General features: G+C 34.8%; 58 protein-coding genes and 1 riboswitch (2 of these 59 only partly in view). Of the genes, 47 read left to right on the top strand and 11 right to left on the bottom strand.

The window, feature by feature from the left end; all coding sequences use genetic code 11:
• The 6 genes from FFM65_RS03965 to FFM65_RS03940 all read left to right on the top strand — a co-directional run.
• A protein-coding gene (locus FFM65_RS03965) for an acyltransferase family protein (RefSeq protein ID WP_119317479.1) crosses the window boundary here: on the top strand, nucleotides 1-1917 show its 3' portion. It extends 9 nt beyond the left edge of the window; only the last 1917 of its 1926 coding nucleotides appear in the window; the start codon falls outside the window, past its left edge; it ends in the stop codon at nucleotides 1915-1917.
• 13 nt (nucleotides 1918-1930) lie between these two features.
• Nucleotides 1931-2857, top strand: coding sequence for a ribonuclease Z (rnz, locus tag FFM65_RS03960; protein ID WP_119317480.1), 927 nt, complete (start codon nucleotides 1931-1933; stop codon nucleotides 2855-2857).
• An 18-nt stretch (nucleotides 2858-2875) separates the two neighbouring features.
• Nucleotides 2876-3673 (top strand): SDR family NAD(P)-dependent oxidoreductase, encoded by a 798-nt coding sequence (locus FFM65_RS03955; RefSeq protein WP_119317481.1) that lies wholly within the window; start codon nucleotides 2876-2878, stop codon nucleotides 3671-3673.
• Nucleotides 3674-3685: 12 nt separating this feature from the next.
• On the top strand, nucleotides 3686-4000 hold the full coding sequence (locus FFM65_RS03950; RefSeq protein WP_010019939.1) for a lipopolysaccharide assembly protein LapA domain-containing protein: 315 nt from the start codon (nucleotides 3686-3688) through the stop codon (nucleotides 3998-4000).
• An 89-nt stretch (nucleotides 4001-4089) separates the two neighbouring features.
• A complete protein-coding gene (rpmF, locus tag FFM65_RS03945; protein ID WP_010019938.1) occupies nucleotides 4090-4275 on the top strand; it encodes a 50S ribosomal protein L32 in 186 nt (61 codons plus the stop codon).
• A gap of 60 nt (nucleotides 4276-4335) precedes the next feature.
• Complete coding sequence (locus FFM65_RS03940; RefSeq protein ID WP_119317482.1) at nucleotides 4336-5070, top strand: hypothetical protein; 735 nt, start codon at nucleotides 4336-4338, stop codon at nucleotides 5068-5070.
• A gap of 68 nt (nucleotides 5071-5138) precedes the next feature.
• Here FFM65_RS03940 and FFM65_RS03935 read toward each other — a convergent pair whose 3' ends face one another.
• Nucleotides 5139-5345, bottom strand: coding sequence for a YjzD family protein (locus tag FFM65_RS03935; protein ID WP_119317483.1), 207 nt, complete (start codon nucleotides 5343-5345; stop codon nucleotides 5139-5141).
• Between the two features lie 93 nt (nucleotides 5346-5438).
• Between FFM65_RS03935 and dnaE the strand changes: the two genes are divergently transcribed.
• The 4 genes from dnaE (at nucleotide 5439) to FFM65_RS03915 (ending at nucleotide 12583) form a co-directional block, all read left to right on the top strand.
• Entirely contained in the window at nucleotides 5439-8756 is a 3318-nt protein-coding gene (gene dnaE, locus FFM65_RS03930; protein ID WP_119317484.1) for a DNA polymerase III subunit alpha, read from the top strand.
• A gap of 99 nt (nucleotides 8757-8855) precedes the next feature.
• A complete protein-coding gene (gene pfkA, locus FFM65_RS03925; protein ID WP_057814782.1) occupies nucleotides 8856-9815 on the top strand; it encodes a 6-phosphofructokinase in 960 nt (319 codons plus the stop codon).
• A 71-nt stretch (nucleotides 9816-9886) separates the two neighbouring features.
• A complete protein-coding gene (gene pyk / locus FFM65_RS03920; RefSeq protein ID WP_119317485.1) occupies nucleotides 9887-11656 on the top strand; it encodes a pyruvate kinase in 1770 nt (589 codons plus the stop codon).
• Nucleotides 11657-11779: 123 nt separating this feature from the next.
• A complete protein-coding gene (locus tag FFM65_RS03915; protein ID WP_119317486.1) occupies nucleotides 11780-12583 on the top strand; it encodes a DUF4931 domain-containing protein in 804 nt (267 codons plus the stop codon).
• A 102-nt stretch (nucleotides 12584-12685) separates the two neighbouring features.
• On the opposite strand, the gene FFM65_RS03910 is transcribed toward FFM65_RS03915, so the two are convergent.
• From FFM65_RS03910 to FFM65_RS03890, 5 genes are all read right to left on the bottom strand, one after another.
• Complete coding sequence (locus FFM65_RS03910; RefSeq protein ID WP_119317487.1) at nucleotides 12686-13291, bottom strand: response regulator transcription factor; 606 nt, start codon at nucleotides 13289-13291, stop codon at nucleotides 12686-12688.
• A gap of 1 nt (nucleotide 13292) precedes the next feature.
• On the bottom strand, nucleotides 13293-13910 hold the full coding sequence (locus FFM65_RS12090; protein ID WP_162897895.1) for a sensor histidine kinase: 618 nt from the start codon (nucleotides 13908-13910) through the stop codon (nucleotides 13293-13295).
• Nucleotides 13911-14407: 497 nt separating this feature from the next.
• The gene (locus FFM65_RS03900; protein ID WP_119317489.1) at nucleotides 14408-15166 is read right to left on the bottom strand and encodes an ABC transporter permease; all 759 of its coding nucleotides are present in this window, start codon (nucleotides 15164-15166) and stop codon (nucleotides 14408-14410) included.
• On the bottom strand, nucleotides 15159-16031 hold the full coding sequence (locus FFM65_RS03895; protein ID WP_119317490.1) for an ABC transporter ATP-binding protein: 873 nt from the start codon (nucleotides 16029-16031) through the stop codon (nucleotides 15159-15161). Before FFM65_RS03895 ends, FFM65_RS03900 begins: the two co-directional genes overlap by 8 nt.
• Before the next feature lie 185 nt (nucleotides 16032-16216).
• On the bottom strand, nucleotides 16217-17338 hold the full coding sequence (locus FFM65_RS03890) for an NAD(P)-dependent alcohol dehydrogenase (protein WP_119317491.1): 1122 nt from the start codon (nucleotides 17336-17338) through the stop codon (nucleotides 16217-16219).
• Between the two features lie 207 nt (nucleotides 17339-17545).
• Here FFM65_RS03890 and FFM65_RS03885 point away from each other — a divergent pair, with 207 nt between their 5' ends.
• From FFM65_RS03885 to FFM65_RS03805, 17 genes are all read left to right on the top strand, one after another.
• Nucleotides 17546-17803 (top strand): hypothetical protein, encoded by a 258-nt coding sequence (locus FFM65_RS03885; protein WP_119317492.1) that lies wholly within the window; start codon nucleotides 17546-17548, stop codon nucleotides 17801-17803.
• Between the two features lie 169 nt (nucleotides 17804-17972).
• Entirely contained in the window at nucleotides 17973-18842 is an 870-nt protein-coding gene (locus tag FFM65_RS03880; protein WP_119317493.1) for a CvfB family protein, read from the top strand.
• 45 nt (nucleotides 18843-18887) lie between these two features.
• A complete protein-coding gene (gene xerD / locus FFM65_RS03875; RefSeq protein WP_119317766.1) occupies nucleotides 18888-19775 on the top strand; it encodes a site-specific tyrosine recombinase XerD in 888 nt (295 codons plus the stop codon).
• 8 nt (nucleotides 19776-19783) lie between these two features.
• Complete coding sequence (locus FFM65_RS03870) at nucleotides 19784-20170, top strand: RibT protein (protein ID WP_119317494.1); 387 nt, start codon at nucleotides 19784-19786, stop codon at nucleotides 20168-20170.
• The gene (locus tag FFM65_RS03865) at nucleotides 20170-20895 is read left to right on the top strand and encodes a segregation and condensation protein A (RefSeq protein WP_119317495.1); all 726 of its coding nucleotides are present in this window, start codon (nucleotides 20170-20172) and stop codon (nucleotides 20893-20895) included. The genes FFM65_RS03870 and FFM65_RS03865 overlap by 1 nt, the downstream gene beginning before the upstream one ends.
• Before the next feature lie 20 nt (nucleotides 20896-20915).
• Entirely contained in the window at nucleotides 20916-21443 is a 528-nt protein-coding gene (scpB, locus tag FFM65_RS03860) for an SMC-Scp complex subunit ScpB (protein WP_059073494.1), read from the top strand.
• On the top strand, nucleotides 21430-22155 hold the full coding sequence (locus FFM65_RS03855) for a pseudouridine synthase (RefSeq protein WP_119317496.1): 726 nt from the start codon (nucleotides 21430-21432) through the stop codon (nucleotides 22153-22155). The genes scpB and FFM65_RS03855 overlap by 14 nt, the downstream gene beginning before the upstream one ends.
• Before the next feature lie 29 nt (nucleotides 22156-22184).
• Nucleotides 22185-22847 carry a signal peptidase I gene (lepB, locus tag FFM65_RS03850; RefSeq protein ID WP_245954215.1) on the top strand — a complete coding sequence of 221 codons (663 nt, stop codon included), beginning with the start codon at nucleotides 22185-22187 and terminating at the stop codon, nucleotides 22845-22847.
• A gap of 80 nt (nucleotides 22848-22927) precedes the next feature.
• Nucleotides 22928-23047: riboswitch (FMN riboswitch) on the top strand.
• 69 nt (nucleotides 23048-23116) lie between these two features.
• Entirely contained in the window at nucleotides 23117-23668 is a 552-nt protein-coding gene (locus FFM65_RS03845) for an ECF transporter S component (RefSeq protein WP_059073432.1), read from the top strand.
• Nucleotides 23669-23750: 82 nt separating this feature from the next.
• Complete coding sequence (locus FFM65_RS03840) at nucleotides 23751-24839, top strand: LysM peptidoglycan-binding domain-containing protein (RefSeq protein ID WP_119317498.1); 1089 nt, start codon at nucleotides 23751-23753, stop codon at nucleotides 24837-24839.
• Nucleotides 24840-24897: 58 nt separating this feature from the next.
• On the top strand, nucleotides 24898-25557 hold the full coding sequence (cmk, locus tag FFM65_RS03835) for a (d)CMP kinase (RefSeq protein WP_119317499.1): 660 nt from the start codon (nucleotides 24898-24900) through the stop codon (nucleotides 25555-25557).
• A gap of 28 nt (nucleotides 25558-25585) precedes the next feature.
• The gene (gene der, locus FFM65_RS03830; protein ID WP_119317500.1) at nucleotides 25586-26899 is read left to right on the top strand and encodes a ribosome biogenesis GTPase Der; all 1314 of its coding nucleotides are present in this window, start codon (nucleotides 25586-25588) and stop codon (nucleotides 26897-26899) included.
• 186 nt (nucleotides 26900-27085) lie between these two features.
• Entirely contained in the window at nucleotides 27086-27361 is a 276-nt protein-coding gene (hbs, locus tag FFM65_RS03825) for a non-specific DNA-binding protein Hbs (RefSeq protein WP_010019909.1), read from the top strand.
• A gap of 66 nt (nucleotides 27362-27427) precedes the next feature.
• Nucleotides 27428-28672 carry a tetratricopeptide repeat protein gene (locus FFM65_RS03820; protein WP_119317501.1) on the top strand — a complete coding sequence of 415 codons (1245 nt, stop codon included), beginning with the start codon at nucleotides 27428-27430 and terminating at the stop codon, nucleotides 28670-28672.
• A 481-nt stretch (nucleotides 28673-29153) separates the two neighbouring features.
• Complete coding sequence (nhaC, locus tag FFM65_RS03815) at nucleotides 29154-30572, top strand: Na+/H+ antiporter NhaC (RefSeq protein ID WP_119317502.1); 1419 nt, start codon at nucleotides 29154-29156, stop codon at nucleotides 30570-30572.
• 157 nt (nucleotides 30573-30729) lie between these two features.
• A complete protein-coding gene (locus FFM65_RS03810; RefSeq protein WP_119317503.1) occupies nucleotides 30730-34239 on the top strand; it encodes an L-type lectin family protein in 3510 nt (1169 codons plus the stop codon).
• A gap of 63 nt (nucleotides 34240-34302) precedes the next feature.
• Nucleotides 34303-35184, top strand: a complete 882-nt coding sequence (locus tag FFM65_RS03805; protein ID WP_119317504.1) for an ROK family protein — start codon at nucleotides 34303-34305, stop codon at nucleotides 35182-35184.
• 19 nt (nucleotides 35185-35203) lie between these two features.
• Here the strand turns inward: FFM65_RS03805 and FFM65_RS03800 are convergent, their stop codons facing one another.
• Nucleotides 35204-35824: a hypothetical protein gene (locus FFM65_RS03800; RefSeq protein ID WP_119317505.1), complete on the bottom strand. Its 621-nt coding sequence runs from the start codon at nucleotides 35822-35824 to the stop codon at nucleotides 35204-35206.
• A gap of 210 nt (nucleotides 35825-36034) precedes the next feature.
• On the bottom strand, nucleotides 36035-36445 hold the full coding sequence (locus FFM65_RS03795; protein ID WP_119317506.1) for a hypothetical protein: 411 nt from the start codon (nucleotides 36443-36445) through the stop codon (nucleotides 36035-36037).
• Between the two features lie 201 nt (nucleotides 36446-36646).
• Between FFM65_RS03795 and FFM65_RS03790 the strand changes: the two genes are divergently transcribed.
• From FFM65_RS03790 to FFM65_RS03780, 3 genes are read left to right on the top strand one after another with little or no spacing between them, the layout of a single operon-like run.
• A complete protein-coding gene (locus FFM65_RS03790) occupies nucleotides 36647-39451 on the top strand; it encodes a family 78 glycoside hydrolase catalytic domain (RefSeq protein ID WP_119317507.1) in 2805 nt (934 codons plus the stop codon).
• A gap of 2 nt (nucleotides 39452-39453) precedes the next feature.
• Entirely contained in the window at nucleotides 39454-40650 is a 1197-nt protein-coding gene (locus FFM65_RS03785; RefSeq protein WP_119317508.1) for an MFS transporter, read from the top strand.
• A gap of 9 nt (nucleotides 40651-40659) precedes the next feature.
• On the top strand, nucleotides 40660-41517 hold the full coding sequence (locus FFM65_RS03780; protein WP_119317509.1) for an alpha/beta hydrolase: 858 nt from the start codon (nucleotides 40660-40662) through the stop codon (nucleotides 41515-41517).
• A 33-nt stretch (nucleotides 41518-41550) separates the two neighbouring features.
• On the opposite strand, the gene FFM65_RS03775 is transcribed toward FFM65_RS03780, so the two are convergent.
• A complete protein-coding gene (locus FFM65_RS03775; protein WP_119317510.1) occupies nucleotides 41551-42663 on the bottom strand; it encodes a helix-turn-helix domain-containing protein in 1113 nt (370 codons plus the stop codon).
• 103 nt (nucleotides 42664-42766) lie between these two features.
• Here FFM65_RS03775 and FFM65_RS03770 point away from each other — a divergent pair, with 103 nt between their 5' ends.
• Genes FFM65_RS03770 through FFM65_RS03760 form a run of 3 tightly spaced genes read left to right on the top strand, consistent with a single transcriptional unit; the run spans nucleotide 42767 to nucleotide 45433 of the window.
• On the top strand, nucleotides 42767-43657 hold the full coding sequence (locus FFM65_RS03770) for an ROK family protein (protein WP_119317511.1): 891 nt from the start codon (nucleotides 42767-42769) through the stop codon (nucleotides 43655-43657).
• 22 nt (nucleotides 43658-43679) lie between these two features.
• Entirely contained in the window at nucleotides 43680-45143 is a 1464-nt protein-coding gene (locus FFM65_RS03765) for a glycoside hydrolase family 1 protein (protein WP_119317512.1), read from the top strand.
• A gap of 8 nt (nucleotides 45144-45151) precedes the next feature.
• Entirely contained in the window at nucleotides 45152-45433 is a 282-nt protein-coding gene (locus FFM65_RS03760; RefSeq protein WP_119317513.1) for a SemiSWEET family transporter, read from the top strand.
• 58 nt (nucleotides 45434-45491) lie between these two features.
• On the opposite strand, the gene FFM65_RS12235 is transcribed toward FFM65_RS03760, so the two are convergent.
• On the bottom strand, nucleotides 45492-45632 hold the full coding sequence (locus tag FFM65_RS12235; protein ID WP_218022554.1) for a hypothetical protein: 141 nt from the start codon (nucleotides 45630-45632) through the stop codon (nucleotides 45492-45494).
• A gap of 158 nt (nucleotides 45633-45790) precedes the next feature.
• On the opposite strand from FFM65_RS12235, the gene FFM65_RS03755 reads away from it, so the two are divergent.
• The 6 genes from FFM65_RS03755 (at nucleotide 45791) to FFM65_RS03735 (ending at nucleotide 51191) form a co-directional block, all read left to right on the top strand.
• A complete protein-coding gene (locus FFM65_RS03755) occupies nucleotides 45791-46993 on the top strand; it encodes a CCA tRNA nucleotidyltransferase (protein ID WP_119317514.1) in 1203 nt (400 codons plus the stop codon).
• Nucleotides 46994-47045: 52 nt separating this feature from the next.
• On the top strand, nucleotides 47046-47510 hold the full coding sequence (locus FFM65_RS03750; RefSeq protein WP_119317515.1) for a hypothetical protein: 465 nt from the start codon (nucleotides 47046-47048) through the stop codon (nucleotides 47508-47510).
• A 57-nt stretch (nucleotides 47511-47567) separates the two neighbouring features.
• Entirely contained in the window at nucleotides 47568-47738 is a 171-nt protein-coding gene (locus FFM65_RS12085) for a hypothetical protein (RefSeq protein WP_162897896.1), read from the top strand.
• Between the two features lie 89 nt (nucleotides 47739-47827).
• Nucleotides 47828-49729 (top strand): ABC-F family ATP-binding cassette domain-containing protein, encoded by a 1902-nt coding sequence (locus tag FFM65_RS03745; protein WP_119317516.1) that lies wholly within the window; start codon nucleotides 47828-47830, stop codon nucleotides 49727-49729.
• A 9-nt stretch (nucleotides 49730-49738) separates the two neighbouring features.
• Complete coding sequence (locus FFM65_RS03740; protein ID WP_119317517.1) at nucleotides 49739-50689, top strand: thymidylate synthase; 951 nt, start codon at nucleotides 49739-49741, stop codon at nucleotides 50687-50689.
• 10 nt (nucleotides 50690-50699) lie between these two features.
• Nucleotides 50700-51191 (top strand): dihydrofolate reductase, encoded by a 492-nt coding sequence (locus FFM65_RS03735; protein ID WP_119317518.1) that lies wholly within the window; start codon nucleotides 50700-50702, stop codon nucleotides 51189-51191.
• Here FFM65_RS03735 and trhA read toward each other — a convergent pair.
• Nucleotides 51184-51834 carry a PAQR family membrane homeostasis protein TrhA gene (gene trhA / locus FFM65_RS03730; protein ID WP_119317519.1) on the bottom strand — a complete coding sequence of 217 codons (651 nt, stop codon included), beginning with the start codon at nucleotides 51832-51834 and terminating at the stop codon, nucleotides 51184-51186. The genes FFM65_RS03735 and trhA overlap by 8 nt on opposite strands.
• Before the next feature lie 205 nt (nucleotides 51835-52039).
• Here trhA and FFM65_RS03725 point away from each other — a divergent pair, with 205 nt between their 5' ends.
• From FFM65_RS03725 to topA, 8 genes are all read left to right on the top strand, one after another.
• Complete coding sequence (locus FFM65_RS03725; protein WP_119317520.1) at nucleotides 52040-52882, top strand: DegV family protein; 843 nt, start codon at nucleotides 52040-52042, stop codon at nucleotides 52880-52882.
• Between the two features lie 48 nt (nucleotides 52883-52930).
• On the top strand, nucleotides 52931-53779 hold the full coding sequence (locus FFM65_RS03720; RefSeq protein ID WP_119317521.1) for a DUF459 domain-containing protein: 849 nt from the start codon (nucleotides 52931-52933) through the stop codon (nucleotides 53777-53779).
• Nucleotides 53779-54372, top strand: a complete 594-nt coding sequence (locus tag FFM65_RS03715) for a YpmS family protein (RefSeq protein WP_245954216.1) — start codon at nucleotides 53779-53781, stop codon at nucleotides 54370-54372. Before FFM65_RS03720 ends, FFM65_RS03715 begins: the two co-directional genes overlap by 1 nt.
• A gap of 12 nt (nucleotides 54373-54384) precedes the next feature.
• The gene (locus tag FFM65_RS03710) at nucleotides 54385-54609 is read left to right on the top strand and encodes a YozE family protein (RefSeq protein ID WP_059073415.1); all 225 of its coding nucleotides are present in this window, start codon (nucleotides 54385-54387) and stop codon (nucleotides 54607-54609) included.
• A 23-nt stretch (nucleotides 54610-54632) separates the two neighbouring features.
• Nucleotides 54633-55487: a ribosome biogenesis GTPase YlqF gene (ylqF, locus tag FFM65_RS03705; protein ID WP_010019874.1), complete on the top strand. Its 855-nt coding sequence runs from the start codon at nucleotides 54633-54635 to the stop codon at nucleotides 55485-55487.
• On the top strand, nucleotides 55477-56250 hold the full coding sequence (rnhB, locus tag FFM65_RS03700) for a ribonuclease HII (RefSeq protein ID WP_119317523.1): 774 nt from the start codon (nucleotides 55477-55479) through the stop codon (nucleotides 56248-56250). The genes ylqF and rnhB overlap by 11 nt, the downstream gene beginning before the upstream one ends.
• A 49-nt stretch (nucleotides 56251-56299) precedes the next feature.
• Entirely contained in the window at nucleotides 56300-57115 is an 816-nt protein-coding gene (dprA, locus tag FFM65_RS03695; protein WP_119317524.1) for a DNA-processing protein DprA, read from the top strand.
• A 106-nt stretch (nucleotides 57116-57221) separates the two neighbouring features.
• Nucleotides 57222-57671, top strand: partial view of a type I DNA topoisomerase gene (gene topA / locus FFM65_RS03690; RefSeq protein WP_119317525.1) — the start only. Its footprint extends 1638 nt past the window's final position; 450 of the gene's 2088 nt are visible here — the first part of the coding sequence; the start codon lies at nucleotides 57222-57224; the stop codon falls past the right edge of the window.

The raw sequence follows: 57671 nt of genomic DNA, 5'->3' as shown, positions 1-57671 counted from the left end.
TCACCGAAAAGAAGATTTATTACTGGATTTGATGGACTACGTACTTTAGGGGTTATTGGTGTTATCATGTATCACTTAAATCCCAATATTTTTTCCGGCGGGTATTTGGGAGTACCAATTTTCTTCCTTATATCGGGTTACTTAATCACAGATCATTATTTTAATACTGTTGATTATGGTGGTTCATTCTCGTTAAGTAATTTTTACACAAAAAGAATTAAAAGATTGTATCCTGGGATGTTATTTGTATTACTAGCATCTGGGGCTTATATCGTACTGTTTTTAAAAGATTTGCTTTATCATTTAGATCAAATCTTTGTAACAAATGTATTGAATGTCTACAACTGGTGGCAGATTTTTAATGGCCAGTCTTATTTTGAAAGATTTGCGAATAACGAATCTCCATTTACCCATTTGTGGACGCTATCGATTGAAGGTCAATTTTATATTGTTTGGCCAATTCTACTTATTTTATTCACTAAATACGGTGTTAAGAAGAGCCGCATTTTTGGTTTTTCGATGGTTCTTTCAATTGCTTCGGCAATTTGGATGGCTATCTTATTTAAGCCGGGTGTCGACCCAAGTAGAATTTATTATGGAACTGATACTAGATTGTTCTCCATCCTTCTTGGCTGTGGACTTGCTTTGATTTGGCCAGCTGAGAAACTGAAGAGTGGTTTGAAGAAAAACGACAAACTGAAATTGAATCTAGTGGGATTATTGTCATTTGCATTGATGCTTTTGATGATATTCACGATCAAAGATAATGATCCATTCCTTTATCGTGGTGGGATGTTCATCTTCTCAATCACGACATGTATTTTTATTGCGGTCGTTGCACATCCAGATTCTTTCTGGAATGGCATTTTATCGAACCGTGTCTTCCATTACGTAGGAACTAGAAGTTATGGTCTTTATTTGTATCAATTCCCAGTAATGATTTTCTTTGAATCAAAATTCAAGAACATTGCTGATCATCCAATTCTTTATCCAGTTATTGAAGTTATCTTGATTGTCTTGGTAACTGAGTTTTCATTTAGATTCGTTGAACAACCTTTGGCACACGCTAAATGGCAAGATGTTAAGAACTTCTTCCGTTCTTCAACTAGTGTTCAAAGAGTATTAGCTTTGGTTATCGCTGTTATCAGTATGACTGGTTGCTACAGTGTAGTTAAAGCTGTCAGCGCACCTAATCCTAATGTTAATCACAGTGAATTAGCTACGAAGATCAATAAGAATGAGAAGGCTAATAAAGCTAAGAAGCAAAAGGCTATCGAAAACTTGAAGAAGTCAAAGAATAAGCAAGATGCTACAGGTAAGATGTCAGATGCTGATTACGCTCGTTATAAGAAAGCAGCTAAGTCTAATCCAATCAATACTGAATTTGAAAAGTATGGTTTGACACAAATTGATTTGCAAAGATTAAAAGATGTGCCAATGACTGCAGTTGGTGATTCTGTTATGGCAGACGGATCTGATGATTTCTTGAAGTTGTTTGACGATAAGAAAGTTATTGTTGATGCTGCTGTCAGTCGTCAATTGGATCCAAGTATTGATATTTTACAAAAGTATAAGGATCAAGGAGTCTTGGCATCTAATGTCATGATTGGTCTAGGAACTAACGGACCATTCAACATCCAACAAGTTGGTCAAATTATGGACTTGGTAGGACCTAAGCGTCACGTCTTCTGGATCAATGTCCATGTTCCAACTAGACCTTGGGAAAAGACCGTTAATGGCGTCTTAGACGAAGCATCAAAGAAGTACAAGAATTTAACTGTCATTGACTGGAATGGTTATTCAGATGGTCATACGGATTGGTTCTATGATGATAATGTTCATCCAAATCCTGACGGTTCAATGTATTACTCTGCCTTTGTTGCAAAAGAGATTTTGAAATCATTAGATAAAAAATAGATAGGATTTTTTTATGGAATTAGAATTTTTAGGAACTGGTGCCGGAGTTCCATCAAAGGGCCGTAATGTTTCTAGTACAGCATTGAAAATGTTGGACGAACGAAATGAAGTTTGGCTTTTTGACGTTGGCGAGGCTACACAGCATCAAATATTGAAAACAACAATCAAGCCAAGAAAGATCACTAAGATTTTTATCACTCATTTGCATGGTGATCATATCTTTGGTCTTCCTGGATTATTGTCTAGTCGTGCCAATCAAGGTGGCAATACACCATTGGAAATTTATGGACCAGTGGGAATTAAAGAATATGTCGAAACATCTTTAAAAGTTACTGGTAGTAAATTAGGCTATCAAATTAAATATATCGAGCTAAAAGATGGTGGGGAAATTTTTAATGATAAAACTTTCACTGTCTATGCTGGCAAATTAAAGCATCGAGTAACTTGCTTTGGTTATCGAGTAATTGAAAAGCCACGTGTTGGTGAATTGTTAGTTGATAAATTAGCGCCTTATCACATTCCTAATGGGCCAATTTTTGGTCAATTAAAGGCTGGTAAAGAGGTAACATTGGCTGATGGTACGGTCTTAAATGGTCAAGATTTCATTGGACCAGACAAACCAAGTAAAATTGTGACAATTATTTCTGATACACGTTATACGCCAGAAATTGACAAGTTATCACAAGATGCGGACGTGATCGTACATGAATCAACTTTCTCTAATGATGAGAAGAAGTTAGCTTATAACTACTTCCATTCAACAGCTACTCAAGCAGCTCAAGTTGCCAAGAGAAGTCATGCTAAAGGGTTGATTTTGACTCACATCTCTGCTAGATATACTGGTAGAGGGGCTTTGATTTTACAAAAAGAAGCTCAAAAAATCTTTAAGCCTACAAAAGTAGCTAAGGATTTTGATATTTACGAAGTACCATTTAATTAATTAGAAAAGAGGATGAGTATGGTTAATTTATTGAATCAGACGATTGTCGTAACTGGTGCATCTTCTGGGATTGGTAAAGATGTAGCAGTTAATGCTGCTAAATGTGGTGGCAATGTGATTTTGATTGCTCGTAATGAAGAAAAACTTTTACAAGTTAAAAATGAATGTATCCGTGTTGGGGCTGAAAATGCTCAGCATGAATATTTGAGCATTGATATGAGTGATCCAGATCAAATTAGTTCTGGAGTTAAGAAAATCTTTGAACTGACTGATAACGTGGATGTTTTAGTTAATGCTGCTGGCTTTGGAGATTTCTCAAATTACATGGAAACTGATTTCGGTAAAATTGAAAAAATGTTTCGTGTAAACGTCTTAGGATTAATGTTGATGACTCGTTTAGTAGCTTCACACATGATTGATCAAGGAATCGGTCATATCTTCAATGTGGGCTCAATGGCGGGCAAGATCACAACTCCTAAGTCTGCAGCCTATGCTGCTACTAAAGCTGCTGTAATTGCCTTCTCTGATGGCTTGAGACTAGAGTTGAAACCATTTGGAATTTATGTTACAACTATAAACCCCGGGCCAGTTAAGACTAATTTCTTCAATGTCGCTGATCATTCAGGCAATTATCTAGATTCAGTGAAGTATTTCGTCCTAGATCCTGATCAACTAGCTTGGGAAATCGTAAAGACTTTTGGTAGAAATAAACGTGAGATCAATCGTCCACGTTATATGGAATTAGCAGCAGTGCTTTATAAACTGGCACCAAGTTTAGGTGATTATTTTGCTGCTACGCTTGGTAACCGTAAATAGGGGAGGATTCATATGAACGGTAAACAATCTCGATTTGTTATAGGTTTGGTCATTGCATTGATCGTTGTGATCTTTGCGGTTTTAAATGTCAATCCGGTTACTGTTAGTTTTGGATTCACACGTGTTAAATTACCATTGATTATTTTGATTATCGTTTCTTTACTTTTAGGAGCTGTGATTACAATGCTCTTAGCTACTTCAGGTAAGAAGAAAAATGATGATCTAAATCGTCACGCAAAGAAACAAATTTCTAAAGTTCAAGTATCACACGACAATCAAATTGCCGATGCATTAAAGGAAAATAATGCAAAAAAGCAAACAAAATAGTATTTTTGCTTGCTCAAACGATTTTATGATAGTATCATATTAAACGTTAGATTTGATTGAGTTAATATAAATAAAGGAGTTTTTTAAATATGGCAGTTCCAAAGAGAAAATCATCAAAACAAAGAAAGCGCCAAAGACGCGCACATCTTAAATTAGATACACCAAACATGCAATTTGACGTTGCTACTGGTGAATATCGTTTAAGTCACCACGTATCACCATCTGGTATGTACAAGGGTGAAAAAGTTATCAACAACGATAGCAAAGAAGCTTAATGAAAAAGTCAAGTTGAACTTGGCTTTTTTTTATATAGATTTAAATGATGAGGTATGACTATGAAAAAACTGAAATACGTCTTACTAATGGTTATTCCGCTATTCTTTTTACTATTGACTGGTTGTTCTAAATTAAGCCTCTCGACTACTAAAAAAGAATATAGTGCTGATGGATTAGTAGCCATTATTAAAGGTAAGGCTACTAATTATCAAAAACTTACTTACACAGTAGCGGGTGAAACAAAAAAAGTTGCTGTCGATGGGGGACATTTTGCTATCTCAGTTCCTGTTTCCGATAAGAACCAAAGAGTTCGTATCAAGGCAGTTAATGGTGACAAGACTGAAACTAGTTTGGTCAAAGTCAAAAAAGCAACGCCATTAAAGAATTACTTGGAATTTGCGCAAGCGTATAATTATACGATGTTATCAACAGGACAAGCTGACGACCAATTACAATTGATTTCTAAAAATGGTATTTCGACGCATAAGAAGAATGATGGAACTAAGTGGTATCTAAATGTTCAGAATAATCAACTAATGGGTGTTGCAACTCAATTCCCTTATAAAGACTTGAAGTCTAAAACTGGTCAAAAGAATTTTGCGACTGATTTGATGATTGTCTCTAAGTTATTAGGAGCTAATGGAGAAAAGGTTTTGAAGGATTTTGCTAAGCAAACTAAGAATGCTGATAAGAATTCAACTAAAACTTCGATGGATCCAATAAAATCCAACGGTGTTAATTTCAACATTAATTTAGCTACCAAAGGTTTTTATCTTTATATTACTAAGTATTAAAAAGAGTCTCGTTAGAATATTCTAGCGAAACTCTTTTTTTGAACAAAAAAACGCCTAACCTGTTTAGATTAAGCGTTCTTTTCGTTATTAGACTCTTTAACGGAGCTATCAAGAATCAATGGAATTACACTGAATATGATAGCAAAGACTACACTAACGATAATAGAATAGTTTGTGTTATATGTCTGTTGGTTCAAAGCACCACCGATAAAACCGGCAACTTGTCCCAGCATGATAGACCAGAAAATTACAGCAACGTATCTCATTTCTTCCATCTCACTTTCTCAAGTAGTTTAGCACATTTGAGGATTTTTCCCAATAAACTTTCACTTGCTTTTGATATAATTTTAAACAAAGGGGGCGACAAATTGCAAGCACAACTGCAAATGATGAGTAGTTTTAGTTTGTTGCATAGTCCCGCAAAATTGACAGAGCTGATCGATCAAAGTAAGGCACGTGGTTATACAGCGATTGCTTTGACTGATTTAAACAATTTATACGGTTCGATTGATTTTTATAAATATGCCAAAAAAATCGGTATTAAACCAATTATAGGTTTAACAATTGAAATAGCTGGGATTATTGAAACTGATAATACTTATCCTTTATTGCTTTTAGCTAAAAATGATAAGGGTTATAAAAATTTAATAAAAATTTCATCACGAATAATGTCTACCAAAGATTCGGTGCAAATTAAAGACTTGAGAGACGTTTTGGATGATCTCTTTGTAATTACACCGGCCAGTGATGCAGAAATTCTTAAAACGGATTTGTCGGCTTATTTTGAACAATTGAAGGCCTTAGTTCAGGCAGACAATTTGTATTTAGGTGTCAGTTTGTATTCTGGACAAATAGATAATGTTAAAACGATTCGAAAAATTTCTCATGATTATCAAGTACCTTTAGTGGCTTTGGGTGATGTCCGATACGTCAATCGAGATGATCATTTAGCTTATCAAGTAGTTAATAATTTACGTACAGGTCAACGGTTTGAAAATCTAGATCAAGTAGTCGTTAATGGTGATCATTATTTACGTGACTATCAAGTCTTTGCGAGTGATTTCAGTAATGTTGATATGCAAGAAGCAGTCGACAATGCCAATTCGATTGCTGATCGATGCAATGTAGAAATTGAATTTAAAGAGACAGAATTACCTGAATTTCAAACTCCCGAAGGAATTACCTCGATTCAATTCTTACATGATTTGACTAATAAGGGGTTAAATAAACGCTTAGGAACGGTGCCAGCAAATTATCGTCAACGTTTGGAATATGAATTAAGCGTAATCGACAAAATGGGCTTTTCGGATTATTTCTTGATAGTTTGGGATGTAATCAAACATGCTCATGCTGTTGGAATCAAAACTGGCCCGGGACGTGGATCAGCGGCTGGTTCATTAGTTTCATATTGTTTGGGAATTACTCAAGTGGATCCAATTAAGTATGATTTGCTATTTGAACGTTTCTTAAATCCTCAGCGTGTTAATATGCCTGATATTGATTTGGATTTGCCAGATGATCGACGGGATGAAATGGTCATGTACATGCACGATAAATATGGCTCAGATCATATGGCTCAGATCATAACTTTTGGAACTCTAGCAGCGAAGATGGCTCTAAGAGATATTTCCCGGACCTTTAGTCAGACCCAGTTTCAAATGTCGCAGTGGTCGAATGCAATTCCACATAAATTAAATATTTCTTTGAAAGAATCCTTTGAAGAATCGAGTACTCTGCGTAATTTAGTTGATAATTCTAAGGAAAATCAATTGATCTTCAAAGTTGCTCAAAGAATTGAAGGGATACCAAGACATTATTCGACCCATGCAGCTGGAATTGTTTTGAGTAAGAAACCAATGACTGATATTGTGGCTGTGCAATTGGAAGATGACGGAATTAATCTGACACAACAGACGAAATATAACGTTGAAAGCGTTGGCCTGTTGAAAATGGACTTCTTAGGCTTGAAAAATTTAACTATTTTAGATAAATCAGTACAAGCAATTTCAAAAAGATATAAAAAAGAATTTATTCCTGAAAAGATACCTTTGAATGACCAAAAGACTTTACAAATTTTTCAACGTGGAGCAACTGATGGGGTATTTCAATTTGAATCTGATGGGATCAGAAGTGTTTTACGTAGATTAGTTCCAACTAGTTTTGATGATATCGTGGCTACGAATGCTTTGTATCGTCCAGGTCCCATGCAAAATATTTCAACTTTTATAGCTAGAAAACATGGACAAGAACCAGTCATATATCCTGACGCCTCACTTGAGAAAATCTTGAAGCCAACTTATGGGATTTTGGTTTATCAAGAACAAGTTATGCAGGCATCTTCGGAAATGGCTAATTTTTCTTTGGCAGATGCTGATATTTTACGTCGAGCTATTAGTAAGAAAAACGAGCAGCTAATTGAAGAAAATCGTCAAAAATTTATTGATGGAGCAGTCTCGCAAGGTCATGCGAAAGAGTCGGCTCAAAAAGTTTATCAGTATATTGAAAAATTTGGTAATTATGGTTTCAATAAATCCCACGCCGTAGCTTATTCAATGATTGCTTTTTGGTTGGCTTACATCAAAGTTCATTTTCCTGATATATTCTTTGCTTGTTTATTGAATTCTAATTTGAATAATGAGACTAAGGTTTCGACTTATATTCAAGATGCTAAAGATTCACACGTCAAAATACTCAATGTTGATATCAATCAAAGTCAACTTGAATTTAGGGATTCTAAAGCTGGAATTCGTTTTGGATTATTGAGTATCAAAGGGATGAGACGAGATTTAGCGACCGAAATTATCAGTGAGCGCAACAAAGATGGTAAATTTACTAGTCCATTGAATTTCTTACAGCGCCTAGATCGTCGTTTCGTTAAAAATGACTATCTCGAACCAATGATTTTATCAGGTGCTTTCGATGAATTTAATCGTAATCGAAAAGAATTATTATATGATTTTCGGGATTTAGTTGAGAGTATCCAATTAGCAGGTAGCAATTTGTCGTTATTTGATATGCTCGATCCTAAAAAACATCAAGTGGATGATTTTTCATTGACAGAACGCTTGAATCAGGAGAAAGAATACTTAGGCGTGTACGTATCGGGCCATCCGGTTGAGAAATACCGAGAGCGTATTCTTAATTTGCCGTTGGTAAAAATTGCCGAATTGCATCAAACTCAAAATACTGTCAATGTTTTGGGATTAGTCAAAAATTTGCGTGTGATCCGGACGAAAAAAGGTCAACGAATGTGTTTTATGACGATTGAAGATGAGACGGGTTCAATTTCAGTGACAGTTTTTCCTAAGCTATTCCAACAAATTGAAGATATGGACTTGGATGGTAAAATCTTTGTCTTTGTAGGTCGAGGCAATGTTGGTCAGCGTGGAGATTTAGAATTGATTGCCGATAGACTAAATGATCCAAAGCAGTTTACTGTTCAACTACCTGCTGAAAAACTGTATTTGCGTATAACTAAGCAATTAGATACGCCACAGAATTTGGAAAAATTGTATGAAATAATTGCTGAATCTAAAGGGAAGATGCCAGTGATTATTTATCGCGAAAAAAATCGGCAAGCATTACTCTTGAAATCTAATCGGTGGATAGACTTTAATAGTAACGTGCGGAATAAGTTGGAAATGTTTTTAGGTAAACGGAGTGTTTTAGTGAAAAAAAGCAATTAATTTATCTTAAAACGTTTTCAGCTCTACAACTTAATCAGTAAAAATGTTATATTTGATTAGGTTTTGTTTTAGAAACAAATAATTTTGGAGTGTGAACAAATGAAGCGTATTGGTATTTTAACCAGTGGTGGCGACGCCCCTGGTATGAACGCTGCTATCAGAGCAGTCACACGTAGAGCCATTGACAAAGGGCTTGAAGTGTTTGGTATCAATTATGGATACGCTGGTCTTGTTGCGGGAGATATTTTCCCATTGACAAGTGCTGACGTTTCTGACCGTATTCAACGTGGTGGTACATTCTTGTATTCTGCAAGATATCCTGAATTTGCTAACGTAGAAGGTCAACTCAAGGGTATTGAGCAATTGAAGAAATTCGGAATTGACGCATTAGTTGTTATCGGTGGCGATGGTTCTTACCATGGTGCATTGCGTTTAACTGAACATGGTTACAACACAATCGGTCTACCAGGAACAATTGATAACGATATTCCATTCACTGACTTTACAATTGGTTTTGATACAGCTGTTTCTACTGCTGTTGACGCTATTGATAAGTTACATGATACTGCCAGCTCTCATGAAAGAACATTTATTGTTGAAGTAATGGGAAGAGGCGCAGGTGACGTTGCCCTTTGGGCTGGTGTTGCCGGCGGTGCTCAAAAGATCATCGTTCCAGAACGTGACTTCGATATTGCAGAAATTGCAGAAGAAGTTAAAAAAGGTCGTCAAAACGGCAATAAGAATATGATTATTGTCTTGGCCGAAGGTGTTATGCACGCTGACGAATTCAAGAAAGAATTAGACAAGTATGGTGACTTTGATTCACGTGCAACTGTCTTAGGACATGTTCAACGTGGTGGTTCACCAACTGCAAGAGATCGTGTCTTAGCAAGTAAGATGGGTGCTCACGCAGTTGATTTGCTTCTTGACGGTAAGGGTGGTCTTGCCGTTGGTATCGAAGACAACAAGATTACTTCTCATGATATTCTTGACTTGTTCGATAGCAAGCACAAACCTGATCTATCACTCTATGACTTAAACGAATCTATTAGTAGATAAGTTAAGTCAAGCATTAAGTGAGTGAATTTGTTACAATAAACGATGAATACAACAAGAAAAGGGGATTCTCGATGAAAAGAACTAAAATTGTAAGTACACTTGGACCTGCTAGTAACGATGTTGACACAATCGTTAAGTTGATTGAAGCCGGAGCTAACATCTTCCGTTTCAACTTCTCACACGGTGACCATGCTGAACACAAAGCTCGTATGGAAATGGTACACGAAGCTGAAAAGATTACTGGTAAGACTGTAGGTATCGTTCTTGATACTAAGGGTGCTGAAATCCGTACTACTGTCCAAGAAGGCGGCAAGTTCGAAGCTAAGATTGGTCAAACAATCCGTATCTCAATGGATGACTCATTAACAGGTACACCAGAAAAGATTGCTTCAACATATCCTGGTCTATATGATGATACACATGTTGGTGGTCACGTATTGATCGATGATGGTCTTGTTGATTTGAAGATTACTGAAAAAGATGACAAGAACCGTGAATTGGTTACAGTTGTACAAAATGAAGGTATGATCGGCTCAAGAAAGAGTATCAATGCCCCTGGTGTTGAAGTTCGTCTACCTGGTATCACAGAAAAAGATTCAGATGATATTCGTTTCGGACTAGATCAAGGTATCAACTTCATCTCAGCTTCATTTGTTCGTAAAGCTCAAGATGTCCTAGATATTCGTGAAATCCTTGAAGAAAAACACTGTGAATACGTACAAATCTTCCCTAAGATTGAATCACAAGAAGGTATCGACAATATCGATTCTATTCTTAAAGTTTCAGACGGTTTGATGATTGCTCGTGGCGACATGGGTGTTGAAATTCCATTTGAAAACGTACCATTCGTACAAAAATCATTGATCAAGAAGTGTAACGCTTTAGGTAAACCAGTTATCACTGCTACACAAATGCTTGACTCAATGCAAGAAAACCCACGTCCTACACGTGCCGAAGTTACTGATGTTGCTAACTCTGTTCTTGATGGTACAGATGCTACAATGCTTTCAGGTGAAAGTGCTAACGGTGACTACCCTGTAGAAGCTGTTGCTGCTATGGCTCGTATCGACGAACGTACAGAACAACAATTAGACAAGAACAACTCACTTGCTATCCAAAGATTCGAAGACTACAAAGGTTCAAACGTTACAGAATCAATCGGTGAATCAGTTGTTAGAACTGCTGAAGAACTAAACATCAGCACAATCGTTACAGCTACAAAGAGTGGTTACACTGCACGTATGATTTCTAAATACCGTCCAAGTGCTGACATTCTTGCTGTTACATTTGATGAAAAGACACAACGTGGTTTGACAGTTAACTGGGGTGTTGATCCTATTATTGCTGACAAGCCAGAAAACACTGATGAAATGTTTGACTTAGCTGCTAAGAAAGCTCAAGAACGTGGCTTTGCCAAGGAAGGTGACTTGATCCTTATCGTTGCCGGTGTTCCTGTTGGTGAAAGTGGTACAACAAACGTTATGAAGGTTCAATTGATCGGTTCAACATTGGTTAAAGGCCAAGGTGTTGGTGAAGAATCAGTTGTTGGTAACGTTGTAGTTGCTCACAATGCTGAAGAAGCAAACAAGAAGATCAACGAAGGTGACGTATTAGTTACAGAAATGACTGATAAAGATTACCTACCAGCTCTTGAAAAGGCTAGTGCCGTTGTTGTTGAAAACGGTGGCTTGACTTCACACGCTGCTGTTGTTGGTATTGCTATGGGTCTACCTGTAGTTGTTGGTGCTAAGAATGCTACATCACTTGTTAAAGATGGTGACACTGTTACTGTTGATTCAAGACGTGGTGTTGTATACAAGGGTGCTTCACGTTCACTATAATTTTTAAATAAAATTATAATTAACTGTAAAATATAAATTGACTGAAAGAAACTGACGAGTTTCTTTCAGTTTTTTTGTGTTTGCGTTAATATCATAGTATTAAAGAATTTTTGAGGTGAAAGATTGTCAAATAAAGATGTACTTGTTTTTGAAATTGAACAAGCTAAAGGAAAGCCTAGAGACGTTGAAAAGAAAAAGAAGAAGGATTATTGTCCTTTCTGTGATACTAAAAATTTAACCAATATCATTGAACAAAAAAACGATATGATTTGGTTGGAAAATAAATTTAAGACGTTAAAAGATACTAATCAAACGCTAGTAATTGAATCTAGTGATCATTATGGTGATATTTCTAATTATTCAGTCGAGAAGAACCAAGAAGTGTTTGAATTCATTTATCATTGCTGGAATGAAATGATTCAAAGCAAAAAATATGAAAGTGTCTTGATGTACAAGAATTTTGGACCTATGTCCGGTGGTTCTTTGCGTCATCCACATTTCCAAATCATTGGCTTAGATAAGGTTGATGGCTATAAGCATGTAGAAGAAGAGAACTTTACTGGAATGGACGTCTTCAACTCTAAACACATTAATGTCAATGTTTCGCAAAAACCAATCATGGGTTTTGTAGAATTTAACGTTGTTATTAATAATCCTAAGTATATTGATGATTTGGCTGAATTTACTAGAGTAACTGTTAAGTATGTCCTAGATGATCTTTATGGTGGTAAATTTGATTCATATAATATTTTCTTCTATAAATTTGGCAAGAAAATTATCTGCAAGATTGAAGCTAGATATGTTGTTTCCCCTTATTTTGTAGGTTATCGTTTGTCTCAACGTGACGGTGACAAGCAGGTTAGAGGAATTGCTGATGTCTTATTGAAGAGATTGCAGGAAAACGCCAAGAGTGATGAAATTAATTAAATAAAAAATAAGCTGACAGATCATAGAAAATCTATCAGCTTATTTTTATTGTGCACAACTTACTTAAATTAATCTTATGTAACCTTAATTCAAGAAAAACAATTAGATCCAATTGTTTTTCTTAGCGATGTTTAAAGCCTCAATTCGTGAATGCGTACCAGTTTTGCTAAGGATAGAAGAAATATAATTACGGACGGTTCCATATGATAAGAAGACAGTATCGGCAATTTCTTGAGTACCTTTGCCCTGAGAGAATTCTTTTAAGATTTTCAATTCTTGATTGGTAAGAGGATTTTGGGCAGCAGACAAAATTGTTGAAACTAGAGCAGAATCGAAAATAGTTTCTCCCTTTAAAACTTGATGAATTGTTTCAACCAATCTATCAGTTGGACTATCTTTTAGAAGATAAGCATTAACATTATTGTTTACAGCCGCTTCAAAATATTCTTTACGAGCAAAAGTAGTCAGAATAATCAGTTTAATATCTTGTTTGATATCTCTAAGTTGTTTGGCAATTTCTAGCCCCGTCATTTGAGGCATTTCGATATCCAGTATCGCAACATCAGGTTTCAGAGCTATTATTTGTTGTACAGCTGTTTGACCATCTGTGGCTGAACCAATAATTTGAAAGTCGTCTTCTAAATCTAAAATAGCTGAAAGCGCTGAATTTAACATTTCTTGATCTTCAGAAATATAAATAGTGGTCATGTTATTCCTTTCTAGGAATGGTTATTTTTAAGTTGACGCCATATTTGGAAAAAACTTCTAAATGACCTTCAAGGTCTATTAAACGTTTTTCCATTCCTGTCATTCCAAATGTTTGTTGTGTACGGTTCTTTTTTATACCAATTCCATCGTCCATAATTTCAAGAAGATAATTATCGTCGTCTTGTTCAAAAGTGAATTTCATAGTATTAGCCTTACTATATCTAATAACGTTAGTAGTAGCTTCTTTTATAATCGATGCTAGAATGTGTTGAACGTCTTTGGGCCATGTGTTACTGATTTGTTCATTTATTGAAATTTGTTTGATATCAGCAATACTTAAGTTTTTTTCTTCATCGATCATGGCGCTAGCAATGCTTTTTTCGTTCATATTAGCAACAATTTTACGGACTAGATTTAAATCTTCTCGTGAAGTTTTAATAATATCCTCTAATTGTTGACGTGCCTTTTGAGGATCTTTTTCAATTAATCTCACAGCAAGCTCTGATTTTAGAGTGATGATTGAAAAAGATTGTCCGATATTATCGTGCAAATCTTTTGAAATTCGATCACGTTCATTTTGTTTAACAATTGCCTCTAATCGACCGTTGTTTTGTTGCATCTGATATCTTCTTCGAAAAGAATTACTCAACGATCTAGAAGCTACAGGTGATCCAAAAGTGAAAGTTAATACTATTATGATTCCAAAAATGTTTCGAAGAGTTAAAGGCGTATTTATAAGTAAATTAAGAGTACAACCCAAGGAAGTAATGAGGTAGAGTGCATAATACTTCAGAAATTGATTGTTTTTAAAGGGAAGTGAACCGATTTGCCAAGCAGTATAAATAAAAAGGGCTGGGCCATTGTCATTAGGTAGGATCTTGGTAAAGTATATTGCAATAAGCAGCTGGACAGTAATATCAATGAAAATAAATCGATGTAACCAGTAACCATCATGATAAAATTTTAAGAATACTAATACCAACAAAAGATTAAACCAATTAAAGGTATTTTGACTACTGAGCATTTGACCAGATACCAAAAGTAGAGCAATGGTCCAAAAATAGGGCATGAATCCTAAATGCTTTGGAAAAAGAATATTTCTTTCTAGGAAAGTTTTCATCTGGTAATTCCTTTGTTTTCTTGAAGTTTAGTTAGTATTAATAATAGCAAAGTTAATAATCCAAACCAAACTGTGATATTTAAAAATGCTGTGGAATTGATGATATTTTGGTTAAGCAAAGCCTTATCGATAGCTGACAACTGATAGGTAGGGAGGGATTTCCCAAAAGATTGAAGCCATTTTGGCATTATATCTATCGGCCACCATAAACCACTAATTATAGCCAGTGGAAAAACGATTAAATTGGTTAATAAATTGACTAGTTCAGGTCTTTTGGTTAAGGAAATCATGATACCAATGATTATTAGAGGAATAGTACCGATAGTATTTGCCAAAATTATTTTGAAAATAGTATAAATTGGAAGATCAATTTTATTAACAAAAATGCCGACTAAGCTGATAGTAATTGAAGCAATCAAATTCAAGGTAATAAAAATTATTGCCATGGATGAATAATATCTCGTTTTAGAAATTGGTTTTAAATTGATGAACAAGTTAAATTTTGAAGTTTGGTCATTTAATAGGGTATTGGCAGTAGTAATGATACTTCCCAATACACAACCATAAATCATCATACTGATTAGGTAGTCTTTGTTCCAAACTTGCAGTTGTTGAGGTGTCAAACCGTTAGTTAGAATCTTTGTGTATAAAATATAGAAAGCTATTGGGAGCATCATATCGAAAAGAAAGAAGGCTTTATTGCGTAAAATAATTCGTTTGAAGTTTATTTTTAGTTGGTATAAGTAATTAGTCATTATTTTTCTCCTGATAATTTAGTAAAAGGGTATCCAATGAAGATTGATTAACTGATAGATTACTGATTTCCTTTAAAAAAGGATTAAGTTTTGACAGAAGTTCGTTAGCGTCATTAGTAATTATTTGAAAATGGTGGTTAGTTTGATTGGTTGAAATTACTGATGGGAAATTAGTAAAAACTTTACTAGACAATTTACTATCGAACTCTACCAATACTTTTCCAGAGATTTTACGTAATTGTTCAATAGAACCGTCAAAGGCAATATTTTTATTTTGTAAAATCAAAAAGTGGTCGGCAACGTTCTCTAATTCTTTTAAGTAATGACTGGTGACGAATACTGATTTACCATTTTGTTTTAGATTAGCAACAGTTTTCCGAAAATCGTTTCTGGCATTGTTATCCATTCCAACTGTTGGTTCATCGAGAAATAATATTTTTGGATCACCGGCTAAGGCTAATGCGAAAGATAAACGTCGTTTTTGACCGCCTGAGAGTTGACTGACAAATGTATTTTCGAACTCCTTTAACCCTGAAGTTCTTATTAAATTCTGGTAAGAAAGAGGACTTTGAAAATAACTGCGAGTAAGATTAATGATTTCCTTGACATTGATTCGCTCCAAAATGAGATTTTCTTGCATCATAACTCCAGTAATTTGTTTCCATTTGTCAGTTGAAAATTGGATTTCACCAGTATCTTTAGGGATGAGTTTTAAAATAGTATTTATTAGTGTGGTTTTTCCAGCCCCATTGGCACCAATCAGTGCAACGATAGAAGAGTCATGAATTTGAAAATTAATGTCTTTTAAAATTGTTTTTTTTCGATAAGATTTTTGAAGATGTTCAACATTTAAAACGACTGCCATAAGTTTATTGCTCCTTTGAAATTATTTGATAAATCAATTTTAATGTTCAAAATGTTATGACAGTAGTAATGGTTGTCATTAAGTAAGATGACAAATGTCACATACTTAGTTTTAATATATGCTTTACGAAAACATATAAATAAAAAAAACAAACCATCAAAAAATGATCTGTTTAGATTAAACTATTACTTACCAGGTTGGTAATCTTTATCAATAATCAAAATAGGTTTGATAGTTTCACCACTGACTGAATCAGCATCAGCTTCATTGATTTGGTCAAAGTCATAGAACTTTTCTGTTAGATCGAATGGGAAGACACCCATTTGATAGAACTTGATCAAGCGAGGGATGTCAACTTGAGGAATTGAGTCACCCATGTTTACACCAACAATCTTCTTGTCGTCAACACAAAGGTCATTCCAAGTACTGATATCAATGTTATGTGGTGTAACAGCGATTGTGGCAGTAGTACCACCTTGTGTCAAAGCAGCGATTGAATCTGTCATAACTTTAGCAACACCAGTAGTATCAACAGCCCAGTCAACACCTAGGCCACCTGTGATCTTCTTGATTGCTTCAACGGCGTCTTCATTCTTGCTGTTAACAACATCAGTAGCGCCCATTTTCTTAGCTAGTTCCAAACGTGAATCAACGATATCAACGGCGATGACATTGACACATCCAGAAATCTTACCTGCCATCATAGCGGCAAGACCAACAGCACCAGTACCGAAGACAGCAATTGTGTCACCAGGTTTTGGTTGAAGGGTATTGAAGACAGTACCACTACCAGTTACGTATCCACAGCCCAAAGGTCCAAGTTTTCTAAGATCTAGATCCTTAGGAACTTTAACAGCATTACGTTTGTCAATTACAGTGTGTGTTGTAAATGATGATTGGTTGAACATGTCACTTACGTGGTGGCCGTCTTCTGTAAAGTGATCTGAACCATCAGGACGTGTACCTGAAAGGTTGGATGCAGCATACTTACGACATTGGGTTGGTTTACCCTTTAGACAGTTATCACATTCACCACATGAGTAGAATGACATAATGATATGATCACCAGGTTTGAAGTTTGTAACATTTTTACCAACTTTTTCGACAATTCCGGACCCCTCATGTCCAAGAACAACTGGAAAACTAAATGCAGCGTCACCTTTACGTAGAGCTTCATCAGAGTGGCAGATACCTGAAGCAACTACCTTAACTTGTAGACCATCATCGGTCATATCAGCCAATTCAACGTCATCTTTGATAACGAATGGATCATTAACTTTATCAACTACAGCAGCTTTAATTTTCATAACAAAATCCTTCTCTCAATATTAAATTTGTAATCGCTTACTACAAAGAAAATTATTTCACTCTTTTGAAAAAATTTCAATGTTGACATTGAGAAAAATATCATTACCATATAGTATTTTTTTAATCGAAAAAATGATGAGCCTAATTTTTTGTTATCTGATGTTTTTGGAACTACACTAGATACGTAAGAGAACTAGGAGAATTGGATGAAATTTGATAAAAATAATTTTGATTTTATAACAACGGTTGGTCCTAAAAAGATGTACCGCAGTGAACAAAAGAAAAATGTCTTTGCTTTAGTCAATGATGATCAAAAAGGATTATCAGTTTTCGATAAGATTCAAACGGCTGATATTATGGCAGCGGCACGAAGATATGATAAGTGCAAAGATGACAAATACAACACTGGACAAGAAGAATCAGATTATATCAATTCAATGTTTAAAATTCATGCTATGAACTAGAATTCATTCTATTTAATTAGAGTGAGTTCTTTTTTTAGTGTGAAGTTATTACTTAGTCGTTCTTTCTGATATAATATAGAAGATTAAATATTCAATAATAGATACCCTCTAGTAGTTGGGGGTATTTTTATTCTAGATAAATAAAATGTCAAAAAGAGTATGGTGAAAAATGGAAGCAGCAGAAATGTACGGTCAAGTATTGCCAGGAACGGTAACTGACCTTAATAAGGATGAAGCCTTTGTTCAAGTCGAAGGGGTAACTTTTGCCTTAGATTTAACTGAATTAACAGAAATACCTGAATTAGGTGATCAAGTAGCGGGATTTGTTTATGAAAATCAAGCTCATAAAAATAAAATGACAACAGTTTTACCTTTTGTAACTCAAGGAGTTTGGGATTTCGCGGAAGTTACTGAAGTAAGAACTGACTTGGGAGTCTTCGTCAATGTCGGTTTGGAAGATAAAGATATCGTCGTTTCTTTAGATGACTTGCCACTCGAACACAGTGAATGGCCTAAGAAGGGCGATAACTTGATGGTCAAATTAGAAATCGATCACAAGGGCCGTCTATGGGGCAAATTAGCCGATATCGAACTTTACACACAGATTGCTCGTAGTCCTAGTACAGATTTGAAAGAATTAATGAACAAAAATGAAGAAGGGACTGTGATTGCTATTAGAGAATCCGGTGCTTTTGTCATGACTGACAGTTACTATATGGGCTTTGTCCACGTTGAAGAGCAAGACCAACCATTGCATATTGGTCAACATATCAAAGCTCGTGTGATTGGTTCAAGTCACCGTCGTTTGAATCTTTCAATGCGTCCTCGTGCTTATGAAGAAATCACACCTGATGCCCAAATGATCATGGCTGTTTTGGAACATGCTCGTGATGGGAGAATTCCTTATACAGATAAAAGTGACCCTGATGATATTAGAGAATACTTTGGTATCAGTAAAGGTAGTTTTAAGCGTGCCCTTGGTAATTTGATGAAACAAAGAAAAATCGAACAAAAAGATGGCTACACTTATCTCAAATAGAGGTGATGTTCAGTGAGTGATAAATTGACAATCAAAAATCAAACGATGATTGATACTTTGTCTGATTATGCACGTTATTTGAGACTGGACCGTGGTTTATCAAAAAATACGATTACTTCTTATAATCAAGATTTGTTAGAGTTTAGTCAATTCTTGGAAGACAAAAAGGCTACGTTCTATCCGGAAGATCATTTTGTTATTACCCAATTTTTTGCTAGTCAGGATAAAGCTGGCAAATCGAAAAACTCTCAAATGCGGATGTTTTCTTCTTTAAAGAAATTTTATCAGTGGTTAGAATTGCTCGACAAGATTCCTAACAATCCCATGAATGAACTGGATGCTCCTAAAAAAGGCAGTCATTTGCCGGTAGTTTTGTCGATGGATGAGGTCAATAAATTGATTGAGTCTCCAGATATTTCAACGACTTTAGGTATTAGAGATCGAACGATTTTTGAAGTGATGTATGCGACAGGTTTACGTGTGAGTGAGTTGGTCAATTTAAAGATGGACGACTTACATTTAGATTTACAATTGATTAAAACCTTAGGGAAAGGTTCTAAAGAAAGACTTTTGCCTATCAGTGAAACAGCTATAAAATGGTTGAATAAGTATCTTCAAGAGACTCGTCAACCTTTAGCTGCAAAATATGGTCAGCAAGCGGAAGTCTTTTTGAATTTTCGCGGTAAAAAATTAACACGGCAGTCGATTTGGCGCATGATCAAAAAATATATTGCTCAAGTAGGTATTACTAAAGATGTGACACCTCATACTTTGCGTCATTCTTTTGCTACTAATTTACTGGAGAATGGGGCAGATTTACGTGTAGTTCAGGAATTGTTGGGACATTCAGATATTTCAACGACTCAAATTTATACGCACGTTAATAAGACGCGGATGAAGCAAGTTTATAACAAGGCTTTTCCCAGAGCATAGGAGGATTTATGCTTAGTAAATATAGTGATGAGAATAAAAAAATTGCCATGGGCTTTTTGTCATATATTAGTGATTTAAAAGACTTTCATAATATGGAACAAGAATTGAATCTTTATTCAGAAGATGAGAACCGACAATTGTATTTGTGGAAGAGCAATATGGATGATTATTCTGGTATTGTTGCTCTATCTTTTTCTGAAGAGACTGTCTTCATTGAATATATTTCGTTGAATCCTTCTTATCGCTCGCAAAGCAATGTTTTTAAAATTTTTGATGACGTTCAGAAACGTTTTCCTAAATTAGTTATTTTGGGAAATTTTGAATTGAGTAAAGATATAAAACTTTGGCGTCAAAACAAAGAGAAACTTGAGAAAGATTTGGAAGAAACAGATTAATGCAAAAATTGAATTTAGTTTTAACTGACTTTGAAGGTCCAATTGATTTGTTGTTGCATTTGATCAAGGAATCAAAAGTTGACATTTATGATATTCCGATAGCTCAAATTACCCAACAATATTTGGATTATTTGAAGAGCATGAAGGTGTTGCAATTAGATATTGCTGGTGATTATTTAGTTATGGCATCAACGTTAATGTCAATTAAAAGTAAAATGCTGTTACCTCAAGCACCAGACGAAATTGAAGACGAATTGCAAGATGAAGATCCTCGTGATCAGTTAGTTTCGCAATTGTTAACTTATCAGACTTTCAAAAAAGTAGCGGCTTATTTTGAAGAAAAAGAGCAATATCGTAAGCAACAATTTGACAAGGAAGTTAGTATTCCTAACAAACAATTGGAACAATTTCTTGAACCTGGTTCGGTTGCTCTGACGGATTTGGCAACTACATACGCCGAATTATTACGCGAACAGAAAAAACGTCAACCAGAAACAGAAACGATTGAAAATGAAACTCTCTCAATTGAGGATGCGACTGATAATATCATGACAGAATTGAAATCTGTTAAAAGAACTACTTTTAAAGCACTTTTGAAATTGAATGGCAATATTGAAGAAATCGTAACTGATTTTATGGCAATTTTGGAAATGGCTCGAAAACAAATTGTTTCGGTTCAACAAGCTGATTTTAAGAGTGAATTATTTATTGAATTGAGGAATTAAACGTGTATCAAGCAAAAATAATGGCATTATTGTTTGTAGCCGGTGATCAAGGCATCAAGGAAAAAGATTTGGTCGAGTTGTTGGAAATCGATAGTGCTGCTTTACGACAAAATCTTGAAGAATTACAAGTTAAATTGCTAACTGATGGAGATTCCGGTATCCAATTAGTTAATTACAACTCACTTTATAAATTAGTTACGAAAAATGAATTCAGTGATTTATTGACGAAGTATTTTAAATCAGGATTAGGGACCAAACTTAGCCAGGCTGCTTTGGAAGTATTATCGATTATTGCTTATCGACAACCAATTACAAGAATTGAAATCGATGAAATTCGTGGTGTGCAAAGTTCCGGAAGTTTGAATACTTTGCTGATGCGAAAAATGATCAAAGAACATGGCAAAAAGAATGTTCCGGGACATCCTAATTTATATGTTGTGACAGATGAATTTTTTGATTACTTTGGAATTAAGAGCTTAGATGATTTACCAAAAATAGAAAACTTTGAGGATAACTCAAATACAGGAGAAATAGATGGAGAAAGTTAGATTACAAAAATATATGGCTGATGCAGGCGTGGCTTCAAGACGTAAATCAGAAGAATTGATTGCTAAAGGTCACGTTAAGGTTAACGGCAAGTTGATTACGGAAATGGGTGTCAAAGTTGATAACCATGATCGTATCGAAGTAGACGGCGTTCCTATGGAAGAAGAGAAGAAACGTTATATTTTGATGTACAAGCCTCGTGGCGTTATTTCAGCCGTTTCAGACGATAAGGATAGAAAAGTTGTCACTGACTTGTTAGAAGATGATGTCCGTGAACGTGTTTATCCAATCGGTCGTTTGGATTATGATACGTCAGGCTTGTTGTTATTAACCAATGATGGAGATTTTGCCAATCATTTGATGCACCCAAGATATCACGTCGACAAGACTTATATCGCTAAAGTCGAAGGTATTTTGACAACTGAAGAGATCAGAAAATTGGAAAATGGTATCAAGTTAAAAGGCTATACGACTGCCAAGGCTAAAGTTCGTGTCATGTCAAAAGACAAAAAGAAGAACAGCTCAATCGTTAGAATGGTTATTCACGAAGGTCACAATCACCAAGTTAAGAATATGTTCGATGCCGTTGGACATAAAGTTGAAAAGCTATCACGTGAAAGTTATGATTTCTTGACTTTAGATGGTTTAGTTTCGGGTCAATATCGTGATTTGACTCGTTTGGAAGTTGCTACTTTAAAGAAGAATCAAAAGTAGTATCTTGTATCAGTCAGGAGATGAACATCTTGAAAAATAAAAAGGGTCGCCATCTTGCCAAGCAAGAGGAAAGTGGTTGGTCTTATTGGTTTAGTTTAATTCTTTTCTTGATTATTATTTACGCTATTTTCTTTTTAGTGTTTAGATTTATTCTTTCAAATAATGAAGTCATTGGACCATCAATGCAGCCTAACTTTGAAAATGGTGACAGAATCATTGAAACGAGACATTCAGATATAAAACGTGGTGAGTTGATTGTTTTAAAAGCGCCAGATGAACCAGGTTCGTTCTATATCAAAAGAGTTATTGGTTTACCAGGCGATACGATTGTTTCTAAAAATAATAAAATCTATATTAATGGAAAAGTTTATAGAGAAGGTTTTTTAAAAGCAGGTAGGAAGAAAAAAGAACCCAATACTAATTTTTTTGCTGGCAAACCATATAGTTACACCTATGACTTCACATTAAGTTCTTTGGCAAAAAATGCTCCAGAGTGGCAAGAACGTTATAGTAGTTCATATTTGAAAAAAATTGAACAGACTAACAGAGTCCCTGTAGGTACTTATTTTGTCTTGGGAGATCATAGAACTGTTTCTAAAGATAGCCGAATAATTGGTTTCATTAATCAGAAGAGTGTTGTTGGTGAAGTCAAGTTACGGTATTGGCCATTGAATAAATGGACGGTTTATTAATAATTGGTATTGGTTCCATAACAATAACTCAGTTGCCATATGTCAAGGGGTCTGCTATATTATAAATATAAAAATAAATAATTGGTTTTCAGGGCAGGGTGTAATTCCCGACCGGCGGTAAAGTCCGCGACCCAGCGCAAGCTGGTTGAATTGGTGCAATCCCAATACCGACAGTAAAGTCTGGATGGAAGAAAACAGATTAGGTCTGTTTTGGTATGCCCAAAATAGACCTTTTTTCTTTGGGAATCAATTTAGAGAGGTTGATTTTAATGGGAAAGAGTTTATACAAGTTTCAAGATATAATTGGGGTAGCTATTTTTGCAGCACTGGGAACGATCTTGATGTTCTTTGAGTTTCCAGTTTTGATCTGGTTGCCATTTTTGAAAGTTGATTTAAGTGATTGCGTGGCAGTTATCGGAACATTTGCTTTTGGTCCTGTTGGGGGAATCATGATTGCCTTACTTAAATCAATGGTCCACTTACTAGTAACTGGAACTGGTTTAGCCGGTTTAATCGGTGATGGAGCAGCATTTGTCGGTTCAGTCGCTTTGTTATTGCCATTTAGCTATTTTTGGAAAAAGAACAAAAAAATCATGGCGGTTGTCGCTGGTACTTTGAGTTTGACGGTGATTATGTCAGTTTTGAATTATTTCGTAGTCATGCCACTTTATATGAATGTCGTCGGGATGCAACTGAATATGTCACTTGCTAAATATGTGGCGACTGGGGTCATTCCATTCAATATTATTAAGGCATTGATCATTTCAGCAGCAGTTATTATCATTTATCCTAAAATCAAAGGGCATTTCGCTATTAAATAGTGAAATTTTATAAATCTTTAAAGAAAAATTTTAAACTTTTATGATATGCTTTAAGAGATAGAAATTAGGAGGTTGGTTTTTAATGGCCGATAATGATAAAAACAATATGTCTGGCGATTCACGTGTTCCAAAATCCACCAAAGGACTAGAAGGATCTGTCAGTCTTGAGGATTTAAAAAAATATCATCTAATCGATACAGGTGATGAAAACACACCAACGAATAATACTGTTTCTGACGATCAGACTTCTAATGATGAACCTAAGCAAGCTAGTGGTAATCCTACACCTGCTGGGGTTGATCATCTTCAAGCCGAAGAAAGCAATGATCATTTAAGTGAAGCAAAGCATGATGCTCCTGAAGTTGATGAGACTAAAGTTGAACCAACTCCAGTGCCACCAGTGACACCAAAAGAGTCTACTGAAGATTCAAAAGCAGAACCTGATCAAGCTCAAGACGATTCTTCAGATCAAGAAGACGTTAAACCTTGGGAGAAGAGCTTTGACTCTGATACTGATGACGAGGGTCATGTTTCACGTGCCGTTACTAAAGAAAAGCAACGTGGAAATCATACATTAGTTGTTACTTTAGTTGTTGCCTTGATTGTTATTATGTTCACACCAGTTATAATTAATGCGGTTAGAGGTAGTAGCAGTGGTGATTTAGATAGTTCCCAATCAGAAAGCTCGGTTGAGAATAAAGATAAATCTACTAAAAAGAAAACTGCTAAGAAGTCTACAAAGAAAAAAGCCGCTAAAAAGTCTACTAAAAAAGCTAGTGCTAAGAAGACAACTACTGATAATGATAGTAAGTCTAATACTAACGCTAATAATTCGAATACTGCCAGTGACAGTACTGCTGCAAATAGCACTACTGCAGATTCAAGTAATTCACAAACAACTGACAGTAGTCAACAACAAGCACAGCAATCTCAACAGACTCAACAGTCACAACAATCTGATCAACAAGCTTCAACTGGTACAACTGCCAACAACAGTTCCACAACTTCAACAGATAGTGATAGTAGCAATTCAGCATCTTATTACACTGTTAAAGCCGGTGACAACTGGTTTAGAATTGCATATAACAATAATCTAACTACTGCTCAACTTAAGAGTATGAACAGTAACGTTGGTACATTGACACCTGGTACAACACTAAGAGTTAAATAATTTTTATGTGAAGGGTCTTGGACATTTGTCTGGGCCCTTTTATTAAGGAGAGAAACGAATGCAAATTGCTATAGACGGACCAGCTTCAGCTGGAAAAAGTACGATTGCCAAATTAATCGCCAAAAACTTGAACTTTGTATACTGTGATACAGGTGCAATGTATCGGACAGTGACTTTACTTGCAAAAAAGCACAATGTGGGTTATGGTGATACTCTCAATATTTTGAAATTAATGTCAGAACATCGAATTCATTTTCTAAATAAAGAGGATGGACAACACGTTTATTTAGATGATGAAGATGTCTCAGATGACATTAGAACTGAAGAAATAACAAACAACGTTTCGCAAGTTTCTGCAATCAAGGAAGTAAGAGAGCAATTAGTTCAAATGCAACGCGATTTAGCTAATGATTGTGATATCGTCATGGATGGTCGCGATATTGGTACAACTGTTTTACCTAAGGCAGAAGTAAAAATCTTTTTGATTGCCAGTGTGGAAGTTCGCGCACAGAGACGTTTCAAAGAAAATGTTGAACGTGGCATCAATACTCCATTAAAAGAATTACAAGATGAAATTGCTGCACGTGATTACAAAGATTCACATCGTGAAATTTCACCATTAAGAAAAGCTGACGATGCCATTGAAGTAGATACTTCAGATATGACCATCGAACAAGTTGTCAAAAGAGTAACTGAAATAGTTAATGAACATAAGTAGTTAATGAGGATAAGTAGGGAGGCAAAATATGTCTGTTCCAGTAGTTGCGTTAGTAGGACGCCCCAATGTTGGTAAATCTACAATTTTTAATCGAATTATTAATGAACGACTTTCAATCGTTGAAGATACACCTGGTGTTACTAGAGATCGAATTTATTCCCGTGCTAGTTGGTTAGGAAGAGAATTTCGTTTGATCGATACTGGTGGTATTGAAATGAGCGGTGAAAAAATGTCCGTTCAAATCAAGAATCAAGCTGAAATTGCAATCGATGAAGCTGACGTTATCGTCTTTATCACTAACGGTCAAAATGGCGTTACTAAAGAAGACGAAGATGTTGCTAAAATTTTGTATCGTACGAAGAAGCCAGTTATCCTAGCTGTCAACAAAGCTGATAATCCTGAACAACGTCAAAATATCTATGACTTTTATGCATTAGGATTTGGCGATCCCAATCCTATTTCTGGTGCCCAAGGTACTGGTTTAGGTGATTTGTTGGATGAGATCGTTAAGGCCTTTCCACATGAAGACAAGATGGAAGAAGATAAGACTATCAAATTTAGTTTTATCGGACGTCCTAATGTTGGTAAATCATCATTGGTTAATGCTATCTTAGGTGACCAACGGGTTATTGTTTCTGACATGCAAGGAACAACTCGTGATGCTATCGATACTAAGTATCATGATGAAAAGCTTGATAAAGACTTTACGATGATTGATACTGCTGGTATTAGAAAACGTGGTAAAGTCTACGAAAATACTGAAAAATACTCTGTCTTGCGTGCCTTAAGTGCCATTGATAAGTCAGATGTCGTTTGCGTTGTTTTGAATGCTGAAGAAGGTATTCGTGAACAAGATAAGCGTGTGGCTGGATATGCGCATAATGCCGGTAAGGGTGTTATTATCGTCGTTAACAAGTGGGATACTTTGAAAAAAGACACTAATACGATGAAGGACTTTGAAAATCAAATTAGAGTTGAATTCCAATACTTATCATATGCACCAATCTTGTTCACTTCTGCTATTAAGGGTCAACGCCTCGACCAAATTCCAGAATTAGTTGCAAGAGTTTATGGTAACCGTGATCGTCGAATTCAATCTTCAGTTCTTAACGATTTATTGTTGCGTGCTACTTCAATTGCACCTACACCATTAGTAAATGGAAAACGTTTGAGAATTTATTACATGACACAAGTTGCCATTCAACCGCCAACATTTGTTGTTTTCGTTAATGAGACAGAATTGCTTCATTTCTCATATGAAAGATTTTTGAAGAATCAATTGCGTGATACTTTTGATTTCGAAGGGACACCAATCAAGATTCTTCCAAGAAAACGAAAATAGCTTAGAAGGACAGTATTTCATCCGTTTTTATAAATATAATTATATTTAAGAAGATTTATATTAAAAAATGGCTTAAATGCTTGCCACATCGGCATTGCTATGGTAATTTTGTACATAGAATAATGAACGCATTAATAAAAGTTCATGTGTTCTAAATATTTTACAAATTTCCGGAGGTATTCACATATGGCAAATAAAGCTGAACTTATTGATAGTGTCGCAAGTAAAACTGGTTTGACAAAGAAGGATGCAACTTCTGCTGTTGATGCAGTATTTGAAACTATCCAAGAAAACTTATCAGAAGGTAACAAAGTTCAATTGATTGGCTTTGGTAACTTTGAAGTTCGTCAACGTGCTGCTCGTAAGGGTCGTAACCCACAAACTGGCGAAGAAATTAAGATTCCAGCAAGCAAGGTTCCTGCATTTAAACCAGGTAAAGCTTTGAAGGATTCAGTTAAATAATTAGTTTTATAAGGGGCGGTCGGTTGACCGTCTTTTTTTACGCAAAAGAAAGTATGAGGTTTTAATTTGAGTAAAGCAGATAAAGTTATGGAAACAATCGATGATGGTGACTTTTCAAAGGTTGATGGTTTGATTCAAGAATCGCTTAAAGAAGACGATGATCAAACTCAATTTTCTTTAGCTGAAACATTGATGAGTCGAGGGCTCTCTGTTCAAGCTAAGACGATTTATCAGCATCTTTTGGTCAATTACCCAAGTGAAGGTCAAATCCTCTCCAGATTGGCTGAAATTGCTGTTTCTGACGGTGATAGCGATCAAGCTTTAGATTATATTTCTCAAATCACGCCTGATTCACCAGCTTATGCCGAAAATTTATTAGTCTCAGCCGATATTTACCAGTCATTAGGACTTTACGAAGTTAGTGAGCAAAAGCTCTTAGAAGGAATTAGAGAGTTTCCTGATGAAGAAGTCTTTAAATTTGCCTTGGCCGAAGTCTATTTTGATGAAAATAAATTCAACCAAGCTTTGACATACTATGACATGCTACTAGATATGGGAATCAAGAATTATTCTGGTATTTCAATCGTCTTGAGAAAAGCTAGTTCTTTGGCTGGGGATGGACAATATGAAGATGCTATCAGTGAATACGAAAAACTAAACGCCTTGGAATTGAATGAAGATGCTCAGTTCCAACTCGGATTTTTGTACAATCAAGTTAAAAATTATAATAAATCGATTTCTGTTTTGGAAAACCTCTTGGACACTAATCGTGATTATCCAACGGCTTATCCAGTTATCGCCGAAGACTATTTGAATATCAAGAAAAATGCTGATGCCTTCAAATACGCTCAATTAGGCTTGAATTTGAATGAATTGGATGACCGCTTGTATCAGATTGCTTTTGATGCTGGAACGTCAGAAGATGCTAATAATGCTATTAAGATTTTGGAAACTGGTATTAAAAAAGTCGAAAATCCAATGCCATTAGTCATTAAGTTGAGTGATTACTATGTTACTAAAGGTCAATTCAAAGCCAACTTGGATCTCTTAGATGGTCGTGAGATCAATAATAATCCTAAGTTGATTTGGAATTTGGCTAAATCAGAATTTGAAACTGATGATGTTAATAAAGCTCAAGAAGACATTTTGACGGTCTTAGACGAATTTAAGGACAATCTGGACTACTTGTCAGACTTGGTAGAAATTTTGCGTAGCACCGGCAATAAAGAGGTTCTTCAAGCAGCATTGAGACTTTATTTGAAACAAGATCCTGATAATGAGCAAATGCAAGAATTGTTAGATTCACTTTAATTAAAATTAGAAAAATTAAAAAATAATAATATTTTTCTAATAAAACTCTTGCATTATGAAAAGTTTCTGCTAAGATTACTTACATAAATTGATTTTGATTTTACAACAAGTAGTGAAGTATCTCAGCGTTCAGAGAAATGGCGGTTGGTGCGAGCCATACAGGATATTTTTGCAAAATACTAAATCGAAATCTCGCGTCCTGTGTTTACGGAATAAAGAGCAAGTATTATTACTTGAATTTGGGTGGTACCGCGCTAAAGGCGTCCCTGCATATAATTGCAGGGACGCCTTTTTTTATTCTTTTGGACAAATAATTTTAGGAGGAATTACAGATGAAATTTATCGAAAAGTTACGCATGCAAGCAACCTTTGCACAAATCCTAAATGAGAAAGAAATTAATGAAGTTCAAAGAAATTATTATTATAGACCCTATCAAAACTACTAAGAAAAACAAATCAAATTCAAAATAGGGTGAGTAATATGAAAAAAGGTAAATTATCAGTTTTAGAAAGTTTAATTATTATGATCGTAATGTTTGGGATGCTAGGAACAATGATGATTGCTCTGGGCATGACACCTCAAATTCCAATTTTATTAGCATTTACATTGTTATTGTTTTACGGAAGATTTCGCGGTTTTACTTGGAATCAACTTCAAGATGGGATTGTTGAAGGAGTGAAACCAGGAATCGTACCAATGATTATTTTTATTATGATTGGAGTTTTAGTATCAGCTTGGTCAATGTCCGGTGTAATTCCAACTATTATGGTTTACGGTCTAGATATATTGAACGTTAGATTTTTCTTATTTACCGTCTTTGTTAGTTGTTGTTTAGTTGGTGTGATCGTTGGTAGTTCTTTCACGACTATTAGTACTTTAGGTATCGTCTTCATGGGTATCGGTCACGTTATGGGTATCAATACCGCATTAACAGCTGGTTCAATCGTTTCGGGTGCTTTGTTTGGAAACAACATGTCACCTTTATCTGGAACTACTAATTTAGCTACTGGAATCGCTGGAGTTGATAATGTTTTTGATCATATTAAAACAATCGCCCATACAGCAATTCCTTCAGCAACTATTACTGCTATTATTTTCTTGATTGCTGGTCATACAACTGCCAATCCTAATATGAGTTCTGTACATCACATTATCAATGCTTTAAATGCTAATTTCTTTGTTTCACCTTGGATGTTAGTTCCAATCGCTGTATTAATTATTTGTGCTATTATGCAAGTTCCGGCTATTCCAACGTTGTTGTCAGGATCAATTACCGCTATTATCATGCATATTTTTATTAATCATCCTAAGATTTCGACCATTAGTAATCAAATCATGAACGGTTTCCAATTGAATTCACCTGATAAAAAAATCAACAGCATCGTTAGTGGCGGTGGTGTCACTAGCATGTTGAGTAGTATTTCTTTGATCTTAGTTGCCTTAACTTTGGGTGGCGTCTTGATCAAAATGGGTGTTGTTGAAAATCTAGTTGGTAAAATGAAACAAAGTGTCAATACACCTGGTAAATTGATTTTAACTTCAGTTTTAAGTGCCATCGGTGTTAATTTCTTAGTTGGTGAACAATACATTTCAATTATTTTACCTGGTACAACTTTCAAAGAAAATTTCGATAAACAAAATATTAAACCGGTTTACTTATCACGAATTCTCGCTAGTGGGGGAGCCGACATCAATGCTTTAGTTCCTTGGGGAGTTACTGGAATCTTTATTTCAGGAGTTTTAGGTGTTAGTCCTTTAGTCTTTATCCCATGTGCCTTTTACGTTTGGATGAATCCATTATTAACAGTCACATTTGGATTTGTCTTTGGTAAAAACTACAACAAGGATAAAGTTGTCGAACCAAAACTTAATCACCAGGTTTCTGAACAGTTGAATTAGAAATGGATTAAAGTAATAGTCATCTTGCGTAATGAGATGGCTATTTTTTTATAATATTTTTTTCATAAATTGGCAACAAATGAAAACGCTTATACCATATAATAACAATATCAATAATATGTGTTTAAACTTGTTATAAATATGTGAGGTGAGTTTCATGAAGAGGCATGGATTTATCTTTAAAGTACTAATTATTATGTTTCTTTTACCACTATTTAGAGCAACTCCAGTTACTTCCGTGATGGCCGCAAGTGAACCGTCTAAAGAGGAAGTTTACAAACATGCTCCAAAAGGTGTGAATTTTAATGATTTTCTTACCGCACCAAGTTCGTACTCCAATACAAAAACTGGTGCTGCCAATGCTTTTCCTAGTTCTAATAAAATAATACGGGCAGAGGATTCAGGAAATCCTAGCGATATTATTCAAATGTTAGACGCAGATGGAATTGATAAGCAGATTGGCTCTTTTTGGGGAACCGTGAAAGACGACAATGGTAATAAAACTTATAATTATTTTGATTTAAGCAAGGATCAAACCTTGTCAGTTTGGTATTACGGTGGAAATACTATCGATGGCTTTGCCTTTGTTTTACAAAATGATCCTAATGGTGATCAAGCTATTTCTAGAGATTATACTGATGGGATCCCTAGTTACGGGCAAACTTTGGGTGTCTGGGGAGGTAGTAGTTCCGATGGTAAAGGTTTGAGCGAAGCAATAACAGATAATTCTGGTGGTATACAAAACAGTGTTGCAATTGAATTCGATAGATATTTGAATCAAAATGCTGGCTCAAAATCTAATAATATAAGTGATTATTTAGATTATGATGGCGATAATAATTCAGGTTTTGTTTCAAATCAATTAAAGGAAAACCATATATCATGGGGATATCCAGGAGACGTAGCTACGTATTTTGGCAAGAACTTTTCAACAGGAATACTTGGTTGGAAAGAAACAACTACGTACAATTACATGGGGCATAGGGCAAGGATTCAAAATCATGCTTACTTATTAGGTTATGATGGTATCACTGTCGCTAACTCTGAAACTCAAGACCCCAGAAATGGATGGCGTCACTTAACAATCGATTATCAAAAACCAGATACAGGTTCATCAATTGGATATTTGTCATATCATATCAACGACAAATTCCAAGATGGGACGACCAGACCTCAAAACGCTCAAGATGTTAAAACTTTTGAAATTGATACGAATCAGTTAGTCAAAGATAGTTCTGATAAAAAAGTTCGTTGGGGCTTTACCGCTTCGACTGGATCGCCAGAATCAAAGCAAAGTGATTTTGCGATGGTAATTGAAAAAATGCCACGTGTGGTTGATATCAAAGGTACTTCTAAAATGACTGATTTGACTAGAAATACATCTGTAAGTTCAACTGACGGCGATATTTTAAATGTTTCTGATGGCGACCAAGTTATGCTAGAACAAAATTTGAAGTATGTTGGTGGTATCTCTGAATCTGGAGAAATCACTGCAACTGTTGCGTTACCAGACTATTTAGATTTTTCTGGCGATGAAAATGGCGTGATTGGCGAGATGAATTATACAGCTGCAGATGGCACAAAACAGAGTCTTGAAATCAATAAAGCAGATTTAGAAGAAGTTACTATTAGTACGACAACAGGAAATGACACAGATACACCAATTTTTAAGCAAGTTACTGGTTTCAAAGTTAAGATTCCATCAATGAGTAAAATTGACGATCAAGCAAATATTCAAGTCTATGGGACAGTTAAGGGACCAGAGAGTCAAACGCCAATTACGACAAAAGTGAGTGGTGTTAATACTAGTTATAATTCTGACGGATTTACTGGGGATACGATGAGTCCTGATTTTACGATTGATAATGAAGTATTACAAATAACAAATACTAATGATTTGTCTCAAGAAGTCAGTCCCGATGAAACGGTTCATTTTAAAGGGAAAATGTCTTATTTAAAGAACTCTGACTTTGATGGCGAGGATCTAATTAGTGAAGTAGATGTATATGATCAGAACAATAAATTAATTCCTGGTATTCAAAAGGGTAATATCTCGGTTGCTAAAGGTGCTAAATCAGGTGATTTTGATATTCCTTTTGATGTCAGCGACTTAGAAAACAATCAAACTTACGACTTCAAGGTTAAGATGACTGATTCTAAAGGACGCGTTTCTAATATTTTAGATTATCAAGTTAAAATTTTAGACAATAAACAATTAGTGATCTCCAGAAACAATTTTAAGACTTATGAGGTTTTTGAGAAGAATAATATCCCGCTCTGTAATATTCGAACTGAATATGATAATAGCGCTAAAGTAAATAGCAAAGATTTGACTATTCATATGAATATAGATGGCGAAGATACCATTTTTAAACTTGATTCTGATGCTGTTGAAACATCAATTGATGTAGAAATTTCTGAACAATTAAAACAGCTAGATTATGGTACACATCAAATCAAAGCTTGGGTCGATGATGGAACTCGTCAATCAAATGTGCTAGATTTTACAATTAAATTGATTGATTTAGGGATTGTTTTGGAACCTGAAAAAAAAGTTATCGATGTCCATGACAACGATCCAGTTCCATTAGATTGGACTATAAAATATAGTGATGAAGTAGATTCAGAGATGCTAATAAATCCACATAAATTCAATAAGCTATCTTTAAAGATTAAGAATGAAGACAGTGACGATTATCAAAATTTCTTTGTAAGTGCAAATAACGATGGATCAGAAAATTCAACTGAGGTCAATACTGATAGCAACAATAATTATAGCCTTACGCTTAATCCAATCGAAAGTGTATCAGGAGTAAATAAGTACTATAGCTTGTTAAAAGAAGGACAAAATATAATCAAATTTTCAGTCACAGGAAATTCGTATCATTCTGAAGAAAAAACAGTAATAATCAATGTTCCTAAATTAACTCCAAGTATTTCAACGACTGTTAAAAATATTACGACTAGTTCAACACTGAATTTAATAAAAGTTCCTTTGGAGTTTAAATATTTAGAAGATGAAACTTATCAAACTGCGCCAGCACAGTTGACTGTTAGAATCAAAGATGAGAATAAAGTTTATGGTGGACTGAGTATTGTTTCTGGAAGTATAGATTATGGGCCACCACTTACTTATACGGGACAGTTTTCTCCTAGTGTGGCAAATATGAGCCAACCAGACAGTCCTTTTATTCTTACCGGGACGGTTAAGGATGTTTATGGCAGATATTCTGAGGCACCATTTTTTAAGCTAGATATTAACTCAAAACTCTTAGAATTAAATGTCTCAGACTCCCGTTTTAGAGATATAAATTTTGATGATCAAGATGGTGATTTCATTCAACGTGATGGAAAATGGGATGTCAAAGTAAACAGTGTCGGTACGAAGTGGAACCTTTCTGCGCATTCATTAGGATTGTTTAATGTCTTAGATAATGATTATGTTGAACCGCTATACTTCATTGATAAAAACGACAATTATCAATCTTTGACTAATACTCCAACTATCGCCAATCGTGATACTGCTGTGAGTGGACAAAATAAAATCGAAAATATTTCTGATAACTGGGATGATGATGACGGTATTATGGTCAAAAATCAAAAATCCAATCTCAGTGGCGAATATCAAGGTCAAATTGAATGGACTTTGTCTGAATCGATTCAATAGAGGGTGTATTATAATAAGTATGTACGTAGAGAAAACGCTTAATTTATTTTCCGGATGGTAGATATGAAACCAATAATAACAATTGATGTTGGTGGAACAACGATTAAATATGCTTTATTTAATGAATCAAATCAAACTTTAATTAATAAAGGTGTCGTTGATACACCGAAGAATTTAGCCACATTTTATACAGTAATTGAAAAAATAGTAAAAAAATACGATCGAACTAAGATTGCTGGCGTAGCTTTGAGTATTCCAGGAGCGGTCAATCAACAGACAGGAATAATCGGTGGAATCAGTGCTTTGCCATATATTCACAATTTTCCAATCAAAGCAGCTTTGGAGAAGCGTCTGAATTTGCCGGTTTCAATGGAAAATGATGCTAATTGTGCTGCTTTAGCTGAAGTTAAGAGTGGAATGGCTGTCAACATGCAAAATGTCGTTATGTTAGTAATTGGAACTGGGGTCGGTGGTGCTGTCGTTATCAATCGTCAATTAGTTCACGGGCAACATTTACTAGGTGGAGAATTTGGGATGATGCTAGGTCAAACCGATCAGCGTCTCAGTCTAGTTGGTACTGCAGTGAGAATGGCTCAGCACTACAATCAAGCTTATAAAACCAATTATACGGGCAAAGAGATCTTACAAATGGCTCAGGATGGTGATGCGACTGCTCAAAAATATGCTTTGAAGTTATATGACAATTTGGCTCGTGCAATCTTTAATTTACAATTTGTCGTTGATCCAGAAGCCTTTATCATCGGTGGTGGAGTTTCTGGTAATCAAGATTTCATTAATAATTTGAATGAAGCTGCCCAAAGACTAGTTCAACGAGTAGCCGACATTAAACTAGTTCCCAAAATCATCCCTGCATATTATCACAATGATGCCAATTTGATTGGTGCGGCATTGAATTTTAAAATTAAAAAAACTGTCTTGATTTGATTTCAAGACAGTTTTTGTTTTAGCAAAGATCCGTATAACGATAAGGGATTGCTTGATTTAATTGTTTAGTGATTTCTTTTAGAATATTCTCTTGGCGAATTTTTTCATTATTTAAAACGAATTCATGATTTTCTTCAATCCAAATATTGGAATTGGGTGCTAAGACTTCATACTCGTTGTGTGTCTTATTTAATCTGAGGATAATTTTTTGTCCCAATTTTGGAAGCGGACATTGCATTGACTGATAATAAACATTTTTTTCAATTCCGCCGGGGAGTTTGATGTCGATATTTTTTCCTAAAATATCCTCCGAACCACTGATAATGTGATTGACGTAAATGGATGCGATTGTGGATTCTTTGTTACTGCGGGAGAAATCGATAACCGTTCCCTGAATAAGAAAATCACTATTTTTCTTTATTTGATTTAAAGACAAGTTCTTTTTTAGAATTATTTTTTGAGTTGATAGCGTTGAATGAGTGACTTGTTTTGTCTGTTGGCGCCACTTTTTTTTATTGCGTTTTAAAACAATTTGTTGTTTTTGCAAGTCAGTTTGGTCAATATTTGAAGTCTTAGTATCATGACTACAACCGGTTAAGAATAAAACACAAACAGTAATTGTTGCCAAATAAATTTTCATTGAGGATACTCCTTACTTTTTTTGCAATTAAAAGATGAGTATCAGTCCTTTGCTTCCTCGAATGAAAGATAATTTATGATGGCATTTGCCGAATGCATTTGATTCACTCCCTTACAAGATTATATATATATCATAACATGATTTAATTTTTCTCCAAAGACGGCAAAAGAGCCTAGGATCCCCACAATCGAGGATTACTAGACTCTTTTTTTATGCGTGATTTTCTGTTTTCATTTCATAAACTTCTGGAGCAAAGGTCGAACGTAACGTTTCGATACCCTTGTTAAAAGAATTGAGAACAGACTCCGAAGTTTCATCACGATTGATTTCTACAGTAACGACTGACTCGTCCACCGGATCGGTAAAAGCAGCCATAATAAAATTATCGCCACCGTCGATTCCACGTTCAAAATTAACTTGGTAATCTTTGAATTCTGGATTATTTAAAACATCCAGTAAAAAGTGTTCTTTGAGACTCTTGTACAATTCGATATTGGTAATATCTGGATCTAAAACCGCAAGATTACGATACTTCGATTCATTTTTGTATAGTGTTTCAAAATGATTTACAAAATAATCAAAACAGTCGGTTGCAGTTAGTTGCGTTAAATCGTTAGCCACAATGATCAACTCCTTAATTATATTGGTCTATAACTTATATTATAACGTATCTGAATAATTAAAGGGTGATTATTGGGTTTTATTATTTTTTATAAAAAGCATTATTTTGAAATTAAAAGCATTATTTGTCAATAAATTATTTGATTAAATCGTACTATACTTCTTGTAAGCGGTTACTGATGATTGAAGGAGGATTAAATAGTGAAATTTGAAAGAATATTTATAAACCATATGGAAAATCCTATTGGTTATGAATTTAATGATCTATTTATAAATTGCCAAATTAAAGCTAATAATTATTCAAATGACTTGTTAAAACGTTTAAAAATTACTGATAGTAAGAAAGAAATTTTTGCAACAGATTGGGAACCAGCGGATGATTTATCATTTCAGCCGGATTTTCAACTTCAAAGTAAAACTAGATACCAAGTTTTTATTGAAATAAAAGATAAAAAGCAAATTTATAAAAAACAAGCTTTTTTTGAAACTGGATTAATGACAGGATTCAATAATAGTCAATGGATTGGTAGTTCAGATGAAAGTATTCACGGCATTCAAGCAATAAAAGAAATTAATTTAACTTCTAAGGTCAAAAAAGCTCGGTTATATATAACTGGTTTAGGTCTATATGAAGTTTATATTGACAATCAAAAAGTTGGCGATGAATATTTGGCACCAGGCTTTACTAATTACAGTTACTATACTCAAATAGCAACGCTTGATGTCACAAAATACTTGAAAACTCCAGGAACACATGTCTTAAAAATTTCTTTAGGCGATGGTTGGTATAAGGGAAAATTGGGTATTAAAGAACATGGTGGTAAAGAAAATCAATATGGTAGTGCCTTAATGACTAATGCGGAATTAGATTTAGAAGATGACATTGGCGTATTTCGAATAATTGGAACTGATGAAACATGGAAAATTCAAACTTCAGAGATTACACATTCTGGGATTTACTATGGTGAGGATTTAGATGAAACCATAATTCCTAAAACGTTGCCATTAAAGGTTTTTGAACGACCAAGTAAACATCTGAAAGATAGACTGAGTTTACCCATCAAGGCTCACAAAATTTTTCATCCCAAAAAGATTGTTACTCCAGCTGGAAATCTAGTACTAGACTTTGGTCAAAATATGGCAGGCTGGATTGAATTTGAAAATGATTTGCCAAAGGGTACTAAAGTAGAATTTCAGTATGGTGAAATTTTGCAAAATGGCGAATTATATCGGGAAAATCTACGTTCAGCTCGCGCTAGTTTTACTTATGTAAGTAACGGCATAAAACATTTAGTTCGTCCACATTTTACTTATTTTGGATTTAGATATGCTAAAGTAAATGGTTTATCAAGCGATTACAACATAGCAAATTTTAAAGCTGTAGCTCTTTATTCGGATATGAACCAAATTGGTAATATTAAAACTGATAACCAGTTGGTTAATCAGTTATTCAGTAACATCCAATGGGGACAAAAAAGCAACTTTATTGATGTACCAACTGATTGTCCGCAACGTGATGAGCGTTTGGGTTGGACAGGCGACGCTGCTATCTTTGCCAAAACAGCTAGTTATAACATGAATACTGCACAGTTCAATAAAAAATATGTATATGATATTGCGGTTGAACAAAGTCAACGCCAAGGAGAGGTTCCATTGTATGTACCTAATGTCGATGGCGATGATGGTGGCAAGGCAGTTTGGGGTGATGCTGCGACAATTATTCCTTGGATCACGTATCAACGTTATAAGGATACTACCATTTTGAAACAAAACTTCGGTGCCATGATGTCTTGGGTTGATTGGATACATGACTACGCTAAAAAAACCAGAAATGAATTTTTATGGCTTGATTCTGATCAATTAGGAGATTGGTTGGCTCTAGATACTGAAGATATTTTCCATCTCAAAGGTAAAACACCAGATGATTTAATAGCCAGTGCATATTATTATCAATCAACTTTGATAGTTTCCAAGACAGCACAGGTTCTTAATGCTAAAAGAGAGTCTGATTACTATCGCTTATTGGCTAATAAAATCAGAGAATCATTTATTAATGAATTTTTCACAACTAGTGGAAGACTAATTACCGATACACAAACTGCATTGGCTCTTTGTTTACATTTAAATCTTTATCCAAAGAAGTTTAAAAAATATTTAGTAAATAAATTTGTCGCTCGAATTGAGAAAGATAAAAATCATCTTACAACTGGTTTTGTTGGAACACCTGTATTATTACCAGCTTTGACAGAGAATAATCAACATGATTTGGCCGTTCAAATATTCTTAAATGAGGATTATCCAGGCTGGCTAAATGAAGTTAAATTAGGTGCAACGACCATTTGGGAACGTTGGAATTCAGTACAAGAGAATGGAACTATCAGTGAAAATGGAATGAATTCCTTGAATCATTATTCGTCAGGAGCTGTTATGCAATGGGCCTATGAATATCTATTAGGTATTCAACAAGAAGAACAACTAACTATTGCTCCACGTATTACACCGAAATTTAGAGAACTATCTGGCTATACGGATTTGAATACAGGTCAACTTGCTATTACTTGGAGAATTGAAAATCGACAAGGTAGTCAAGTAAGTTTAAAAATAGATATTCCTTATGATAATCCTGCTAAAGTTATTCTTCCCAACACAAAAGAATGGAAAGATAATGGCGCTGTTCATCAAAATGGTGACATTTTAGCACCAGGACATCATGAAATAACTTATCAACCGTTGGTTGCTTTTATAAATACATACAGTGTACACACAGCTTTAAAAAATTTTAATGATAAAAAAATCGTAAATAAATTGAGAGAATTAGTACCGTTTTGGAGTTTTATTGAATTGCCTGGAAATTTTGATCACTTCAAAGAATTTTCATTATTACAATTGAGCAATGAAATGAAGGGGATTGGCTTTTCTCCCATGACACAGGAACAAATTGAAAAAATTAATGCTTATTTTAGAGAATATTCAAAAAATAAAATCATGGAAAAGGATGATAAATAATTATGAGAAAAATAATGACTAGATTTGCTATTTTAATTTTGTCAGTTTTTACAGTTAGTGCTGGTGCGACTGCTGCTACCATTCCACTAATGATGAAAAGCTTTCCAAATATTAGTTCCACAACGATTGAATTGTTAATGACGATTCCATCATTAGGTATAATTGTTTTCACTCCAATTAGTAATTGGGTTGCTGATTTAATTTCTGTTAAGAAAACTATTATGACAGGCTTGATTTTGATATTTATCGGTGGGATTGTTCCAGCAGTTACGTTAAATTTCCCATTGATCTTTGTTTCGAGAATTATTTTAGGATTAGGAACAGGATTGTTGATGTCATTTTCACAATCTTTGATCATCCAATTGTATCAAGGACGTGAGCAACAAAAAATGCTTGGATTATCAAGTGTATTTCAGGGCTTAGGTATGTTTTTTATGACTTATATGGCTGGTGTTTTGCTCAATAATGGTTGGCAGATGTCATATTGGGTTTACTTAATTGTTATTCCAATTATTCTATTAGTTGGAATTTATGTTCCTAAAACAGTTGGTAAAGTTGAAGAAGCTGGTGCAATTAGTGATAGTAAAAAAATTGACGGTAAGATTTGGTTACTAGCTTTGTTTGCTTTCTTATTCAATGCAACTTTTGCTTTCATTTCGATTAAGTTTGCTATGTTAGTAGTTTCAAGAAATTATGGAACTGCCGCTGATGCTAGTACTTTATTAGGTTTAATGGCTTTTGCAATGGCTGCTGGTGGTTTTGTTTTCATGTACGTTCAAAAACATTATTTCAAATTCACTACAGCAATTGGTTTAGGTTTTGCCACAGTTTCATTTTTAATTTTAACGATTTCCAGATCACTTATGCTTAGTGGACTGGGTGTTATTTTAGTTGGTATTTCAGTTTCAATCTTTATGGCTTCTATGGTCGCAAACATTAATAAAATGACCTCACAATCCCAAGTAGCTTTTTCAACTTCGATTGTTATGACTTGTGCCAATGTGGGTACACTTATTTCTCCATATTTTGCACAAATTATTGCAAAAACATTCGGTAATCAAGAAGCTGGATTCACGTTTGAAGCTGGATTAGTAATTTTTGCCATTTTATTAATTATTTCTACATTAGTTGGCTTAAATTATTCAAAATTTGAATATAAAAATGATCGTAAAGATACAAATATTAAAATGCAAAATTAGGAGTAAAAAATGTTAAGTAAACAAGCGAAAGAAGCAATAAAAATTGCTCAAAGTATTAAAACTCAGCAATCAGATAATTTAACGCCTGAACAGGCGATATTTTTAAGAAAAGATGCTGATAAAAATAATTCAATTCCAATTCCAAGTGATATCAACTTAGAGAGTCTAGATGATCCTAAGGGTGAGTTATATCATTATGGGACAAACAATGAGAATGTTTTGTTATTTATTCATGGTGGAGCTTATGCAACAGGAAGTGTTAAGTCACGAAGAAATTTATGTTTTGGCTTAATTAAACGTTTAGGCTATGATGCGTTTTCTGTTGATTATCGTCAATGGCCGGAAGCCAAACATCCGGCAGCTCAAGAAGACGTTATGAATGCTTACAAATTTCTTAACAAGCGTTACAAACATATCTTTATTTTTGGAGAATCTGCCGGTGCTACTTTAGCCTTAACTTTGACTTTGCAATTGAAGACTGAAGACTTATCATTACCAAATAAAATTGCTGTCTTTTCACCAGTAATTACCCAAATAAATATCCTACCGTCAGAATATCTCTTACAAGAAAGAGACCCTATGTTGCTTGGTGCTGGGGATCCAGTTCCATATTTTGATGAACCTTATAAAAATGATCCTTTAATTTCTCCGATTTATGGTGATTATAAAGGCTTTCCACCATTGATGATTAATTGCGGAAGTGAAGAGGTTAAATACGATGATTCCAAAATACTTAATTTTCTATGTCAAAAAAATAACGTCGATGTAACTTGGACCGTTTGGCAAGACTTATTCCACGTTTTTGTATTGTTTGATATGCCAGAAACTGATCAAGCATTAAATCAAATAGCACGATTTTTAAAATAAAAAAAGTCGGCAAATAAATTGTCGACTTTTTTCTTATAGATTCTGATTTTTTCTAAATTGTGATGGAGTTTGGCCTGTTTTGCTTTTAAACACCCTAGATAATTGGGAAGGGTTCTCATAGCCTAAAGTATCAGATATTTCTCTGATTGGTAGTTGAGTAAAAAGTAAAAGTTGTTTGGCAGAAAGAATTTTTTGTGAAGTTAAAAATTCAATAATACTGATACCAGTTGTTTTTTTAAATAGATGCATTAAATAAGATTTGCTGCTACCAACAAATTGAGCAATTTCATCAACATTTTTAACAATGGTTAAATTATCGTAAATATATTCTTGTGCTCGATAGACTAATGAAGGAATGTTGTTTCTTTTTACTAAAGCAACATTTTTAACAAAACGTTCACCAATCGTGCGAGTGTATTCGTAAATATTAGTAATATTTTGTTTTGTTTCTGTTTTTTTTATGCATTCATCACTTAATTCATAGGCGCTTTCGGCATACATCCCTCCACGAATTGCCGCCCGAGTGAAAAGTGTCGTAGCAGCTACCGTAATATTTTTTTTGCTTCTTAAATCAGATGATGCCAGAATTCCAAAATTACCTTTATCCATAAAAGCAATGTAATTTTTATTAAATTCTTTTAAATTACCGTGTTCAACTCCCATTAACATCAGTTGTTCTGCTAAATAACCATTGTGAGAAGGTTTATTGTCACTAAATGATTCAAGACGCTGATTAGGACGATCTAAGAGCCCATAGTCATTTAAATCCAGTTGCTGTTGAGTAAAAGTAGGCTCCGATTTTGTCAAAGCAAAATAAAATATCTTTAGTTGAGCTTGGAAAGTATTGAAGTCAGTCAATGGAACTTTATCTGCGTAAGCTCCGTTACCACTAATGGCGGTTGATGTTGCCCAGATAAGGATTTTCGTTTCTTCCAACTTAAAAGAGGCGATAGTTCCAATTTGAGCAAAAAGATTAATATTTATTTTAGAATTAATATTTTTTAAAATTTTATTGCTAAGTTGTTCTGAAAGGTTGGGTGCAACAGTCATCTTGAATACCTTTGATAAATGATTTGAATCATCATATAAAAAGATTGATAAATTGGTTGCTTCGTGAAACCATTGTGAAATTTTTTCTATCTCCATATCAATTACCTCAATGATAGCTGTATTCGTATATAAAAAACAGGATTAGTTAATTAAATTTTAACAAAAGAATAATAATAAAACATATAAAAGAGGTAATAAAATGAAAACCTACTTAGCTTTTGATATTGGCGGGACTAAATTAAAATACGCTTTGATCAACAATCAAGGTCAAATATTAAAGAAATATTCGGAAAATACTATTAATGACTCTAAGTCAAACTTTATTAAACGACTTAACGAAATTGTTGGGCAGTTTCAATCTCAAATATCAGGTATTGGTATCAGTGTTCCTGGAAAAGTTGATTCTAAGACTGGGCAAATTCATTTCGGTGGATCTTTACCTTTTCTTGATGGGATTCAGCTTAGTAGTGTTTTAAATACATCATTACCGATTCATATAGAAAATGATGCTAAGGCAGCCACACTAGGGGAAAAATGGTTGGGTTCTTTAGAAGAGATAGACAATGGAATAATGTTGGTTTTAGGAACAGCAGTTGGTTCGGGAATAGTGCTGAATGGACAACTTCTTCATGGTAGTGACCAACAAGCAGGCGAGGTCAGTTTTATGAGTTTAGGTAGCCTTGATATGGAGCATTTTTCTGGAAGCAAGTGTTCGGCAGTAGCAATGATTAAAGATATTGGTCGCCATTATCAGTTAAAAGATATTGATGATGGTAAGAAAGTCTTTGAATTGATTACTGCTAAAAAAGATTTTGCTAAATTACGTTTTGAAGAGTTTTGTCGAAATGTGGCTTTATTGATTCACAATATGCAAGTTATTTTAGATGTGAATTGTTTTGTGATTGGTGGTGGAATTTCTCGACAAAGTATAGTAGCCACAAGTATTGATAAAGCATTAATTGACTTAAGAGAAACTAGTTTGATGGTAAAGAAGACGTTTAAAAAACCGGACATTATTAGTTCACGTTTATTTAATGAAGCAAATCTATTAGGGTCCATTAGTAGTTTCAATGTGGTCAAGTCAAATTAATCGGGTTTAAAGGAGATATCGAATGGTAAATAAGACTAATTTTCCAAAGAATTTTTTGTGGGGTGGTGCAACCGCTGCCAATCAGGTTGAAGGTGGATATGACCTTGATGGTAGAGGGATGTCTATTGCCGATACTTTACCTGGAGGTAAAAGCCGCTTCAAAATTGTAGAATCTGATGATTTTGATTGGAGCATTGATAATGGAAAATACCATTATCCTAATCATTTAGGAATTGATTTTTATCACCGTTATCAATCAGACATTAAATTATTTTCAGAAATGGGTTTTAAAACTTATCGTTTTTCTATTGCTTGGAGCCGAATTTTTCCTCGAGGGGATGAAGCATGTCCTAATAAAGCTGGATTAAAGTTTTATTCTAAAGTCATTGATGAATGCTTAAAATATGGGATTGAACCAGTGATTACCTTGTCACATTATGAGTTGCCCTTATTTTTAGCCAAAGAATATGGTGGTTGGAAAAACCGCAAGTTAATCGATTTTTTTGAAAAATATGTTCGAGTAATTATTGAGCATTTTGGAAAGAGAGTTAAGTACTTTCTGACTTTTAATGAAATTAATTCTGCTGGACAGCATCCAGTGATGGGTCAAGGAATGATACCCAAAACTGGTAGTTTAAATAAGCAAAATGTGTTTCAAGCTTGGCACAATCAATTTGTTGCTAGTTCTAGGGCAGTTAAAATTGCACATGATTTTAATAAGAATATTCAAGTTGGTTGTATGTTGTTATATGCTACTTCATATGCATATAATGCAGATCCTAGAAATCAATTGGCTAATTTGCAAAATGAACAAGAGTTTAATTATTTTTGTGGTGACGTTCAAGTACGTGGTGAATATCCAGCATATACAAACAGGCTCTTTAAAAAATATGGTGTGAAAGACTTAGAAATTACCGATCGAGATTTGAGGGAATTGAAGAAGTATCCAGTTGATTTTATTTCAATAAGCTACTATATGTCGACTGTTATAGAAGTTACTCAAACTTCCCATGATACAACCGCTGGAAACTTGATTGGAGGAGTTAGAAATCCATATTTGAAAGCCAGTGAATGGGATTGGCAAATTGATCCAACTGGTTTGAGGATTGCCTTAGATAAATTATATGATCGTTATCAAAAACCAATTTTTGTAGTTGAAAATGGTTTAGGTGCTAAGGATGAATTGACAAAAGAAAATAAAGTTTATGATGAATATCGCATCGATTATTTACGCTTGCATATTCAAGCCATATCAGAAGCTATTGATGATGGGGTTTCGGTAATGGGGTACACACCTTGGGGCTGCATTGATTTAGTCAGTGCTTCAACGGGTGAAATGTCCAAACGTTATGGTTTTATTTATGTAGATTTAAATGATGATGGAACAGGTAGTTTACAACGATTCAAGAAAGAGTCGTTTATGTGGTACCAGCGAGTTATCAAAACTAATGGGGCCAACTTATCTACAGATGGCTTAAACTATTGAGGTAAATTATGGAACAAACAAAAATAGTTGTAAAGAAAAAAGATGGACTTTTTTATGTTAGTAGATTGGCTACAATTTTTTCTATTCTGATGTATGTTTCTTATATACCACAAATTATAGATAACCTTAGTGGGTCACAAGGAAATCCTATTCAACCCTTATGTGCAGCTCTTAATAGTTCTTTATGGGTTTCTTATGGACTTTTAAAAAAGAAACATGATTGGCCGGTAGTAATTGCTAATTTGCCAGGAATTGTTTTAGGATTAATTACTTTCTTTACATCTTTATAAATATACAAAATAAACCTTATTAAAATGTGTTTTTATATTACACATTCCAATAAGGTTTTTATTTATCTCTTCCAGCCACCATACTAATAATGAAGACAACGGAATTTAATAAAAGTGCGGAAAAGGTCAACCAGTTGATACTGCCGATAATTCCTACCCATAGTCCAATTAATGAGATCAAAAGTATAATATTTACCATTTTCTACGAATGCCAGAAGGAGTGTTTTTAGAACTGTTCTCTGGCAGTCTTTCACTTCCTTATCAACTTCATTATATCGCAGATAAAGGGGTTTATTTGGCAAGTCGGCTTAATGGTATATAATAATTAAAGACTTTTATTATACGTGAGGTAAATATATGCAAATCAAACAACTTCCTGCAGATTTTCAAGCAGCATTACCAGTTTTAGAAAAAATAGAACAAGCCGGATTTGAAGCTTATTTTGTAGGAGGTAGTGTCCGTGATCATATTTTAGGACTAGCGATTCACGACGTTGATATTGCTACAAGTGCTTACCCTGAGGAAATCAAAGAGATTTTTAAGCGCACAGTCGATACTGGAATTCAACATGGAACAGTGACAGTTTTAATGGGGGATGATTCATATGAGATCACTACCTTTAGAACTGAATCGGGCTATCAGGATTATCGTCGTCCTGACAAGGTAACTTTTGTCCGTTCATTAGCTGATGACTTAAAGAGACGTGATTTTACGATCAATGCTTTGGCAGTTGATAAAAACGGTCAGGTGATCGATAAGTTTGATGGCTTAAAAGATTTAGATAAGAAAATCATTCGTGCCGTTGGTCATGCTGAGGAAAGATTTCACGAAGATGCCTTGAGAATGATGCGAGCAGTCAGATTCCAAGCACAGTTGAATTTCAAAATTGAAGAAAAAACTGCTCAAGCGATTGCTGATAATGCTCCATTATTAGCCAAAATTGCGATTGAACGTATCCGTGAAGAATTTGTCAAAATGATGTTGAGCCAAAATTGGCAAACTGGTCTGGCTGATTTTATTAAGTTGGGACTAAGTGAATATTGTCCAGGATACAAGGATCAAAAACTAGAATTAGCGGAATTGTTGGAAGTCAAAGATACTAAATTTGTTGATGAGGAAGCCGCTTTCAGTGCTATCGGCTATGTTTTAAGCTTGAATCATCAAGAATTCAATGCCTTTTTGCGTGATTGGAAAGTTTCCAATAAAACCCGTGAAACTAGCTTGAATACTTTGAATCTGTTACATCTTTTTGAAAGTCAGGATTTTGATCTCTGGAATATTTATAAACTAGGAATCGATAATTTGGATCGTACAATCGAGTTGTCGAAGATGTTCCAAATTGAATTTGATTATACAGATTTAAAGCAAAAAGTAGATCAAATCTCTATTAAAAGTAGTCATGATTTACAGCTAACAGGTAAAGATGTTTGTGAAATATTAGACGTAAAACCAGGTCCAATCATCGGTAAGTCGATGTCGCAAATGGAGCGTGCTGTCGTGGAAGGAAACGTTTCCAATAATTTTGACGATTTGAGACATTATTTGTTAAGTAATCAATAATGCTGTGTTATTATGAATTTAGTAAGTATTTTAGAATTGAAAGGGTGATAATATGACTAAACATGTTTTTAAAGAACTTAAGTTTTACTTTAGAAATGATGATACTTGGACTGTTAGTCACAGTGAAATGAGTGATGTTTGGATTGCGCGTGTAACAACTAGTTATGGACGTATCAAGGGAGGACGTATGCAAGAGATTCATCCATGCAAACGTTTTAGAATCGAAATCTTACCAGAAGCTGATTATATTAAGGATACAGATGTTTCTACTGCTGCTATGGCTGATGGGATGTTCAATCGTATTATTAAGTATCAAGACATTGAAAAATGTGATATTGTCTTTGAGGATGACCAAGATAAAGAACCAATGCAAATTTACTTCCCATTCAAGCAAAAGGATGTTGAAGGATTGGATAACGCTTATCAATCTTCAGCTATTTCAAGTAAAACTGGTAATCTTTATATTGCTATCGACCCAGAAAATACTGTTTACGACATTTATAAAGAAGATCTTTAAAAAAATGCGAGGCCTTAGTTCAAAAACTAAGTCTCGCTTTTTAATTGGAGGAAAATAATGGGAAATTTAAAAATTGGCAGTATGGTAACTGTCGTTGATAAAAAGGATGCCATGAATGATCAAATTGGAGCCGTTGTTTATTTTGATGAAAAAAGAGCAAAAATTCTGGTTCGATTTGGCGGGCAAGAACAGATGTATTATTCCATCAACCAATTGCAGGAATATTAACTTCTGACATGTGATAAAATAAAACAGAACAGCAATAATACCTCTATCTACATCGGTAGAGGAATTTTTTATTTATAGTGGTGAAATAATTGAAAACCTTAAACATAACGAATGCATCAAAATCATTTGGTGAAAGAACACTTTTTACCAATGTTACTTTTACAATCAATGAAGGAGATCGAATCGGTCTTTTGGGACTTAATGGAACTGGTAAGACGACTTTATTAGATGGAATCGTCAACAATTCTGATCTGAATACGATTGAAATCGAAAAACCTAAGGACTACAAGATTTCTCATCTCAAGCAGCAACCGGATCTAGATGCAAATTCATCAGTCATCGATGCTGTCTTCAATGGAAGTGGCGAAAAATTCCAATTGATTCGTCAATATGAGAATTCTCTGGCAAAATTCAACGCTGATTCGACTGACCAGAAGGTTCAAAATGAATTTTTCAAGTTACAGGAAAAAATGAATGCGGCCGAAGCTTGGCAAATGGAATCAGATGTTAAGTCGATTTTGAATAAATTAGGAATCACTGAATTAGACAAGAAAATCAAAGAGTTATCTGGTGGTCAACAAAGACGTGTTGCTTTAGCTCAAACCTTGATTTCCGAAGCTGACTTATTGATTTTAGATGAGCCAACAAACCATTTGGATTATGAAGCTATCGACTGGCTTCAAACTTATTTGAGCAAATACAAAGGCTCAGTTTTATTCGTGACCCATGATCGTTATTTCTTGAATGAAGTAGCGACAAGAATTTTTGAGTTGGAAAACCGCAATGTAACTGAATATGATGGTAACTACGAGAAGTATTTACAACAAAAAGCGGCTAATGAAGAAATCTACGCTTCTGAACAACACCATAAGACTCAATTATACAAGCAAGAATTGAATTGGATGCGTGCTGGTGTTAAGGCTCGTGGAACTAAACAACAAGCTAGAAAAGATCGTTTCAACGACTTGAAAGAAGATCTACAAAACAAGCCTGATGTTCAAAAAGAAATGTCGATCGATATTGCCCAACAACGTCTTGGTAATGATGTTTTTGATATCAAGGATGCTAGTTTGAAATTCTCTAAACATGTGATTTTAAACAACTTCAGTTATTTGGTAACTAAAGGCGATCGTATTGGAATTACTGGTGCTAATGGTTCTGGTAAGACGACTTTCTTAAATACAATTGCTCAACAAATCCCTCTCGATTCCGGTGAAATCAAGACTGGTCAAACGGTTCGTCTCGGTTATTATACGCAGCATACACGTGATATGGACCCAGATAAACGTGTTATTAGATACCTAGAGTCTATTGGTCAAGGAGCCAAGAATACTGAAGGTACACACATGTCAGCATCACAAATGCTAGATACATTTAAATTTGATCACCAAATGCAAGGAGCTTTCATCCGAGAGTTGTCCGGTGGCGAAAAACGTCGTCTGTATTTGTTGGCTATTTTGATGGATCAACCTAACGTTTTGTTGCTGGATGAACCAACAAATAACTTGGATATCGAAACTTTGACGATTCTTGAAAATTATTTGGAAAACTTTAAAGGAACAGTTATGGCAGTTTCCCATGATCGTTATTTCTTGGATAAAGTTGCCCATAAATTGTTGATTTTTGAAGGTCAAGGCGAGATTGAAGAAAGCTATGATTCTTACTCGGGCTATCTACGAAAAGAAACTGAGAAAAAGCAAGCTCAACATCATGAAGTAAAGGTTCAAAAACATGATGAAGCAAAAGAAAAAGAAGCTCAGAGTAAACCGGCAGAAAAGACTAAGTTAACTTACGCTGAACAAATGGAATTCGATAAATTGGAGCCAAAAATCGAAAAACTCGATGATGAAATGGCTAAATTAAAAGAACAATTAAATAATCCCAAAAACGGTTATGAAGATTTGATGGACTTTCAAAGACAATTGGATGAAAAGACTGCCGAATCTGACAAATTGATGGATCGTTGGGAATACTTGGGACAATACATTTAGGAGGAAACTATGCATAACGAGCAACAATATTTAGATCTTTTGCAATACGTCTTAGACCATGGGCACAAGAAGAGTGATCGAACAGGAACCGGTACTATCAGTACTTTTGGCTATCAAATGCGATTTGATTTACAAGAATCATTTCCACTGTTGACGACAAAGAAAATTCCTTTTGGTTTAATTAAAAGTGAATTGTTGTGGTTCTTGCATGGCGATACTAATATTAAATATTTGTTGGAACACAAGAATCACATTTGGGATGAGTGGGCTTTTAAAAATTATATCGAGAGTTCTGATTATAAGGGACCAGATATGACTGATTTTGGTCGTCGTCATTTAGTTGATGAAGATTTCAACCAAAAATATCAGGTCGAGAAAAAGAAATTTGATCAAAATATTTTAACAGACGATGCGTTTGCTCAAAAATTTGGTAATCTCGGGGATGTCTATGGTGCACAATGGCGTCATTGGCAAAAACGTGATGGTGGCTTTATCGACCAAATCGCTAATGTCATCGATCAAATAAAAAAGACGCCCGACTCAAGACGATTGATTGTCAGTGCTTGGAATCCTGAGGATGTGCCAACGATGGCTTTACCACCATGTCACACGTTGTTTCAATTTTATGTCAACGATGGGAAACTGTCTTGTCAGCTGTATCAACGCAGTGGTGATCTATTCTTGGGTGTGCCTTTTAATATTGCTAGCTATGCTTTATTGACACATCTAATAGCTCGAGAAACTGGTTTGGAGGTTGGCGAATTCGTTCATACCTTGGGCGATGCTCACATTTATTCTAATCACCTTGAACAAGTAAAAGAGCAATTGAGCCGTAAACCGGTTGCTGGACCAAGTCTTGAAATCAATAGTGATAAAAGTATTTTTGATTTAGACGTCAAAGATATTCGCGTCGATAATTATAATCCGCAACCAGCTATTAAAGCTCCGGTTGCTGTTTAGGAGTGAGAAAATGATCAGTTTTGTTTGGGCTGAAGATAAGAATCACGTGATTGGTGTTAATGGACATTTACCATGGAAACTACCCAACGACATGAAACGTTTTAAAGATGTTACGACCAATCATCCTATCGTCATGGGACGTAAGACCTTTGAGAGTTTTCCTAATGGCCCTTTACCAAAGAGATTAAATATCGTTATTTCTCGAAATTCTGACTATCAAGTGCCAAAGGGCGTAATTTTGATTTCTAATAGAGAACAATTAAAAGATATTGTTAAACCAGATGATGAAGTTATGGTCATTGGTGGCGCCGGAATTTTTAAATTGTTTGAAGATATTGTGGACCGCTTATATTTGACATGTATCGATCATGAATTTGCCGGAGATACGAAAATGGTTGATTTAGATTATAGTCAATTTAAATTGATCGAAAAAAAAGAAGGTATCATGGACAAAAATAATATTTATCCATATACCTTCGAGACTTATCAAAGAATTAATTAACAAAGAAGTAAACTGAAAAGTACATCAATGCAGTTCCAATCATGACGAAAATGTGCCAAATGACGTGAATATATTTGAGATTTTTCATTAAGTATAAGCAAGCCCCTAATGTAAAAGCTACGCCGCCGGCTACCAAGAGCCAGATACCAGTCGTACCAATGGCTTGATAGAGTGGTTTCATAGCGATGATAATGGCCCAACCCATTAAGACGTAAAGCAAAGTTTCAAAATATTTGAATTTACCTACATTGAAAATTTTGTAGAGGATGCCACCGATAGCTAATAGCCAAATGAAGGCTAAAATTCCATAGCCAAAAGCTGAATGCAAGGCGATTAAGCAATATGGCGTGTAAGTTCCAGCAATCATTAAAAAGATTGAACTATGGTCAAAAATTTGGAAAACGCCTTTGGCTTTTGTGAAATAAAGACTGTGGAATAAAGTTGAACTGAGATACAAAAAAAATAAAGTGAATGCGTAAATAAAATAGGCAGTGATGTTGAGAGGATTTCCTTGGTGGAATCCTTTTATCAATAAGAAAACTGATCCAATTATTGCTAAAATAATTCCGATACCGTGCGTAACAGCACTGAATACTTGATCAGTTATCAAATAAGTTCGAGTAAAGTTAGGTTTTTTTGACATTTTGAAGACCTCAATTATTTGGTTTACGTAAACATTATATACGTCTAAGGACTTTTCAGACAACGACAATCTTTAGTATAATTAAAAACAGTCATTGTTTTGTATATAAATATTAATTAAAATACATGATATTGATAATTTACCAAGAATAAGTTTGGTATAATTAAATTAATTAGGAACTAAGACCCTATGAAAGAGGGATAAAATGAGCAAAGTAAAAATTATTGCCGATTCATCGGTACAATTAACTCCAGAAGAAATTGAGAAATATGATATCAGTATTGTCCCTTTAACGATCAGTATTGACGAAAAGACATACGTAGATGGTGTAAATATTACTCGTGAGAAATTTGTTGAAGAAATGGATTCCTCAAAGGATTTACCTAAAACATCACAGCCTTCAATTGGTACCTTCATGGAAGTAATCGATAAAGTACCAGCAGACTATACGGATATCTTGCTATTGATGATGACACCTTCAATCAGTGGTACAATCAATGCAGCTAGACAAGTAGCTGACATGACTGATCGAAACGTAGAAGTGATCGATACAGAATTTACTGACCGTGCTCAAGGATTTCAAGTTATCAAGGCAGCACAATTGGCTCAAGAGGGTAAGTCGGTCGCTGAGATCAAGACGGCTTTGGATGAAGTACGTGAGCATACCTATTTGTACATGGGTGTAACTAGTATCGAAAACATTTTGCGTGGTGGTAGATTGAGTCGTTTTGCCGGAACTTTATCGACAATCTTGAATATCAATCTAGTTTTAATAGTTAAGAATAATACTTTAAGCATCGCTAAACGTGGTCGTGGTCGAAAGACAATTGAAAAATATATGGACAACGTTATAGAAGAAATCAAAGGCTTGAAGAATATTAAGGCTATCGGAATTTCCTACGTTGATAAAATGGATTATGTCAATGAATTAAAAGAAAAACTTGCCGAGATCGTACCGAATGTGCCGTTATTGATTCGTGTTACTAGTCCAGTAATTGCAACTCATGCTGGATCAGGTGCTTTCGCAATTGAATTTTATACAGAGTAAAAGCTGATGAATGCATCAGCTTTTTTTTGAAAGATGGATTATATATAAATGAAGAAAAAAAGTATTTGGATTATTGTAATAATTATTTTGTTGATTGCTGTTAGTGGTGGAACTTACTATTTTGTTCATAACAATAAACAGCAAATTGTCGAAACAAAAACCACTAAAGAAACTAAACCTAAAATTAAAGTTATTCCTAAAAAGAAAAGTATTGATATTGTAGCTGTCGGAGATTCATTGACGCAAGGAGTGGGAGACTCTAAGTCAGTTGGTGGTGGCTACGTTACTCGTTTGACTAAAAAAGTTCAGAATAAGTATAATGTCAAAACTCAATCTCATAATTATGGGGTTTCTGGTGATACTAGTAGTCAAATCATGACTCGAATCAAGAACGATCAAAAAATGCATCAAGACTTACCTAAGGCTGATATTATTACGGTAACTGTTGGTGGTAATGATTTTATGCATTTATTGCAAAGAAAAGGCTTAGATTTGACGGCTGGAGACATTGCTGATGAACAAGTCCAATTTGACAAACGTTTAACTAAATTATTGACTGATTTACGGAGTTACAATAAAACAGCTCCAATTTATTTAATTGGAATTTACAATCCTTTTAGCATTTATTTGTCGAATGTCAAAAATGCCAAAACAGCTTTTATCAATTGGAACAAAGCTTCCGCTAAGGTAGCAAGTAATTTTAATGATACCCATTTTGTAGATATCAATAATTTGTATCAACCTAAGAATATTAAGAAAAAAGTTCAAAAAACGGGTGTCAATCCATATCTTTACAAGAAAGACCACTTCCATCCCAATGGAACCGGTTATGATATGATGACAGAAAAAATCTTTGAGCAAGTAAATGGGACTAAGAAGGAGTGGCTTTACAAGTAATGAAGAAAAATTATTGGAAATATGCATTTATCGCTTTAGTAGCAATTATCGTTGTTGGATTAGGATTTATCGGTACTAAGGTCTTTAGTTCGCCAAGAGACAACTATCAAGTATCTTCAAAGATCGTTGATCAAGATGCTAAAGTCTTCACAGTCAATATGACTAAACAAGAAGCTAATAAAATGGCGCAATACTATTTGAAGAATACCTTGAACGATGGTAAAACAGATTATCAATTGATTTTGAAAAAAGACGCTGAATTGACGGGTGATGTTAAATTTCTAGGCGCTACGATCAATTTCACAATTTTAATGCAACCATATGCCAAGACTAATGGTGATGTCTTGCTTAAAGCAAAAAAAATGAAAATCGGTGATTTATCATTACCAATTTCATTCGTAATGAATTATATTAAGAATAGCTTTAAAACACCTAATTGGGTCAGTATCGACGGTAAAGACAAGACTATTTTGTTGAAATTTACTAAGTTTACAACCAAAGAAGGTTATGGAATTCGTGCTAAGAACATTGATCTAAAAAATAATAAGTTGTCCTTTGAAGTAATGAATACTAAAATTACTGATAATCAATAGGAAGGAGTAAAAATGAGACGCAGTTTTTATGAGTTTTTAATGACTCTTCGCAATTCGGAAAGTGTTGAACCAGAAGCAGAATTTGCGAATAATGCTTTTCGTGACTCTTCCTTTCCAAAACATGAAGAAAATTATCAAAAGCTTTCTGAATATTTGGAGTTGAATGCAGGCTATTTGCCAAGTATGACGATTTTTGATGAAGCTTACCAAAAGTATCAAGAAATAGATAAGAAATAAATGACAGAAAAAGGGTGATGGTAATGGCATTACAGTGGTATCCAGGACATATGAACAAGGCGAAAAATCAAGTACAAGATCGACTCAAATTAGTCGATATCGTACTTGAAATCGTTGATGCAAGATTGCCTTTCTCGTCCAGAAATCCAGTTTTGGAACAAATCATTGATCAAAAGAAACACATAATTATTTTAAACAAGTCCGACTTAGCTGACCCTAAAATCACAGCTGATTGGAAATTGAACTTTGAACAAGAAGGCACTAATTCTATTGAAATCGATGCCAAGCACACTAAAGGCATGAACAAGATTAAATCAATGATTCGCTCAGAATTGTCTGAAAAGATTCAACGCTATGAAAATAATGGGGTCCAAAATTATCGTATCAAAGCGATGTGCATTGGAATTCCTAATGTTGGTAAGTCAACGATTTTAAATCGCTTAGTCGGTAAAAATGTGGCTGTGACAGGTAACAAACCTGGCGTTACTAAAAATCAGAATTGGTTGAAGACAAATATTGGTATCGATTTGTTGGATACGCCGGGAATTCTTTGGCCTAAGATCGATGATCCAAAAGTAGGGATGAAATTGGCTCTCTCAGGCGCTATCAAGGATAAAATCTACGCTCCCGATGATGTGGCTATCTATGCCTTGAATTTCATGGAAACGCATTATATGGACCAATTACAGGAAAGCTATGGATTGACTAATGCTGACATTTTCAACCATACGACGCCAGAATTATTGATGAATTTAACTAAAAAATTTGGATACAAAGAAGATTATGATCGTGCATCTAGAAGAATTATCGATGATGTTCGCAAATTGAAGTTAGGTCGTTTGACTTTCGATATTCCTGGGGAGTTTTATGAAGAATAAGTACACCGTTAAAGCAGTAAAAGAATTACTGACTCAAGAAACTGTTTCAGATGAACTCTTGCAGGAATTGCAACTGGATTCTCGTTTAGGCGTTAAAAAGTTATTAGAGCAATATTATAAAAGAATTGAACAAAAAAAGGCTTTGATTGAAAAATTTCGTACGAAAGAATTTTTGGAAAAGCCTTATTGGGATCACGATTTATTAGTCGCTGGTGTCGATGAAGTTGGACGTGGACCATTAGCTGGACCAGTTGTGACTGCAGCGGTAATTTTGCCCGCAGACAATACTTTGTATGAGGTTGATGATTCCAAAAAATTATCGATTTCAAAGCGGGATGAATTGTACAAGCAAATTTGTGACCAGGCGATTGATATCAGTGTGGCTGTAGGGTCACCGCAGTTGATTGATCAGGAGAATATTTATCATGCAACTGAATTGACCATGGCACAATCAATTAAACGTTTGTATGCTAAGCCAGATCATATTTTGGTTGATGCAATGACTATACCAGTTGACATTCCTCAGACTAAATTGATTAAGGGGGATGCTAAGTCATTGAGTATTGGTGCGGCTAGTATCGTTGCCAAAGTTAGTCGAGATCGATTGATGACGATGTATAGTCATTTGTATCCTGAATTTGGTTTTGAGAACAACGACGGTTATGGAACTAAGCAACATTTGCAAGCATTGGATAAATTTGGCCGGACAAAAATTCATCGTTTGAGTTTTTCACCAGTAAGAAAAATCAATAAATTGTATTAAAATATGACATCACTTCGTAATTTTGATTAAAAGGAGTGGTGTTTTTATTATGACTAAATTGACGGAATTTTTAGTGAAATGTCGCAAGACAGGGATGGTTTCCAATCAAATTCTCTTAAAAATTATAAAAATATCATTGAAAAGTGATAATCTTGAATTACAAACCCGTATAATGCTAGAAAAAGAGTGGGGGTTGGACAAATTAAACCAGTTTCTACTATTATTAGAGGGTCAAGATTGCATGAATGTTAAGGCAATCAATTATTTAGATGATGAATATCCGCAAAACTTACGTACAATTTATAATCCACCAGCACTCTTGTTTTTTGAAGGAAATATTGCTTTACTTAAAACGGAATGCGTGGCAATTATTGGCTCAAGAGAAGCGACAAATTACAGTTTTCGTTGCATTAGTACTCTTGTTCCACGTTTAGTAAATCGTTATACTATTGTGAGCGGTTTAGCAAATGGGGCGGATTCAATGGCAAATGAAGAAGCTTTAGTGTATGGTAAAACTATTGCCGTACTTGGAAGCAGTTTGAATCAAGCGTTTCCAACGAAGAATCGCCATTTGCAAAGAGCAATTGCTAAAAACGGATTATTGATCACTGAATATCCAATTGGCGATTCAATAGAACCGTGGCATTTTCCCCAACGGAATCGCATTATTGCAGGTTTAAGTCAAAAAATTATTGTGACGGAAGCTAAATTGAAGAGTGGATCAATGATTACTGTTGATTTAGCTTTAGAAAATGGTCGCGAAGTTTTGGCTTTGCCAGGTCGAGTTGATAGTGAATTATCGCGCGGCTGTAATAGTTTGATTGAACAAGGAGCTACTCCGTTGATTGATTTTGATAGTTTATAAAAAAGCGTTTATTCAAAATTATTTCATCTTTTAAATTGACAAATTAAAAATCTGTGATTAATATATTGTCAGTTTTAACTTGATCCATTGGAAAGGAGCACTTTACGTGCCATCAACAAAGCAGAAGAATTTGGTGATCGTTGAATCACCATCAAAAGCAAAAACAATTGAAAAGTACTTGGGACGTAATTATCACGTTGTTGCTAGTTTAGGACATGTTAGAGATTTACCTAAGAGTCAAATGGGTGTTGATATCGACCATGACTATCAACCAAAATATATTTCTATTCGTGGTAAAGGTCCTGTAATTAAAGATTTAAAGAAAGAGGCCAAAAAAGCCAAACGAGTTTATCTGGCAGCCGATCCGGATCGTGAAGGAGAAGCTATTGCTTGGCACGTTTCACATTTATTAGGTTTAGATGACGATGACAAGAACCGGGTTGTTTTCAATGAAATTACCAAGGATACTGTTAAACAAGCATTTAAAACTCCACGTTCGATTGATATGAACTTAGTTGATGCTCAACAGGCTCGTCGAGTTTTAGACCGTTTGGTT

Origin of the sequence: Companilactobacillus formosensis (genome assembly GCF_005405305.1) — a bacterium.
Lineage (GTDB): Bacteria > Bacillota > Bacilli > Lactobacillales > Lactobacillaceae > Companilactobacillus > Companilactobacillus formosensis.
This window is presented reverse-complemented; position numbering and strand designations above follow the sequence as displayed.

What these genes read in the sequence shown, in the direction of transcription:
- FFM65_RS03785 (WP_119317508.1), top strand. Translation starts at nt 39,454, where the DNA reads ATGAGAAAAATAATGACTAGATTTGCTATTTTAATTTTGTCAGTTTTT.
- FFM65_RS03885 (WP_119317492.1), top strand. Translation starts at nt 17,546, where the DNA reads ATGAAATTTGATAAAAATAATTTTGATTTTATAACAACGGTTGGTCCT.
- hbs (WP_010019909.1), top strand. Translation starts at nt 27,086, where the DNA reads ATGGCAAATAAAGCTGAACTTATTGATAGTGTCGCAAGTAAAACTGGT.
- FFM65_RS03910 (WP_119317487.1), bottom strand. Translation starts at nt 13,291, where the DNA reads ATGACCACTATTTATATTTCTGAAGATCAAGAAATGTTAAATTCAGCG.
- FFM65_RS03765 (WP_119317512.1), top strand. Translation starts at nt 43,680, where the DNA reads ATGGTAAATAAGACTAATTTTCCAAAGAATTTTTTGTGGGGTGGTGCA.
- FFM65_RS03940 (WP_119317482.1), top strand. Translation starts at nt 4,336, where the DNA reads ATGAAAAAACTGAAATACGTCTTACTAATGGTTATTCCGCTATTCTTT.
- rnhB (WP_119317523.1), top strand. Translation starts at nt 55,477, where the DNA reads ATGAAGAATAAGTACACCGTTAAAGCAGTAAAAGAATTACTGACTCAA.
- FFM65_RS03895 (WP_119317490.1), bottom strand. Translation starts at nt 16,031, where the DNA reads ATGGCAGTCGTTTTAAATGTTGAACATCTTCAAAAATCTTATCGAAAA.
- FFM65_RS03715 (WP_245954216.1), top strand. Translation starts at nt 53,779, where the DNA reads ATGAAGAAAAATTATTGGAAATATGCATTTATCGCTTTAGTAGCAATT.
- FFM65_RS03740 (WP_119317517.1), top strand. Translation starts at nt 49,739, where the DNA reads ATGCATAACGAGCAACAATATTTAGATCTTTTGCAATACGTCTTAGAC.
- trhA (WP_119317519.1), bottom strand. Translation starts at nt 51,834, where the DNA reads ATGTCAAAAAAACCTAACTTTACTCGAACTTATTTGATAACTGATCAA.
- FFM65_RS03840 (WP_119317498.1), top strand. Translation starts at nt 23,751, where the DNA reads ATGGCCGATAATGATAAAAACAATATGTCTGGCGATTCACGTGTTCCA.
- FFM65_RS03775 (WP_119317510.1), bottom strand. Translation starts at nt 42,663, where the DNA reads ATGGAGATAGAAAAAATTTCACAATGGTTTCACGAAGCAACCAATTTA.
- FFM65_RS03950 (WP_010019939.1), top strand. Translation starts at nt 3,686, where the DNA reads ATGAACGGTAAACAATCTCGATTTGTTATAGGTTTGGTCATTGCATTG.
- FFM65_RS03750 (WP_119317515.1), top strand. Translation starts at nt 47,046, where the DNA reads ATGACTAAACATGTTTTTAAAGAACTTAAGTTTTACTTTAGAAATGAT.
- FFM65_RS03810 (WP_119317503.1), top strand. Translation starts at nt 30,730, where the DNA reads ATGAAGAGGCATGGATTTATCTTTAAAGTACTAATTATTATGTTTCTT.
- pfkA (WP_057814782.1), top strand. Translation starts at nt 8,856, where the DNA reads ATGAAGCGTATTGGTATTTTAACCAGTGGTGGCGACGCCCCTGGTATG.
- FFM65_RS03725 (WP_119317520.1), top strand. Translation starts at nt 52,040, where the DNA reads ATGAGCAAAGTAAAAATTATTGCCGATTCATCGGTACAATTAACTCCA.
- FFM65_RS03890 (WP_119317491.1), bottom strand. Translation starts at nt 17,338, where the DNA reads ATGAAAATTAAAGCTGCTGTAGTTGATAAAGTTAATGATCCATTCGTT.
- xerD (WP_119317766.1), top strand. Translation starts at nt 18,888, where the DNA reads ATGATTGATACTTTGTCTGATTATGCACGTTATTTGAGACTGGACCGT.
- rnz (WP_119317480.1), top strand. Translation starts at nt 1,931, where the DNA reads ATGGAATTAGAATTTTTAGGAACTGGTGCCGGAGTTCCATCAAAGGGC.
- cmk (WP_119317499.1), top strand. Translation starts at nt 24,898, where the DNA reads ATGCAAATTGCTATAGACGGACCAGCTTCAGCTGGAAAAAGTACGATT.
- FFM65_RS03770 (WP_119317511.1), top strand. Translation starts at nt 42,767, where the DNA reads ATGAAAACCTACTTAGCTTTTGATATTGGCGGGACTAAATTAAAATAC.
- FFM65_RS03720 (WP_119317521.1), top strand. Translation starts at nt 52,931, where the DNA reads ATGAAGAAAAAAAGTATTTGGATTATTGTAATAATTATTTTGTTGATT.
- FFM65_RS03805 (WP_119317504.1), top strand. Translation starts at nt 34,303, where the DNA reads ATGAAACCAATAATAACAATTGATGTTGGTGGAACAACGATTAAATAT.
- ylqF (WP_010019874.1), top strand. Translation starts at nt 54,633, where the DNA reads ATGGCATTACAGTGGTATCCAGGACATATGAACAAGGCGAAAAATCAA.
- FFM65_RS12235 (WP_218022554.1), bottom strand. Translation starts at nt 45,632, where the DNA reads ATGGTAAATATTATACTTTTGATCTCATTAATTGGACTATGGGTAGGA.
- FFM65_RS03870 (WP_119317494.1), top strand. Translation starts at nt 19,784, where the DNA reads ATGCTTAGTAAATATAGTGATGAGAATAAAAAAATTGCCATGGGCTTT.
- FFM65_RS03900 (WP_119317489.1), bottom strand. Translation starts at nt 15,166, where the DNA reads ATGACTAATTACTTATACCAACTAAAAATAAACTTCAAACGAATTATT.
- FFM65_RS03855 (WP_119317496.1), top strand. Translation starts at nt 21,430, where the DNA reads ATGGAGAAAGTTAGATTACAAAAATATATGGCTGATGCAGGCGTGGCT.
- FFM65_RS12090 (WP_162897895.1), bottom strand. Translation starts at nt 13,910, where the DNA reads ATGCAACAAAACAACGGTCGATTAGAGGCAATTGTTAAACAAAATGAA.
- FFM65_RS03755 (WP_119317514.1), top strand. Translation starts at nt 45,791, where the DNA reads ATGCAAATCAAACAACTTCCTGCAGATTTTCAAGCAGCATTACCAGTT.
- der (WP_119317500.1), top strand. Translation starts at nt 25,586, where the DNA reads ATGTCTGTTCCAGTAGTTGCGTTAGTAGGACGCCCCAATGTTGGTAAA.
- dprA (WP_119317524.1), top strand. Translation starts at nt 56,300, where the DNA reads ATGACTAAATTGACGGAATTTTTAGTGAAATGTCGCAAGACAGGGATG.
- nhaC (WP_119317502.1), top strand. Translation starts at nt 29,154, where the DNA reads ATGAAAAAAGGTAAATTATCAGTTTTAGAAAGTTTAATTATTATGATC.
- FFM65_RS03760 (WP_119317513.1), top strand. Translation starts at nt 45,152, where the DNA reads ATGGAACAAACAAAAATAGTTGTAAAGAAAAAAGATGGACTTTTTTAT.
- FFM65_RS03880 (WP_119317493.1), top strand. Translation starts at nt 17,973, where the DNA reads ATGGAAGCAGCAGAAATGTACGGTCAAGTATTGCCAGGAACGGTAACT.
- rpmF (WP_010019938.1), top strand. Translation starts at nt 4,090, where the DNA reads ATGGCAGTTCCAAAGAGAAAATCATCAAAACAAAGAAAGCGCCAAAGA.
- FFM65_RS03845 (WP_059073432.1), top strand. Translation starts at nt 23,117, where the DNA reads ATGGGAAAGAGTTTATACAAGTTTCAAGATATAATTGGGGTAGCTATT.
- FFM65_RS03955 (WP_119317481.1), top strand. Translation starts at nt 2,876, where the DNA reads ATGGTTAATTTATTGAATCAGACGATTGTCGTAACTGGTGCATCTTCT.
- FFM65_RS03800 (WP_119317505.1), bottom strand. Translation starts at nt 35,824, where the DNA reads ATGAAAATTTATTTGGCAACAATTACTGTTTGTGTTTTATTCTTAACC.
- scpB (WP_059073494.1), top strand. Translation starts at nt 20,916, where the DNA reads ATGGCATTATTGTTTGTAGCCGGTGATCAAGGCATCAAGGAAAAAGAT.
- FFM65_RS03710 (WP_059073415.1), top strand. Translation starts at nt 54,385, where the DNA reads ATGAGACGCAGTTTTTATGAGTTTTTAATGACTCTTCGCAATTCGGAA.
- FFM65_RS03780 (WP_119317509.1), top strand. Translation starts at nt 40,660, where the DNA reads ATGTTAAGTAAACAAGCGAAAGAAGCAATAAAAATTGCTCAAAGTATT.
- FFM65_RS12085 (WP_162897896.1), top strand. Translation starts at nt 47,568, where the DNA reads ATGGGAAATTTAAAAATTGGCAGTATGGTAACTGTCGTTGATAAAAAG.
- pyk (WP_119317485.1), top strand. Translation starts at nt 9,887, where the DNA reads ATGAAAAGAACTAAAATTGTAAGTACACTTGGACCTGCTAGTAACGAT.
- FFM65_RS03935 (WP_119317483.1), bottom strand. Translation starts at nt 5,345, where the DNA reads ATGGAAGAAATGAGATACGTTGCTGTAATTTTCTGGTCTATCATGCTG.
- FFM65_RS03735 (WP_119317518.1), top strand. Translation starts at nt 50,700, where the DNA reads ATGATCAGTTTTGTTTGGGCTGAAGATAAGAATCACGTGATTGGTGTT.
- FFM65_RS03865 (WP_119317495.1), top strand. Translation starts at nt 20,170, where the DNA reads ATGCAAAAATTGAATTTAGTTTTAACTGACTTTGAAGGTCCAATTGAT.